The following is a 50,329-nucleotide window of genomic DNA, read 5'->3' as shown; positions in this document are numbered from 1 at the left end:
GGTCGCGGTCGCCTCGTCGGGCGCGGCCGGGCCGGGCGGGCGGCGGACGGGGCGGAGGGGTGCGGGCGGGGTCAGCCGGCCTTGGTGCCGGCAGCGGTGCCGGTCATGGGGTTGATCTCGACCTCGGCGGAGGTGACCTGGGCACTCGGCACGTCGTTCGTCGTCATGATCTTCTTGTAGTCGCCGTTCGCGATGAGCTTCTTGAGGGCTCCCGCGAACGCCTTGGCCAGACCCGCCTGGTTCTTGCCGACGGCGATGGCGTTGTAGCTGGCCGGCAGTTCGTCCTCCGGTACGAGTACTTCGCCGAAGGTGCCGGAACCGGCCGCGACCGCCTTGTCCTGGCTGGTGGTGTCGTCCAGCCAGGCGAACACGGTGCCGGCCTTGACCGCGCTGATCGCGGCCGTCGCTCCCGGGTACTCGGCGAGTTCGATCGGGTCGGAGCCGCAGGACTTCTCGCTGGCGGCCTTGACGGCGGCGGTCTGCACCGAGCCGACCGGCACACCGACCTTCTTGCCGCACAGGTCGGCCAGGGCCGAGATGCCGTCCTTGTCCTTGTCCAGCAGGAGCAGCGACTCGGTCGACTTGTAGAAGGGCACCAGGTCGACCACCGACTTCTCGCGTTCCTCGGTGTCGGTGACCTGGCCCCACAGCGCGTCCACGGCGCCGGACTGGACGCCCGGGAGCTGGGCGGGCCACTGCATGTTCTTCCAGGTGACGGAGACACCGAGGATGTCTCCGACGGCCGCGGCGATGTCGGGGGCGACACCCACCGGTGTGCTGGTGTCCGAGGTGGTCACGCTGATCAGCGGGGGCGTCTCCCAAAGCGCGCCCAGCTTGACGGTGCCGGCCTTGCGTATCGAGGCGGGCAGCAGCGCGTTGAGGGTCTTGTCGTACTCCGCCTTCGGTGAGCTGTCGGCGGCGCTCGCGGTGTCGGAGGCGGAGGAACAGCCGGTCACCAGGGTGCCGGCGGCCAGCAGGGCGGTGAGGGCGACGGTGGCGCGCCCGGCCCGGGAGCCACGGGTGCGGAAGTCAGTCATGGCATGGTCCGTTCTCAGGGTGCTACGACATTGATGGAGCGGGATGTGCCACGGGTGACGTAGTGATTTCACGCATGTATCACTTACTTGATGGCCGTCATGAAACCGTTAGGTCAGTAGCAGGGGTCAGCAGCAGGAGTCAGCAGCAGGGCGCAGCCTTCGGCGTGCGCGGCGGCGCGCAGCGCGTCGCGCTCGGCGCCGCTCGGCGGTTCGGCCACGACGGCGACGGTGTACTCGTGGCCGTAGCGGCGGATGAAGTCGGCCAGGTCGGCGGGGCGCGGCCCGCTCTCGCCGGGGCGCGGGCGGGGCCGGGCCAGCCACCGCGCGGGCAGCTGGCCGTGCCGGATCAGGAGCTGGACCACACCGGCCTCGGTGACCGGGTCGACGGGCGTCCCCAGCAGGATGCCGCACCGGCGTCCCGTGGGCCGGTGTGCGGCACCGATCGCCTCCAGGAGCGGACCGGGGCCGTTCACCCGCACCGGCGGGGCGGCGGGGTCCGGTGCGCCGGGCCCGGCTGCGGGTGGGGGGTCCGGCACCAGCGGGGCCGGGTTCGTGCGCCAGGTGCCGGTGCGGGCCCAGGTCGTGGCCTGGGGCCAGGGGCCGTATCCGTCGGCCTCGTTGAGGTGGCCGCCCCGGTCGAGGGTGATCACCGGCAGGCCGAGCGGCCGGGCGTAGAGCCGGTCGGCCCCGGTCGGCGCCCAGGGGTCGTCGGCCGCGTGGACCAGCAGCGGCGGCACCTCGGACAGCGCCCGTACCGCGGCGGCGTCGGCGGTCAGCGGGCCGGCCAGGTCGCCGGCGGCGCGGTCCGGCGCGGGCGGCGCGACCAGCAGCACGCGGGCCGCCGGCGGCAGCGCGGGGCCGGCCGGTTCCTCGGCGAGCCGCAGCCAGAGCAGGGCGGCCAGTCCGTGGGCGGCGACGACACATCCCGGGGTCCGCCGCAGTTCGCGCCGGACCGCCGCCGTCCAGGCCGCCCGGCGCGGCGCGTCCGGTGCGGGCAGGGTGAGGTACTCGACGGTCCAGCCCTCGCCGGCCAGTTGTTCGGCGAGCAGGCCCTGCCAGTGGCCGGGGCGGCGCCGAAACTGCCGGCCGTCCAGCAGCAGGAGGTGGCGGGCGGGTCCGGGGGTGGTCTGGGGGGTCTGGGGGGTCTGGGGGGTCTGGGGGGTCTGGGGGGTCTGGGGGGTCTGGGGGGTCACGACGCCAGCCTGCGGAAGGCGGAGCCGTGGAACACCAGCGGCTCGGCGGCGCTGTCGTGCCACAGGCGGTGCACCTCCAGCAGTACCACCCGGTGGTCGCCGGCCGGGACCTCCTCGTACACCGAGCAGTCCAGCCAGACCGGCGCCCCGGGGAAGAAGACGGCGCCCTCCGCGGTGACGTCCACCGGCTCGTCGGCGAAGCGGGTGGTGTGGTCGGGTGAGGCCAGCCGCCGGCACAGGGCGCCCTGGTCGGCGCCCAGCACCGAGACACCGATCCGCCCGGCGGTGCGCAGCGCGGGCCAGGTGCGTGATCCGTCGCGCACCGCGAACGACACCAGCGGCGGGTCCAGGGAGACGCCCACGGTGAACGAGGAGGCGATCAGCACCGACGGGCCGTCCGTCAGGCGGGCCGACAGCGCGACGACTCCGGAGGGGAAACCGGCGAAGGCCGCGCGGACCACCCGGGTGTCGGCCGCCGTGGGGATCAAGGGGGTCATGGCTTCTCCTGTGCCTGGTCGGCGGAACCGGTGCGCGGCCGGTCCCGTCCGGTCACCGCGCGGACATGGGCGGTGGCGTGGGTGAGGACGGTCCGCTGGAGGGTGCGGAAGAGCGGGATGCTCTCCTTGCCCGGCCAGTCCTCGGGCAGCAGCGCGGCGGGCAGGCCGGGGTCGAGGTAGGGGATGATCCGCCAGGTGTCCAGGCTGGTGATCCAGGTGGCGAAGGCCCGTTCGGGTTCGGGTTCGTCGCCCAGCGCGCGGATCTGCTCGCCGTGCGCGGACAGGAACGCCTCGTGCAGGTCGCCGATCGCGTCCAGGTCCCACCAGGTGGCGACCCGCTCCGCCAGGGTTCCGGGGCCGCGCACCTCGTCGGCGAGGAAGAGGGTGGCGCTGCGGCTCAGGCCGAGGTCGTCGAGGATCTCCCGCACCTCGTCGGCCAGGTACTCGGGGCACACCCACAGCGCGGGTGACACCGAGCCGCAGCCGATCCAGTAGAGCCTGCGCCGCAGTTGATGGCGCAGGCTGCGGTTCTCCTCGGGCACCGAGTAGGAGATCAGGCACCAGCGGTCGCCCTCGGCCATCCACCGGGGGGTGTAGATCCGGCGGTCGCCGCGTACCAGCATGGGCACGGCCTCGGGCAGCAGCCGGTAGCCGGGCACGCCGTCCCGGACCTCGGCCACCAGCAGTCCCTTGGCCTTCACACGGCTGAGCGCGGTGCGGGTGCGGGGCGCCGACACGCCGACGGTGTCCATCAGTTCCACCAGGTGGGAGACGGCGATCCAGCCGCCCATGCCGCGCAGGTAGGTGCCCACTACGGTCCGCAGCAGCGAGGTGGCGCTCCCGGGACGTGCGTCCATGTCGTCCAGGATGACGCTCACGCCGCCTCCGCCCGCAGCAGCGCCCGGTGTATCTCGGCCAGTCCGCGGGCCACTTCGGTGAAGCCGGTGCTCAGCGGTGACAGTCCGATGCGCAGGGCGCGCGGCGGCCGGAAGTCGGGGATCACGCCCCGCTCCCACAGGTCCGCGGTGACCTCCTTGAACGCCGGGTGGTCGAGGCTGACGTGGCTGCCGCGCCGGTCCGGGTCGCGGGGGGTGGCGATCCGCACGCCGAGCGGCACCAGAAGGTGGTCGGCCAGGGCGAGGGCGTACTGCGTCAGCGCGACCGACTTGCGGCGCACCGCGTCCATGCCCGCCTCGTCGATCAGGTGCAGCATGTCGCGCATCGGCAGCATGCCCACCACCGGCGGGGTGCCGCTGATCACCCGGCGGATGCCCGCCGCGGGCCGGTAGGTGTCCGCCATCGCGAACGGGTCGGCGGCCCCCATCCAGCCCTGCACGGGCTGGCGCAGTTCGGCCTGGAGTTCCTCGGCGACGTAGCCGAAGGCGGGTGAACCGGGGCCGCCGTTGAGGTACTTGTAGGTGCAGCCCACCGCGAGGTCGACGTTCCAGGCGTCCAGGCGCAGCGGTACCGCTCCGGCCGAGTGGCACAGGTCCCACAGCACCAGGGCGCCGGCGTCGTGGGCGAGCGTAGTGATCGCGGGCAGGTCGGCCAGGTGGCCGGACCGGTAGGCGACGTGGCTGAGCAGCAGCAGCGCGGTGTCGGCGCCGACCTCCCGGGCCACCTGCTCCGGTGTCACGCCCGCCTCGGGATCGGGGGTGATCCAGCGCAGCCGCAGCCCGCACTCCTCGGCCACGCCCTCGGCGACGAACCGGTCGGTCGGGAAGTTCTCCCGGTCCAGGACGATCTCACCGCGTCCGGGCCGGGCCCGTACCGCCGCCCGGCACAGCTTGTACAGCAGGACGGTCGTCGAGTCGGCCACCACGGTGCGGCCGGGGGCGGCGCCCAGCACGACCCGGCCGATCAGGTCGCCCACGTCGGTGGGCGAGTCCATCCAGCTCTCGTCCCAGGCGCGGATCAGCCGCGCGCCCCAGGTCTCGTCGACGAACCGGGCCAGCCGTTCCCGGGTGACGGTCAGGGGCCGGCCCAGGGAGTTGCCGTCGAAGTAGGCGACCAGGTCCTCGCCCGGGTCCACGAAGCGCTCGCGCAGCGGGGCGAGCGGATCCTCCGCGTCCAGCCGGGCCGCCTGGCCGAGCAACGCCTCGGCGGCGGACGCGTCGGGTGCGGTGCTGTCGGTGATCAAGGGAGTCGACCTCCGGGGTGGGTGGGGTGGGTGGGGACGGCGACTGCCGCCCGGTCGGTGAACGGGGCGGGGCCGGTTCGCCGGGAGCCGGGGATCAACTGCCGATCGCGGTGCGGACGCTGAGCAGTTCGGGGAAGAAGGTCAGGTCGAGGGCCTGGCGGAGGAATCCCACGCCGCTCGACCCACCGGTGCCGCGTTTGAGGCCGATGGTGCGCTGGACGGTGCGCAGGTGCCAGAACCGCCAGGCCTGGAAGGCGTCCTCCAGGTCGACCAGGTCCTCGCACGCCTGGTAGACGTCCCAGGCGGCCTCGGTGTCCTCGTACACCTCCCGGAAGACCGGCACCAGTTCGTCCACCTCGACCCAGGCGCGGCGCACGTCGCGGCCGAGGACCGACTCGGGAACGGCGTGGCCCCGGCGGGCCAGCAGCCGCAGGAAGGCGTCGTACAGGGTGGGTTCGTCGAGCAGCGTGCTGAGGGTCCGGTGCACCTCGGGCCGGGACTCGAAGACGGCCAGCATGCGTTCGTTCTTGTTGCCCAGCAGGAACTCCACCGCCCGGTACTGGTACGACTGGAACCCGGACGACGAGGCGAGGGAGTCCCGGAACCCGGCGTACTCGCTGGGGGTCAGGGTGGCCAGCACCCGCCACTGCTCGGTCATGGTGCGCAGCACCTTCTTGACCCGGGCCAGGCGCTTGAGCGCGAGGGCCAGCCGGTCCGAGTCCAGCAGGGACCGGGCCGACAGCAGTTCGTGCAGGATCAGCTTGAGCCAGAGTTCCGTCGTCTGGTGCTGGATGATGAACAGCATCTCGTCGTGGTGGGCCGGTGTGCTGAGCGGGTGCTGGGCGCCGAGGATCCGGTCCAGGTCCAGATAGCCGCCGTAGTCGAGAGCCCCGCTGAAGTCCGTGTCGATGCCGTCCTCAAGGGGGCGTTCACCGTTCTTGATGTTCACCGGTACGACCTCCGTCTGCTTGGTGCGAGGCTCAAGGTATCGCTTCTTTGACGGCCGACACGGATGTGAAACTCAACTTTAACGAGCGGTACGTACGGTCGCGCCATGACTTCCCCTCATCTCCCCCAGCACCCCGGCACGCCCGCCGGTACGCCCGCCGCCAAGGACCCTTGGGCCCTCCCCGACGTATCCGGCCTGGTCGTCGGCGTGATCGGCGGGACCGGGCCGCAGGGCATGGGCCTGGCCTACCGCCTCGCCCGGGCCGGCCAGAAAGTGATCGTCGGTTCCCGGGCCGCCGAGCGCGCCCTCGCCGCCGCCGAGGAGATCGGCCTCGGCGTCGAGGGCGCCGACAACGCCGAGACCGCCCGCCGCAGTGACGTGGTGATCGTCGCCGTGCCCTGGGAGGGACACGGCGACACCCTCACCGCCCTGCGCGCGGAGCTGTCCGGGAAACTCGTGGTGGACTGCGTCAACCCGCTCGGCTTCGACAAGAAGGGCGCCTACGCGCTCCGGCCCGAGGAGGGCAGCGCCGCCGAACAGGCCGCCGCGCTGCTCCCCGACAGCCGGGTCACCGCCGCCTTCCACCACCTGTCCGCGGTACTCCTGAAAGACCCCGGCATAGAGGCGATCGACACCGATGTGATGGTGCTCGGCGAGGTCCGCGCCGACGTGGAGACCGTCCAGGCGCTGGTCGGCCGCATCACCGGCATGCGGGGCGTCTATGCCGGGCGGCTGCGAGGCGCCCACCAGGTCGAGTCGCTGGTCGCCAACCTGATCTCCGTCAACCGCCGCTACCAGGCGCACGCGGGACTCCGCCTGACCGACGTGTGACCCGGTCGTCCCGCCCGGCATCCAGCACTCGCCACACCTCTACTTGATCTAGCTGTGACGCCCGTGAAATTAACGGGACACACGATGGAGGCAGCACGCCCATGCGCTTCGCCACTCTCACCGGACCGGACGGCACCACCGCCGCGGTCCGCATCGCGGACACCTGGCACCGGCTGCCCGCCGCCGACCTGTCCGAACTGCTGGGCACGACCACCCTCGCGCGGGCCGCCGCCCACCCGGGGGAGCCGGTGACGGACGGTTCGCCCACCTTGCCGCTGCCGCATCCCGGCAAGGTGGTCTGCTGCGGGCTCAACTACGGCGACCACATCCGGGAGACCGGCCGCGCGCGGCCGGCCCATCCCACCCTCTTCGCCAAGTACGCCGACACCCTGACCGGTCCGGAGTCGGACCTCGTGCTGCCCGGCGGGCTCCAGGTCGACTGGGAGGCCGAACTCGCCGTGGTGGTCGGAGCGGTCCTGCGCCGCGCCGACCGGCCCACCGCGCGGGCGGCGATCGCCGGGTACACCGTCGCCAACGACATCTCGGTACGCGACTGGCAGTACCGGACCACCCAGTGGTTCCAGGGCAAGGCGTGGGACCGCTCCACCCCGACCGGCCCCGTCGTCGTCACCCCCGACGAGCTGGACCCGTCGGCAGGCCTGGCGGTGGTGTGCCGGGTCAACGGCGAGGAGGTGCAGCGCGGCAACACCCGCACGCTCGTCTTCGACCCGGCCGAACTCCTGTCCTACATCTCGGCGTTCACCGTGCTGCGCCCCGGTGATCTGGTACTCACCGGCACGCCCGGCGGGGTCGGGGTGGCCCGCGCGCCGCAGCGGTTCCTCGCCGACGGGGATGTGGTCGAGACCGGGATCACCGGTGTGGGAACGCTGCGCAACACGGTCCGCTTCACCCGCTGACGGCCGGGCCCGGCCGCGCCGCGCCGCGTCAGCCGTCGCTCTCGCCGGACGGCCAGTGCCGCGCGGCGTACGCCAGCGCCCGTCCCTCCAGAGTCGCGACCATGCGCTCGAAGACCCGGACGGCGGCGGGGCCGCTCCAGTCGTCGGTCAGCACCTCGGACGGCAGCCCGGGATCACGGAACGGCAGCTTGCGCCAGTGGTCCACCACGGCGAGATAGCCGACGAAGGCGTCCGCGCCCGCGATGACGGCGCGCTCCGCGAGCCGGTCCGCCTCCGCGCCGTAGCCGTCGAGGAACTCGCGGTACTGGCGGTCGATCTCGCCGAGGTCCCACCCGGTGCGGACGAGTTCGCGCAGGCGCGGCCCCGCCACGTACTCGCCGACGAAGACCGCGCAGCTGTCGGTGAGGCCGAGTTCCTCGATGGCCCGCCGGGCCGCCGCAAGCATGCGCGCGGGCGCGATCCACACCGCCGAGCCGATGTTGCCGAAACCCAACGCGTTGAGATGGGAGCGGAGTTGATGACGCTTGGCACGGGCGGACTCCGGCACCGAGAAGTTGACCACGCACCAGCCGTCGGCCAGGTCGGCCGGCTGCCGGGCGTGCCAGATCACCTCGTCCCCGGCGGCGAGCGCCTCCAGGGCCGTCGGTGTGAGGCGGTAGCCGCGGACGCCGGCCCTGGTCTCGGCGGCGAGCCAGCCGCGCTGCTTGAGCCGGGACACCGCCGTACGCACGCTGGAGGCGTCGAGGCCGCACAGCGTGAGCAGTTCGACGGAGCCGGCTATCGGCATCCAGCCGCCCATCTTGCGGACCACCGATCCGAAGAAGGTCACCAGCACGGTACGCGAGCGACGGGCGGTGCTGGATCGGGTTCCCTGCGGCTCATTCACGCAGGTCAGTATGACGGACCCGGCCCCGGTGGCACCCGGCGGTTCGCGACCACCGCCACCACCGCCGCCCCGCTCCCGCCCCCTGGCCGGCGACCGGGGCGGGACCGGGCGGGACCGGGCGGGACGGCGGTCAGGCGGTGGCCCCGCCCCGGCGCGGGAGCGGGCCCGGCCCGGTCAGCCGGTGGTCCGGGAGCACCGCCACGCCGAGGATCTCGATCATCGCCTCGGGCTGCCAGAGCGCCGTGCAGCCGATGCCGGCCATGGCCGGGTAGACCGGCCCCGCCAGCTCGCGCCAGACCTCGCCGATCTCCCGGCCCCGTGCCTGGTAACCGGGGATGTCGGTGAGGTAGAGGGTGATGCTGACCAGGTCTTCCGGTTCACCGCCGGCCGCGCGCAGCGTGGTGAGCACGTTGCCGAACGCCTGCCGGAACTGTTCGACGATACCGCCCGGAACGATCTTCATGTCGGCGTCGAGCGCTGTCTGTCCCCCCAGATGCAGCGTGTTGCCGATCAGGGTGCCGTGCGAGTAGCCGCGCGGGGCGGGCAGGGCGGCCGGGTTCACTGCGACGGGCTTCATGGGGCCTCCACAACGAGGGGCGCGGGCTCCGGTACTTCACCGGAGGCATTGACAATAAATGACGATCGTGAAGAATACGAGACACAACAGGGTCCGGCTTCCGCCGACCGCACGCCGACGAGCGCGGCCCACGCGGCCCACGACCCTCGGCGGGAACGGCACAGTCGCCGTCCGCACCCCCTGCACCGCGCGTCCTCGGACACGCCCCCTTCAGCCACCAGGCATCCCCGCCGTCACGCACCGTGGAACGGAGCCGAAAGATGGAGCCCGACCTCAGCAAGTACCGGCTGCACGGCGACAACTCGATGTACCGGCTGCCCGACGGGATCGTCGCCCCCGTCGTCACCCGCGCCGGCGCGGAGGACACCGGCACCGCCGACTCCGGCGGCGCGGTCCGCGTCTCCGGGGTCAGCGCCCGGCACACCCCGGCCACCCGGCTGTGGTACGGCAAGGTCAGCAACGAGCCCGGTTACCGCTCGGTCAGCCATCACCACGGCGAGGCCGAGACCGGCGGGTACGTGCTGTCGGGCCGGGCCCGCATCTACTTCGGCGAGAAGTTCGCGGACTACCTCGACATGGCGGAGGGCGACTGGGTGTTCGTACCGCCGTTCATGCCGCACGTCGAGTGCAACCTCTCCCGCAGCCGGCCCCTGGTGTGGATGACCGCCCGCACCCCGGAGAACATCGTGGTCAACCTGCCGGACGTGGCGGACGGCGCGCTGCCCGACTGGCTGAACCGCACATGAGCCAGCACCCTCCCGCCCCGCCCACCTCGGCCGTCTTCACCGACGCGATCACCCTGAAGCCCACCTCACCCCTTCACTTCGACCTCGCCTTCACCGCCGTCACCCAGCCCTGTCCCTGGCCCAAGGCCTACGGCGGGGACCTGGTCGCCCAGGCGGCGGCGGCCGCGACCCGGTCGGTCACCGACGGCAAGTCACCGCACTCGCTGCACAGTTACTTCCTGCGTCCGGCCGAGATCGGCGCCGAGATCCGCTACGAGGTGGAGGTGCTGCGCGACGGACGCGGGTACAGCACCCGCCAGGTGCGCGGCTACCAGAACGGCAAGGTGCTCTACGTCTGCCTGGCCGGCTTCGCCGCCGGCGCGGCGGGTGGCTCGTACCACGCCCCGCTGACCGACGAGGTGCCCGGCCCCGAGGAACTGCCCAGCGCGGCGGAGTACCTCGCCGCCCGGCCGGGCGGTACCGTACCCGACCCGGTCCGGGCCTACTGGTCCGGCGGCCGCGGCTTCGACCTGCGGCACGTGCCCGGCCCGGTGTACCTCACCGTCGACGGGGCCCGGCAGCCCCACCAGGCGGTGTGGATCAGGCCGTTCGACGCGCTGCGCCCCGTGCCGGGACTCACCGCCGAGCAGCGGGACCGCGCCGCCCTGGCCTACGTCTGCGACTACACGATCCTCGAACCCGTCCTCCGCGTCCTGGGCCTGCCCTGGACGCGCCCCGGGCTGGTCACCGCCAGCCTCGACCACGCCATGTGGTTCCACCGGCCGGGACCGGTGGACGACTGGCTTCTCTACGTCCAGGAAGCGGTGGCCGGCGACGCCGGCCGCGGCCTGGGCACGGGCCGCTTCTTCACGCGCGACCACCGTCACCTGGCCACCGCCGTCCAGGAGGGCATGATCCGCCCCGCCTGACCGCCGACCCGATCGGCGGCTCCCGGAAGGATTCTTCCGTTGGCTCTCCCGCTGTCTCCCACGTCCTCGGCCCATGTGGACACCTTCACCCGCGACCATCTGCCGCCCGCCGCGCTGTGGCCGACAATCGAGTTCAGCACCCCGGAACTGCGCTACCCGGACCGGCTGAACGCCGCCACCGAACTCATCGACAAACCCCTGGCCGCCTTCGGCGCCGGCCGGCTCGCGCTGCGCACCCCCGAGGGCGAGGTGTGGACCTACGGCGAACTGCGCACCCGCGCCAACCAGGTCGCGCAGGTGCTGACCGAGGACCTCGGCCTGGTGCCCGGCGAACGGGTGCTGCTGCGCTCCCCCAACACCCCCTGGACGGTGGCCGCGTGGCTCGGCGTGCTGAAGGCCGGCGGGGTCGTGGTGACCACGATGGCCGCGCTGCGGGCCCGCGAGATCGCACCGGTCGCGGAGCGCACCCGGCCCTCCGTCGCCCTGGTGGACCACCGCTTCACCGACGACATCGCGGCCGTGCGCGACAGTGTGCTGCCCGCCCTGCGGATCGTCGCGTACGGCGGACCGGGCCCCGAGGACCTGGTGGCCCGCGCCGCGGCGAAGTCGGGCGAGTTCACCGCCGTCGACACCGCCGCCGACGACGTCGCCCTGCTCGGACCGACCTCCGGCAGCACCGGCGTCCCGAAGATCACCATGCACTTCCACCGCGATGTGCTCTCCATCGACAACACCTTCGGCCGCCATCTGCTGAAGCTGCGACCGGACGACCTGGTCGCCTGTACCGCCCCGTTCGCCTTCACCTTCGGGCTGGGCATGCTCGTCGTCTTCCCGCTGCGCGCCGGTGCCTGCGCCCTCCTCACCGAGTCCGCCACCCCGCCGCAACTCGCCGGCCTGGTCCAGCGGCACGGGGTGACGGTGCTGGCCACCGCTCCCACCGCCTACCGGGCGATCCTGCGCGAGCACCAGGAGGACCGGCTCGCCGGACTGCGCGTCGCGGTCTCCGCCGGTGAGCACATACCCCGCACCACCTGGGAACAGCTGCGGGACCGGGTGGGCCTGCGCGTCATCGACGGCATCGGTGCCACGGAACTGCTGCACATCTTCGTCTCGGCCGCCGGGGACGACATCCGGCCCGGCGCCACCGGCCGGCCGGTGCCGGGCTACCGCGCCGCCGTACTCGGCCCGGACGGCTCGCCGCTGCCGCCGGGCGAGCCCGGGATGCTGGGCGTCATCGGCCCGATGGGCTGCCGCTACCTCGACGACGAGCGGCAGCGGGACTACGTCCTGAACGGCTGGAACGTCACCGGTGACATCTTCCACCGCGACGCGGACGGCTACTTCCACTACCACGCGCGCGGCGACAACATGATCGTCTCCTCCGGGTACAACATCGGCGGCCCCGAGGTGGAGGCGGCCATCGACCTCCATCCCGATGTGCTGGAGTCGGCGGTCGTCGGGCGGCCCGATCCCCAGCGCGGCTCCTTGGTCTGCGCGTTCGTCGTCCTGCGCGCCGGGCTGTCCGGTGACGCCGCGACGGCCAGGGAGATCCAGGACCACGTCAAGCGGGTGCTGGCGCCGTACAAGTACCCGCGCGAGGTGCGCTTCGTGACGGCACTGCCGCGCAACAGCAGCGGCAAGCTCCAGCGCTTCGAACTCCGCAAGATCATCGACGCCGAACCGACCGCCGAGGCCGCCGAAGCCGCTCCGGCCGCCCCGGTCGCCCCGGTCGCCCCAGCCGCCCCGGTCGCCCCGGTCGTCGTCGAGCAGTGAGAGGAACCCCCTTGAAGATCGCGATCATCGGCGGTGGCCCGGGAGGGCTCTACTTCGCCGCCCTGATGAAACAGCTCGACCCCGCCCACGACATCACCGTCTGGGAGCGCAACGCCCCCGACGACACCTTCGGCTTCGGCGTGGTCTTCTCCGACGAGACCCTCGGCGGCATCGAGAACGCCGACACCGTCATCGCCGCGGCCATGGCCCGGCGGTTCGCCCGCTGGACGGACATCGACATCCACTTCCGCGGCGAGACCCACACCGTGGGCGGCCAGGGCTTCGCCGCGATGAGCCGCCGGGACCTGCTCACACTGCTCCAGCACCGCTGCCGCGACCTGGGCGTCACCCTGCGCTTCCGCACCACCGCCCCGGACACCGGCCTGCTGCGCGCCTCCCACGACCTGGTGATCGGCGCGGACGGCGCCAACTCCGCGGTGCGCGCCGCCCACGCCGGCGTCTTCGGGCCCGGACTGGACCGGCGGCACAGCAAGTACATGTGGCTCGGCTCGGACCTGGTCTTCGAGGCGTTCCAGTTCCACGTCAAGCAGACGCCGTGGGGGGTGATGCAGGTCCACGGCTACCCCTACTCCGCCGACGGCTCGACCTTCATCGTCGAGATGCACGAGGACGTCTGGCGCCGGGCCGGCTTCGACACCGCCGAGGGCGCCGCCCTGCCGCCGGGCGTCTCCGACGAGCGGGCCGTCGAGCGGATCGGGGAGCTGTTCGCCGAGGAACTCGCCGGGCACCGGCTGCTGGCCAACAACTCCAAGTGGCTCGACTTCACCACCGTACGCAACGAGCGCTGGCACGACGGCAACCTGGTGCTGCTCGGTGACGCCGCGCACACCGCCCACTTCTCCATCGGTTCCGGCACCAAACTGGCGATGGAGGACGCCCTCGCCCTCGCCGCCTGTCTGCACGAACACCCCACTGCCGACGCGGCGCTGGCAGCGTACGAGACCGAGCGCCGGCCGGTGGTGGAGTCGACCCAGCGGGCCGCGCAGGCGTCCCTGGAGTGGTTCGAGAACATCGGCCGCTACACCGGGCAGGAGCCGGTCCAGTTCTGCTTCAACCTGCTGACCCGCTCGCGCCGCATCACCTACGACAACCTCCGGGTCCGGGACCCTGAGTTCGCCGACCGGGTGGACGCGGCGTTCGCCCGGTCGCAGGGCCGGCCGACCGTGCTGCCCGCGATGTTCCAGCCGTTCCGGGTCGGCGCGCTGGAGCTGAAGAACCGGGTCGTCGTGTCCCCGATGGACATGTACTCCGCGGTCGACGGGGTGCCCGGCGACTTCCACCTCACCCACCTGGGCTCCCGGGCCCTGGGCGGCGCGGGCCTGGTGATGACGGAGATGGTCACGGTCTCCCCGAAGGCCCGTATCACCCCCGGCTGCGCCGGACTGTGGACGGACGGGCAACGGGACGCCTGGGCCCGGGTGGTCGCCTTCGTGCACGAGCACAGCACCGCCCGGATCGGCCTCCAGCTCGGCCACTCGGGCCGCAAGGGATCGACCCGGCCGATGTGGGAGGGCATCGACGAGCCGCTGCCCGCGGGCAACTGGGAGGTGATCGGCCCCTCCGCGGTGCCCTACGGCCCCGGCTCGGCGGTGCCCAGGGAGATGGACCGCGCGGACCTGGAACAGGTCGTCGCGGACTTCGTGGCCGCGGCCCGGCGCGGCGCCGAAGCCGGCTTCGACCTCCTCGAACTGCACTGCGCACACGGCTATCTGCTGTCGTCGTTCCTCTCCCCCGCGGCCAACCACCGCACCGACGAGTACGGCGGCAGCATGGCGAACCGGCTGCGCTTCCCGTTGGAGGTGTTCGACGCCGTGCGCGCCGTCTGGCCCGCGGAGCGGCCGATGGGCGTACGCCTCTCCGCGACCGACTGGCTGCCGCACGGCACCACCGAACACGACGCGGTCGAACTGGCCCGCGCCTTCATCGCCCACGGCGCGGACGCCATCGACGTCTCCTCGGGGCAGGTCGCCAAGGCTGAGCGCCCGGCGTACGGCCGTTCCTACCAGGCCCCGTTCGCCGACCGGATCCGGCACGAGGTGGCCGCCGCGAGCGGTACGGCGGTCATCGCGGTGGGCGCCATCTCGTCCTACGACGACGTCAACTCGCTGCTGCTGGCCGGCCGCGCGGACCTGTGCGCCGTGGGCCGCACCCACCTCTACGACCCGCACTGGACCCTGCACGCGGCGGCCGAACAGGGCTACCGGGGGCCGGGCGCGGACTGGCCGGTCCAGTTCCGGGCGGGCCGCCGCAAGCCTCCGGCGGCCCGGACCGACGCCGTGCGACCCCGGCTCGCGCTGCTGCGGGCGGCCCCGGACGCGCAGCACGTCCACCGGCGCTGGACGCCGACCCGTGCACCGGCCCCCGTTGTCTGAGGGCGGCGGCACGGGCGGCGCCGTCCGTGCCGTCAGCCGCGCCCGGGTGGAATGGATGGACACCGACGCGGCCGGGCACCACCACAACACCTCGGTGGTGCGTTTCGTCGAGGCGGCGGAGGCCGAGCTGGTGCGGGGCCTGGGGATCACGGAGTACTTCCAGGTCGCGCCCCGGGTGCGGTACGAGGTCGACTACGGCTCCCGGCTCTGGTTCGGCCAGCGCACCACCACGGCGGTCGAGATCGAACACGTCGGCACCTCGTCCATGACCCTGCGGTTCGAGGTGTGGGGCGAGGAGACCGCGGAGCACCCGCGCCGGCTGGCCGCGTCCGGCCGCTGCACGGTGGCGCACGTCCCGGCCGGCGCGGACCGCGGCCGGCCATGGCCCGCGGCCTGGCGGCGGGCCTTCACAGCGGGCGGGAACACCAAGGGGGTGAGGGACACGTAGGTTTCCGTCAGGCAGAAGTCGTATTGCCGCGCGGTGTCACCGTCAGCAGGGTGGTCCCGACACAGCGTCGATGACGACGGGACTCCGCCATGCCGCACACCACCGCCTTCGCCCGGAACCAGTGGTACGTCGCCGCCTACGCGCACGAGGTCGGGCGCGAGTTGCTCGGCCGGACCGTGCTCGGGGAGTCGCTCGTGCTCTACCGCGCCGAGGAGGACGGCACCCCGGTCGCCCTGCACGACCGCTGTGTGCACCGCCGCTATCCGCTCTCCGAGGCCCCCACCCGCCTGGACGGCGACCGGATCGTGTGCGGCTACCACGGGTTCACCTACGACACCACCGGCACCTGTGTGTACGTGCCGGGGCAGAAACGGGTGCCGCGCACCGCCCGGGTCGCCTCCTACCCGGTGGCCGAGCGGGACTCACTGGTGTGGGTGTGGATCGGCGACCCCGCGCTCGCCGACCCGGACACCGTCCCCCGTGCCCGGCACCTGGCCGCCCCCGGCTGGGTCACGGTGCGCGGCATGGAGCCGATCCACTGCGACTACGGGCTGCTGGTCGACAACCTCCTCGACCTGTCCCACGAGACGTATCTGCACGGCGGTTACATCGGCACCCCCGAGGTCGCCGAGACCCCCATCACCACGGAGGTCGACGAGGGCGCCGGCCTCGTCCGGGTCAGCCGGCACATGGACGACGCCGAGTGCCCGCCGTTCTACGCCCGGTCCACCGGCGTCCAGGGGCGGATCGACCGCTGGCAGGACATCGAGTACCACGCGCCCTGTCTGTACCTGCTGCACAGCCGGGTCGCGCCGACCGGTGTGGTGCCCGAGGCCGACGGCAGCGATCCGCACGCCTTCCACACCGAGATCACGTACGCAATCACCCCGTCCGGCGACGGCGAGGTCTACGACTTCTGGGCGGTCTCCCGGGACTGGGCGACGGACGACCCCGAGGTCACCGAGTATCTGCGCGCCAACAACCACACCGTCGTCATGCAGGACGTCGACGCGCTCACCCTGCTCCAGCGCGCGCTGAGCGCCGAGCGCGCCGGGTACCAGGAGCTGAGCATCAACATCGACACCGGCGGCCTCGCCGCCCGCCGCATCCTGGCCCGGCTGGCCGAGGAGGGCGACAAGCCGACGGAGCGGGTCTCATGAGGACGGGTGAGGTCTACCGCGTCGACTGGCTGCCCGGCACCGACGTGCTGCACGGCACCTGTCACTGCGGTGCCGAGCACAGCGCCGAGGACCCGGTCGCGATGTGGAAGTGGATGCTGGCCCACCCGCGCGGCCACGAAGCAGCACAGGAGACCGAAGCATGACCTTCGACGGTGAACTCCTCGTGACTTCTGTCGAGTTGGTGGCCGACGGGGTGCTGGCGCTCACCCTGCGCCATCCGCTCGGCGAACCGCTGCCCGGCTGGCAGCCGGGCGCGCACCTCGACGTCGTGCTCGGCCCGGGGCTGGAACGGCAGTACTCGCTGTGCGGCGACCCGGCCGACCGGGCGGTGTGGCGGATCGCCGTGCTGCGCGAGACGGCGGGGCGCGGCGGCTCGGCATATGTGCACGAGCACCTGCGGCGGGGCGGCACGGTGCGGGTGCGCGGGCCGCGCAACCACTTCCCGCTGGAGCCCGCCGCGCGCTACCGGTTCGTCGCCGGCGGCATCGGCATCACCCCGCTGCTGCCGATGCTGGCCGCCGCCGACCGGGCGGGCGCCGACTGGACGCTGCTCTACGGCGGCCGCACCCGCGCCGCCATGGCGTTCACCGGCGAACTGGCCCGCTACGGCGACCGGGTCACCCTCGCCCCCGAGGACGAGACCGGGCTGCTCGACCTCGCCCCGGTACTGGACGGCGTACCGGACGGCACGCTCGTCTACTGCTGCGGTCCCGGCCCGCTGCTGGACGCGGTCGAGGGGCGGTGCCCACCGCGGATCCTGCGGACGGAACGCTTCCATCCCAAGGAGCAACTCGCGGTCGCGAACGGAGAGTTCGAGGTCGTACTCGCCCGCAGTGGCCGTACCGTCGCGGTCCCGCCGGACGTCTCCGTGCTGGACGCCGTGCGCGCGGCCGGCGTCGAGGTGCTGTACTCGTGCGCGGAGGGCACCTGCGGCACCTGTGAGACGGAGGTGCTGGAGGGCATGCCCGACCACCGGGACTCGGTGCTCACCGAGGCGGAGCGGGCGGCCGGGGAGACGATGCTCGTCTGTGTCTCCCGGTGCCACGGGAAGCGGCTCGTACTGGATCTTTGACCGAGCCCCCGAACCGAACCCCACCCCCGAACCGAACCCCCGAACACGCACTGTCAACAACACTGTCAACACCTCGTGACTGCACGGGCATTGACCATGACTTCCCCTGGGCCCTACGTTCCCGGTCAGCACGTTCGCGCTGTTCGCGCACAAACTCTCACAGGGGGAGTCATGCGTCGTCTGCTCGTCGGCCTCACGGCCGTATCCGTCCTGTTCGTCGCGTCGGCCTGCGGCTCGTCCGACTCCGGGGGGTCGGACGGCCCCGACTCCTCCGGCTCCACCACCTCCGTCAAGGTGGGCCTCATCCCCATCGTCGATGTCGCCCCGCTCTACCTGGGCCAGAAGAAGGGCTTCTACGCGAAGCACGGGCTCAAGCTGTCCCTGACCCTCGCGCAGGGCGGTGCGGCGGTGGTGCCGGGGGTGACCAGCGGTCAGTTCCAGTTCGGCTTCTCCAACATGACCTCCCTCATGATCGCCCAGTCCAACAGCGTGCCGGTGAAGGCGGTCGCCAACGGCATCGCCTCGACCGGCGAGGAGGGCGAGGACTTCGGCGCGATCACCGTCAAGGGCGACAGCCCGATCAAGTCGGCGAAGGAGCTGGAGGGCAAGAAGGTCGCCATCAACACCCTGAAGAACATCAACGAGACCGCGGTGCGGGCCTCGGTCAGCAAGGCGGGTGGCGACCCGGACAAGGTGAACTTCGTCGAGCTGGCCTTCGACCAGATGCCGGCCGCGCTGGACGGCGGGCAGATCGACGCGGCGATGGTGGTGGAACCGGCACTGGCCACCATCAAGAACCAGGGCGGCCGGGAGATCGCCTCCTCGATGGTGGACATCGCCCCGGACCTCACCGTCGCCATGTACTTCACCTCCACCCAGTACGCGCAGCAGAACCCGGAGGTGGTGAAGAAGTTCCAGCAGGCCACCGCCGAGTCCCTCGCCTACGCGGACAGCCACCCCGACGAGGTGCGCGAGATCGTCACCACGTACACCAAGATCCCCGCCGAGGTGCTGGCCAAGGTGACCCTGCCGAAGTGGCCGGCCGAGCCGAACCGCTCCTCCATCGAGGCACTGGCGAAGCTGGGCGAGCAGGACGGCCTGTTCAAGCAGGACCCCGACCTGGACGCGCTGCTGCCGTGAAGGGTGCGAACGCCGCGCTGGGCGCGGCCGGGCTCGCGGCCTTCCTCGCGCTGGGCGAGGCGGTGCCGCGGCTCGGTCTGGTCAAGGAGCAGTACTTCCCGCCGACCAGCGACATCGTCGACGCGCTGGTCACCGAGGCCGGTGACGGCGCCTTCTGGTCGGCGCTCGGCGACACGCTGACCGGCTGGGCACTGGGCCTGGCGATCGCGGTCGGCGCCGGAATCGTCATCGGGGTGCTGCTCTCCGTGGTGCCGTATCTGCGCGAGGCCACCGCCTCCACCGTCGAGTTCCTGCGCCCGATCCCGTCCGTGGCGCTGATCCCGCTGGCCGTCCTGCTGTACGGCACCGAACTGCGCTCGGTGCTCCTCCTGGTCGTCTACGCCGCCTTCTGGCAGGTGCTGATCCAGACGCTGTACGGCGTCCAGGACGTCGACCCGGTGGCGGAGGAGACGGCCCGGTCGTACGGTCTGGGCGCGTGGGCGCGGGTGCGGCACGTGCTGTGGCCGACCGCGCTGCCGTATGTGATGACCGGGGTGCGGCTGGCGGCGGCCGTCGCGCTGATCCTCGCCATCACCGCCGAACTGGTCATCGGCGCACCGGGGTTGGGGGCGCGGATCGCGGTCGCGCAGACCTCGCAGGCGGTGCCGGAGATGTACGCGCTGATCGTGGTCGCCGGTCTGCTGGGGCTGCTGATCAACGTGGGGGCCCGGTCGGTGGAGCGCCGGGCGCTGGCCTGGCACCAGTCGGTACGCGGGGAGGTGATGGTGTGAGGAACGTGGCACTGCGGCTGCTGTTCACGCTGGCCCTGCCCGCGGTGCTGGTCGCCGTGTGGTGGGTGGCGTCCGACGGCAGCCGGGACGTGTACTGGCCGCCGCTGCGCACCATCGTCACCGCGTTCCCGGACGTGTGGACGGGCGAGCGGTGGCGCGGCGACGTGTGGCCGAGCCTGTACCGGCTGGCGGGCGGTTACGCGCTGGCGGCGGTGGCCGGGGTGGCGCTGGGCACGCTGATCGGCTCCTACCGGCGGGTGCGGGCGGTGTGCGAACCGGTCCTGGAGTTCCTGCGGGCGGTGCCGCCGCCGGTACTGGTGCCGGTGATCATGCTGTTCGCGGGGATCGGCGACACCATGAAGATCGTCGTCATCGCCGCCGGTTCGGTGTGGCCGATCCTGCTCAACACGGTCGAGGGGGTGCGCGCGGTCGACCAGGTGATGAAGGAGACGGCCCGTTCGTACGGGGTGACGGGGTTCGCGCGGCTGCGTACCGTCGTGCTGCCGTCGGCGAGTCCGCAGATCTTCGCGGGGCTGCGGCAGGCCCTGTCGATCGGCATCATCCTGATGGTGATCAGCGAGATGTTCGCGGCGAGCAACGGGCTCGGGTTCACCGTCGTGCAGTTCCAGCGTTCGTTCGCGATCCCCGACATGTGGACCGGCATCCTGCTGCTCGGTCTGCTCGGTTTCGTGCTCTCGGTCCTCTTCCAGCTGGTCGAGCGGCGGGTGCTCGGCTGGTACCACGGTTCGCGCGCCGCCTCCCGGCGGTCCTGAGCCAAGCTCCTGAAAGGGCGGTCCATGCTCGACGTACGCGGCCTGCGCAAGGTGTACGAGGGATCCGGGCGCCGGATCGAGGCGGTGCGCGACCTGACGTTCACCGTCGAGGCCGGTGAACTGGTGTGTCTGGTCGGGCCCTCCGGGTGCGGCAAGACGACGCTGCTGAAGTGCGTGGGCGGACTGCTCACCCCGACGGGCGGCGAGGTGACACTGGCGGGGCGCGCGGTGCACGGTCCGCCGCCCGGGATGGCGTTCGTGTTCCAGGAGTACGGGCGCAGCCTCTTCCCGTGGCTGCGGGTCGGCGAGAACGTCGAACTCCCGCTGAAACAGAAGGACATGCCCAAGTCCCGGCGGCGCGAACTGGTCGCCGACGCGCTCGTCTCCGTCGACCTCGCGGACGCGGCCGGCGCCTACCCGTGGCAGTTGTCCGGCGGGATGCAGCAGCGGGTCGCCATCGCGCGGGCGCTGGCCTACGAGCCGGAGGTGCTGCTGATGGACGAGCCGTTCGCGGCGGTGGACGCGCAGACCCGGGCCGACCTGGAGGACCTGGTGCGGCGGCTGTGGCGGGAGCGCGGCATCACCGTCCTGTTCGTCACCCACGACATCGACGAGGCGGTGTATCTGGGCGAGCGGGTCGTCGTCCTGTCCGCCTCGCCCACCGTCGTGCGGGAACAGCTGAAGGTCGACCTGCCGCCGGACCGCGACCAGGTGCACACCCGCGCCGCCCCGCGCTTCACCGAACTGCGGACCCATGTGTACGAGCAGATCCAGGCGGCGAAGCGCGGGGTGACTCACCCGGAGGTCACGAAAGATACGCCTCCACCTCACTGAACTGGGCAGCCGGCCAGCCGGTGTTTCCGGTGACGTGCAGCCGTACGTACCGGACGTCGCCGTTCACCGGCACGGTGACGGTGTTGCCGGTGGCCGGGTCGAAGCGGTACCCCTGGGCGGCGACGAGCGTGCTGTACGTCGAACCGTCGGTGCTGCCCTGCACGGACAGGGTCTGGGTGCGGGCGCCCCACGCCGCGGCCGGCGGCAGCTTCAGCACCAGCCGGCGTACCGCCTGCCGGGAGCCGAGGTCGACGGTGAGGGACTGCGGGAAGGCGTTGTTCGCCGACTCCCAGTAGGTGTTCGGGTCGCCGTCGACCGCCTTGCCGGGCGTGTAGACGTCCTGCGAGCCGGTGGCGGTGGCGGGGCGCCCGGCGGCGAGGTTGCGGGCCGGGTCGGGGTCGGGGTTGCCCTGGCCGGGCTGGGGCCAGGTGGAGCAGTCCGCCCAGGTGGTGTCGAGGCCGGAGTTGCCGCCGCCGTCGGTGAGGGTGAAGGTGCCCGAGCCGGCCGGGTAGGGGCAGTTGTAGACCCCCGCGGAGCCGACGCCGGTGGCCGTGACGTTCCGGAAGGTGGCGGCGCCCGGGGTCTCGGCCTGCACGGCGACCGTACCGGCCTTGTTCACGGTCGCCCCGTCGACGGTGATGTTCTTGGCCGCGAACCCGCGCCCGCTGCCGGAGACGAACTCGAAGGCGCTGTACGGACTGTCGGTGACGGTCGTGCCGGTGATCCGCACCTGGGCCTCGATGGCACTGTCGTAGGAGTCGACGCGCAGGGCGCCCATCGGGTGGCTCCAGTTGGGGTTCATGGCGCCGGTGCGCACCAGGGTGTTGCCGTCGACGGTGATGGTGCCGGACAGCGGGTGGAAGGGGTCGAGGAACTTCTGGTTGGAGATCGCGATGCCGCTGCCGAGCGCGTTGGTGTCGGAGACCAGGTTGTCCGAGACGGTGATGTCGGTGCCGCCGTAGATCGCGATGCCGTTGGCCAGGTTGGGCTGGCTGATGGTGTTGTGGGTGAAGCTGCTGCCGACGTCCGGCTGGTTCAGTGACCACATGGCGAGCGCGTCGTCGCCCTGGTTGCGCAGGAAGTTGTTCCTGACCTTGACGCCTCGGGCGTTGCCGTTGAGGTTGAGGCCGTCGGCGGTGGTGTCGAGGACCCGGTTGTTCTCGACGACGAGGTTGTCGTTGGTGCCGGTGAGCCACAGGCCCACCTTGAGGTGCTGGAGCCACATCCCGGACACCGAACTGTTCGGCCCGAGCGCGCCGTTGACGAAGTTGTCCGGGGCGGAGTCGACCCGTTCGGTGACCTCGCCGATGACCGCGAAGTCCTTGAGGTGGACGTCGCCGGAGCTGCTCTGCTGGTCGATGAACCGGGAACCGCGCACCACCGAGTGCCAGGCCCCGGCGCCCTGAATGGTGACGTTCTGTACGCCGCTGAGGGAGGAGGTGATCCGGTACTCCCCCGGCGGTATCCACACCGTGCCGCCCTGCGCGGCGGCGATGGCGTCGCGGAACGCCTGGGTGGCGTCGCCCTGGCCGGTGGGGTCGGCGCCCTTGTCGGTGACGGAGACGGCACCGGCGGGTTTCGTGGCCGCCGCGGCGACCTGCTCGAAGTCGGCCACGTCCACGGTGACCTGTGTGTTCGCCGCCTCGAAGGCGACCTTGTCACCGGCCTGGAGGTCCTGGCCGAGCTGGAGGCGGGCGTTGTCGTAGAGGTGATGGGTCTTGGCGCCGGCGATCCACGGGGTGTCGACGTAGGAGTACTTGGAGGTGACGGAGAGCGTCTTGGCGAGCTTCTGCCCGTTCACGTAGACGTTCAGCGAGCCCGACTGACCGTCGGGGACGCTGTAGGCGACGTTCACGGCGTTGGCGGCCCGGGGCACGATGAACTCGACCCGCTGCCCGGCGGTGAGGCGTACGGCCTGCCGCCCGGACGCCTCGGAGGCGAGGGTGCCCTGGGTGTAGTCCGGCCCGATCTTGGTGCCGGTGGAGGTGGCGGCCTCGGCCTCGACGGAGGTGAAGGGGAGGGTGGCACCGGCGGCGGCCTGGGCGATGCCGGTGGACAGGGTGACGAGGGTGCCGGCGGCGAGAGCGACGACGGTGGCGAGGTGGATGGATCTGGTGAGGTGCATGTGCGGTTCCCTTTCAAGTGGGGGTCAGGGAAAGCGCCCCCGTCAGGGGCGCGGGACTGTGTCGATGTGCGGCTCCGCCGCGTGGGCGCGACCAGCCACAACGGACCCGCGGACTTATGAGCGGCGCAGCCACACGGCCACATCCACGGGCAACCGCCCGTCCGAGCCGAGCGGCCCACTGCCAAGCAGCACTTCGGTGTGCGGGGGAAGGTCAACAGCCGCATCGGAAAGATTCACCACAACGCTCGCCCCGCCCCGGCTGAAGGCGAGCACACCATCCCCCACGGGCAGCCACGTCAACGCCCCGTCTCCGAAAACCCCCCGCAGCCGAATCGCCTCGCGATACAGGGCGAGCATGGATCCTGGGTCACCGGCCTGCCGATCCGCCGCATACGCCGACCACCCCGCCGGCTGCGGCAACCAGGGTTCGCCGCCGAACCCGGCATACGGCTCATCCTCCACCCACGGCAACGGCACCCGGCACCCGTCCCGCCCCGGATCCACACCCCCGGACCGGGCGTGCATGGGGTCCTCGATCCGGTCGAGCGGGATGTCGGCCTCGGGCAGCCCGAGTTCCTCCCCCTGGTACACGTAGACCGCCCCGGGCAGCGCCATCGACAACAGGGCCGCCGCCCGCGCCCGCCGGGTCCCGAGAGCGAGGTCGGTCGGCGTGCCGAACACCTTCGCCGCGAAGTCGAACCCGGTGTCCTCGGCCCGCCCGTACCGGGTGACGGTACGGGTGACGTCGTGATTGCACAGCACCCAGGTGGCAGGCGCCCCGATGGGCGCGTGCTCGGCAAGGGTCGTGTCGATGGAGGCCCGCAGCCGCGCCGCGTCCCAGGGGCAGGTCATGAAGGAGAAGTTGAAGGCGGTGTGCAGTTCGTCGGGGCGCAGATAGCGGGCGAACCGCTCGGTGTCCGGCAGCCACACCTCCCCGACGAACACCCCGCCGTACTCGTCGGCGACCGCCCGCCAGGAGCGGTACACGTCGTGGAGTTCGTCGCGGTCGACGTACGGGTGCGGATCGCGGCCCTCGGTGAAGTCCGGCAGCTGGGGGTCCTTGACCAGCAGCGCGGCGGAGTCGATGCGGACGCCGGCCACCCCGCGCTCGAACCAGAACCGCAGGATCTCCTCGTGTTCCTGGCGGACGGCGGGGTGCGCCCAGTTGAGGTCGGGCTGCTCGGGTGCGAAGAGGTGGAGGTACCAGTCGCCATCGGGCAGCCGGGTCCAGGCCGGGCCGCCGAACTCCGACCGCCAGTCGTTGGGCGGCAGTTCACCGTGCTCGCCCCGGCCGGGACGGAAGTGGAACAGCTCGCGCTCGGGGCCGCCGTGCAGTGCCGCCCGGAACCAGGGGTGCTGGTCGGAGACGTGGTTGGGCACGACGTCGACGATCGTGCGGATGCCCAGCTCACGGGCCTCGGCGATCAGTTTCTCCGCCTCCGCGAGGGTGCCGAAGGACGGGTCGATGGCCCGGTAGTCGGCGACGTCGTAGCCGCCGTCCTTCATCGGGGAGAGGTACCAGGGGGTGAACCACAGGGCGTCCACGCCGAGTTCGGCGAGGTAGGGCAGTTTCGCCCGGACGCCGGCGAGGTCGCCGGTGCCGTCGCCGTCGCCGTCCGCGAAGCTGCGGACGTATACCTGGTAGATGACACCGGAGCGCCACCAGTCGGCGGCGGGGCGGGCAGGGGTGGGCTGTCCCACGGTGCGTGCCTTTCTACGAGGGAGGGAGGGCGTCAGCCCTTGGTGCTGCCCGCGCTGATGCCGGCGATGATGTGCCGCTGGAAGACCAGGAACAGCGCGACCATCGGAATGCTGGCGATCACCATCGCGGCGATCAGCACGGTCAGCGGGATGTTCTGCGAGAGCTGCACGAGCGCCACGCTGATCGGCTGCTTGTCGGTGTCGGAGAAGACCATCAGCGGCCACAGGAAGTCCTGCCAGACCGCGACCAGCGCGAAGATGGACACCACGCCGAGCACCGGACGGGACATGGGCAGCACGATCGACCACAGCACGCGCAGCTTTCCGGCGCCGTCGATCTCGGCGGCCTCCAGCACATCGCGCGGGATCTGGTCGAAGAAGCGTTTGAGCAGGTAGAGGTTGAAGGCGTTGGCGACGGCCGGCAGCCAGATCGCCAGGGGGTCGTTGAGCAGGCCGAGGTCGGCGACGGTCAGGTACTTCGGCACCACCAGGGCCTGGGTGGGCACCATCAGGGTGGCGAGGATGCCGCCGAGGATCACCTTGCCGAAGGCGGGCCGCAGCTTGGACAGGGCGTACGCGGCGGCCGTGCACAGCACGAGCTGGCAGATCCAGGCGCCGGCCGCCTGCACCACCGTGTTCCACAGATGGGTGGGCAGCTGCATCAGCTCCCAGGCGTCCGTGTAGCCGCTGACCTGCCATTTGTCCGGCACCAGGGTGGGCGGGGTGCGGGTCACCTCGTCCGGTGACTTCAGCGCGCCGGTCACCATCCAGTAGACGGGGAAGAGGAAGGCGAGCGCGAAGAGCAGGACGACGCCGGTGAAGACGCCCCAGTAGGCGGCCCTGCCGCGCGGGCGGGCCAGCACGGCCGGGGAGACGAGGGTACGGGTGGAGCTCACGCGTCCTCCCCGTCCGAGCGGGTCAGTCGGAGGTATCCGGCGGAGAACACCCCGAGCAGCGCCAGCAGCATGACGCTCAGCGCGCAGGCGCCGCCGAAGTCGTTGTAGAGGAAGGCGTACTTGTAGATGAGGTAGAGGACGGTGACGGTGGCGTTCTCCGGGCCGCCGCCGGTGATCACGAACGGTTCGGTGAAGACCTGCATCGTCGCGATGATCTGGAGCAGCATCAGCATCAGGATCACGAACCGGGTCTGCGGGACCGTGACGTGCCGGACGCGTTGCGGCAGGCTCGCGCCGTCCAGTTCGGCGGCCTCGTACAGCTCGCCGGGGATGGACTGGAGGGCGGCGAGGTAGATCAGGACGGTGCCGCCCATGTTGGCCCAGGTGGCGACGACGACCAGGGAGATCAGGGCGGTGTCGGCGCCGTTGGACCAGTTCGAGGTGGGCAGGTGCAGGAAGCGCAGCGCCTCGTTGGCGAGGCCGGCGCCCGGGTCGTAGAACCACTTCCACAGCAGGGCGCTGACCACCGGCGGGATCATCACCGGGAGGTAGACCACGACCCGGAAGAACGCCTTGGCGTGCCGGAGTTCGTTGAGGACCAGGGCGAGGACGAAGGGGATCGCGAAGCCGATGAGCAGGGCCAGCACCGTGAAGGTGAGGGTGTTGCGCCAGGCGTCGGCGAACTCGGGGTCCTGGAAGACCCGGGTGAAGTTGTCGGTGCCGACCCACTCGGGGTCCGCGCCGGGGGTGTACTTCTGGAAGGCGATGACGACCGCGCGGATCGCCGGGTACCAGGAGAACAGCGCGAAGCAGATCAGGCCGCCGAGCAGGAAGCCGTAGGCGCGGCCCTGTTCGGCGAGGCGGCGCCGGCCGCGGTCCCGGCGGGGCGGCGGCGCCTGGACCGGGCGGACCGGCACGGTCTTGGCCGGTCGTCGTTCAGCCGTCTTCATGTGCGGTCAGCTCCGGGCCAGGATGCTGTCGATCTTGCCGGAGGCGTCCTCCAGCAGGCTGTCGAGGTCGGCGTCCTCCTTGGTGAGGACGGCGGAGACGACGCCGTCGAGGACGGAGTAGATCTGCTGGGCGTTGGGTGGCTCGATCTTCATCTCCAGGCTCTGGTTGCCGTCCAGGAAGGACTGGTAGTTCTCCACCGGGACATTGGCGTTGGCCTTCTTGACCTGCTGGTCCTTGGCGTCGGCGGCGCCGGTGAACAGCCGGGGCTCGGGCAGGCCGACCGGGGCGTCCTTGGTCTTGGCGCGGGCGTAGTCGCCGAGGAAGCCGTCGCCGGGGGTGAGGAACATGTGGTCCAGCCACTTCAGTCCGGCGCGGATCTGCTCGGGGCTTGCCTTCTTGTTGAACATGTAGCCGTCGCCGCCGATCAGGGTGCCCTGCCCGCCGGGCATGGGCGCGAGGGCCAGATCCTGGTAGTTGCCGCCCTTCTCCTTGACCAGGATCGGGATGTTGTCGGGGGCGGCGAGGTACATGCCGAGCTTGCCGGAGCCCATCATCTGCTGGGCGTCGTTGATGACCAGGAGCTGCTTGCTGCCCATCGAGTCGTCCTTCCAGCGCATGTCGTGCAGCGTCTGGAGGACGGCGTGTCCGGCGGGGGTGTCGACGGTGGCCTTCTTGCCGCCGGCACTGACCACGTCGCCGCCCTGCGAGTACAGCTCGGCGGTGAAGTGCCAGCCACCCTGGTTCTGGGCGCTGTAGTCGGCGTAGCCGACGGTGCCGTCGCCGAGCGCGGCGATCTTCTTGGCGGCGGCGCGGACCTCGTCCCAGGTGGCCGGCGGCTGGTCGGGGTCGAGGCCGGCCTTCTCGAACAGCGCCCGGTTGTAGATCAGGCCCATCGAGTAGCCGGTGCGCGGGATGCCGTAGACCTTGCCGTCGACGGTGTAGATGTCGCGCAGTTGCCGCTGGATGGTGTCGTAGCTCTTGAGGTCCTTGAGGTACGGGGTGAGGTCGGCGGCCTGGTTGATGTCGACGACGTGCGCCGCGTCGGTGAAGTAGGTGTAGAAGACGTCCTCCATCTGGCCGCCGGCCAGCTTGGCGTCGAACGTCTTGGGATCCTGGCAGGGGAACGCGTCGTGCGGTACGACGTCGATGTCCGGGTTGGCCTTCTCGAACGCGGCGACGTCCTCCTCGAAGAACTGCCGGTCGGTCTTGGCGCTCTTGGGCGGCATGCAGTTGACCGTGATGCGGGTCTTGCCGCCGGCTGAGCTGTCGTCGCCCGACCCGCAGGCGGAGACGGCGAGAGCGAGCGAACAGACGCTCAGCGCGGCGAAGGTACGGCGGAACCCGGTGCGTGACATCGGTGACCCCTCTGGACAGGAGCGGTGGGCGCCGCACACTCAAGCACCGGCAACAGCAGGGCGCAAGATGTCACGCAGAATCTGTAATTATTTGACAGTGGCCTGGATCTGTCTGGATCTCAGTCGCGCAGTGCTTGCGCGGTGGAACCGCGGACCACCAGTTCCGGTTCGAACAGCAGCTCCTCGGCGGCCACCGACTGGCCGTTGATCTGCGTGTTGAGCAGTTCCACGACCGCCCGGCCCATCGCCTCGATGGGCTGCCGGATGGTGGTCAACGGGGGTTCGGTGCAGTTCATCAGCGCGGAGTCGTCGTAGCCGACGACCGAGATCCGCGCCGGCACGTCCAGGCCCTTGCGGCGGGCGGCGCGCACGACGCCGAGGGCGAGGATGTCGCTGGCGCAGATGAAGCCGGTGACACCTCGGTCGATGAGCCGGGAGGCCGCCGCGTGGCCGCCCTCGATGGAGAACATCGCGCGGGCCACATGGGCGTCGTCGACCTCGCCGACGGCCCGGGCGGCGGCCAGCTTGCGGCCCGAGGGGATGTGGTCGGCGGGGCCGAGCACCAGGCCGATCCGCTCGTGGCCGAGCGAGGCCAGATGCCGCCAGGCCTGCTCCAGGGCGACCGCGTCGTCGCAGGAGACGCCCGGGAAACCGAGGTGCTCGATGGCCGCGTTGACCAGCACCACCGGGATCCTGCGGTCGGCGAGCCGCTCGTAGTGGCCGTGCGGCGCGTCCGCCTGGGCGTACAGCCCGCCGGCGAAGACCACGCCGGAGACCTGCTGCTGGAGCAGCAGGTCCACGTAGTCCGCCTCGGAGACGCCGCCCTTGGTCTGGGTGCACAGCACCGGGGTCAGCCCGAGCTGGGCCAGCGCGCCGCCGATGACCTCGGCGAAGGCCGGGAAGATCGGGTTCTGGAGCTCGGGCAGCACCAGGCCGACCAGCCGGGCCCGCTCGCCGCGCAGCTGGGTGGGCCGTTCGTAGCCGAGCACGTCCAGGGCGGACAGGACCGCCTGCCGGGTGGCCTGGGAGACCCCGGGTTTGCCGTTGAGCACCCGGCTGACCGTGGCCTCGCTGACCCCGACCTTCTTCGCCACCTCAGCAAGTCGTCGCGTCATGCCCGCAAGAATAGCGCAAGAAATGAAAGCGCTTTGCGTAATGGGGTGCCCTGGCCGGGAAGGACAGGCGGGAAGAACGGTCGGGAAGGACGGCCGGGAAGGGCGGCGGTCCGGTCAGTCGGCGGCCGGGACGACCCTGAGATGGGCGGCGCCGGTGCGGGCGCGGCGCGGGCGGGACGGGCCCCGGCGGGCCTCGCGCAGCACCAGGGTCAGCCGCCGGTATCCGAGCTCCGCGAGCGACCGGGAGGTCTCGACGACGACGCGGCACTCGGCGGTGGCCCGGCGGGCGTCGGGGTGGCGCAGCGGCCGCAGCGTGCCGTCGTGTTCGACGGCCGCTTCACCGACCGCGCGGATCCAGTGCGGCAGGCCCTGCCGGTAGGCGGCCTCCATGATCGGGTCCTGGGCGATGTCGCGGCGGATCGCCTGGAGCACGTGGTCGTGGCCGTGGTGCTCGATGACGGAGGCGAAGTGCGCCAGCATCGGCAGGCACCAGCGCGACTCGTGCTCGCCGAGCACGTCGGGCGCGTCCGGGTGGAAGAGCACGTAGCGCAGGAAGTTGTCGCCGGGCATCGCGGTGGGGTGCGGGCCGGTCTCGCGGAAAAGTGTCCGGAAGGCGCCGTTGGCCAGGACCACGTCCCAGCGGTGGTCGACGACGAACGAGGGATGCGGGACGGCGTCCAGGAGCGCGGCGTAGTCCTCGAGGTACGCCTGGGCCTCGGGGGTCGCGGGGGCGGGCCGCGGTGCCGACCGCTGCCCTCCTGCCTGAAATGCCATCGGGAGGTCACCCCTCTTGCCTATGCGGCCTTCACGCGGCGCCCCGATCCTGCTGCCCCGGCGCGAGGCATGTCAACTATCGTGGCATTCCACGACGGTTGACGGCTGAAATTGGCCACAGTTGTGGCGACGCCTGGATGTCAGTTCGAACGAGGGCTACTCTCCGGGAAGTTCACAGCGACCGTCTGTGCGCAGCAGCCTGTGGGTCCGGTGAGAGACGTGGGAGATCTGTCGGTGGCGGGTGGCTTCGAGGGTCCGGGCACCACGCAGACGGCAGCGCTGCCGTCCGTGCTCTCCCGCGTCGCCGCGCTCGCCGACCGGCTCGGCGTCCCGCCCGCCGAGGTCTTCGACACCGGTCGGCTGTCCGCCGCCTGCGGGGTGCCCGAGTCGGTGGTCAAGGCCCTGCTGGGCGGCCGGCCGGCCGGGGAGCCGGATGTGCAGGCGCGGTTCGTGCAGCGCCTCGACCTGCTGCGGCGCACCCGGCTCAAGCCGAACGGCCGCCGCTACACCCAGCAGGAGATCGCCGACGGCGCCGGGATGTCCCGGCAGCAGGCGGGCGCGCTGATCAACGGCGACCGGCGGCCCACCATGGAGCACTGCGACGCGCTCCAACGCTTCTTCCGGGTGCACGCCGGGTTCCTCACCGCCGAGGACCCGGAGGCGCTGGCCGGGGCCCTCCAGCGCACCGAGCAGGAGTTGTTGCAGCAGCTCGCCGACCGGGAGCGGGCGGCGGCCGAGGCGGCGGCCGACCCGCTGGAGCGGCTGTTGCAGGACCACGGCGTGCGCGGCATCGCCTGGCGGGCCGCGCAGTTGCCGACCGACCAGCACCGGGACAAGGTCGCCGAGTGGCTGGACATGCTCCTGGAGAGCGTCAAGCGGCCCGAGTCGTGAGCCCGGGGGTGAGCTGGGGCACCGGCCGGGAGATGCGCCGGCTGTGCGGCCGGCTGGTGGCGGAGCTGACACTGCCGGTACCGGCGCCGCCCGCCGACCTGTACGGGCAGTTGTGCGCGGCGATGAGCCGGCGCCGGGGACGTCCGGTGCTGTTCCGTACCGCCGCGTTCCCGCCCGGCACGGCCAGCGGGCTGTGGCTGGACCTGGCCGACCGCGACCTGGTCGTCGTGGAGGAACGCACCGCGCCCGAACACCAGTTGGTCATCCTGGGGCACGAGCTGTGGCACCTGACGGCCGGGCACCGGGGGCACGTCACCGAGGGCGCGGCGGCCGCCGCCCGGCTGCTGGCCGAGAACCCCGACGCCGACGCGCTGCGGGCCACCGTCCGCGCGGTCGCCGCCCGGTCCCGCTTCGACCTGGCCGACGAGCGCGAGGCGGAGAGCTTCGGCCTGCTGCTGGCCAGCAAGTGCCGCACCCGGCTGGCGGGTTCGTCGCTGCGCGAACCGGTGCGGCGGGACCGGCTGGCGGGGCGGATCGAGGCGTCGCTGGGGTATCCCGGCGGGAGCGCGGGCTGAGGCGGGAGCGGGGTCGCCGGGCGCCGCTCGTCCCGATTGTCAGTGGGGGGCGGCAAGCTGGTGGGGTGCCGCCGTGCGGGGCGGCGCGCTTGACGCCGATGTGGGGAGAGCCGACCGATGACCACCGCCGTGCCGACCGACCGGGAACGCGCCGCCGTCCAGGCCTATCTGCGCCTGCTGTACACCGTACGGGCCGCCTTCGACAAGGCCGCGGGCGCGCCGGGCGCCCCGTTGCCGCCGCTGCTCGCGCCCGACGTCCTCGCGGAGGCCGAAGCGGCGCTGCGCGCGGCGGGACTGGCCGGGAACGAGGACGAGTTCTTCCGGCTGCTGGCGAGCTGGTGTCCGGAGCCCTGACGGCCTGGCCGGCCCGACTCGTTCAGACAGCGGACACCGGTGCCATGGCGACGGCCCATCAGGCGGGCGCCGGCGGCACGGTGACGGCCGTGACGAGCAGGCCGTCGCGGGCGGCCCGGCGGCCCCTCGAAAGCGGTCCAGCCGCCCCTGGCCCACCCGCGACCCCGGCTGCCGGCGAGCCGACGTCCCGAGCCCTGACCGCCCCACCCGCGCCACTCGATCAGGCGGGCGCCGGCGGCACGGTGACGGCCGTGACGAGCAGGCCGTCGCGGGCCCTGCCGGCCCCACCCGCGCCACTCGATCAGGCGGGCGCCGGCGGCACGGTGACGGCCGTGACGAGCAGGCCGTCGCGGGCGGCCCAGCGGCCGTCGAACTGGTCCAGGCGCCGTCGGCCCACCTCGGGCCCGGGTACCAGCAGCGCGGCGCGGAACGTGCCGCGGCCCGGGCCGCCGGGGTCCTCGGTGAACTCGATGTCGGCCTCGGAGAAGTCCAGCCACTTGCCGGTGAGGGGGAACCACGCCTTGTAGACGGACTCCTTGGCGCTGAACAGCAGCCGGTCCCAGTGCACCTGGGGCCGGGCCGCGGCCAGCCGGGCCAGCCGGGCCTGCTCCGCGGGCAGCGCCACGGCCGACAGCACGCCCTCCGGGAGCGGCGCGTCGGGTTCGGCGTCGATGCCGAGGGAGGCCAGGTCGGTGGCGCGGACCAGGGCGGCGGCGCAGTAGCCGTCGCAGTGCGTCATGCTGCCGACCAGGCCGGCCGGCCAGCGCGGCGCGCCGCGTTCGCCGTTCAGGATCGGCTGCGGCGCCACGCCGAGGCGTCGCATCGCCCGCCGGGCGCAGGAGCGTACGACGGTGAACTCGCGGCGGCGCTTGGCCACCGCGCGGGCCACCAGCGGCTCCTCCTCGGGGTGCAGCGGCGTGTGTCCGGCGGTGTCGTGGCCGCGCGCCTCCTCGGCGGCCACCGTCCCGGGCAGCACCTCCTCGATCACCGGAACCCGCCCTTGCGTGACTCGGCGCCGGCGGCCGCGCGGTCGTACGGCCGGATCAGCCGCAGCTGTCCGGGCGGTGCGGACCGTTTGCGCCACTCCCGGGGGTAGCCCACCGACACCTCCTCGAAGCGGACGCCCTCGTGCCAGGTGGTCCGGGGGATGTGGAGGTGGCCGTAGACCATGGTGTCGACGCGGAAGCGGCGGTGCCAGTCGGCGGTCAGCCGGGTGCCGCACCACATGGCGAACTCGGGGTGCCACAGGACCTCGGTGGGGTGCCGGTCCAGCGGGTAGTGGTTGACCGGGATGACCGGCAGGCCGTCCGGCAGCGCGGCGAGCCGCGCCTCGGCCTGGGCGACCCGGGCCCGGCACCACGCCTCGCGGCTCGGATAGGGGTCGGGGTGCAGCAGGGCCTCGTCGGTGCAGACGATGCCGGTGCCGTGCGCGTAGGCCAGTCCCTCGTCCTTGGTGGCGCAGCCGGCCGGCAGGAAGGAGTAGTCGTAGAGGAGGAAGAGCGGGGCGATCACGGCGGGGCCGCCGGGGCCGTCCCAGACCGGGTAGGGGTCCTCGGGGGTGGTCACGCCCAGTTCGCGGCAGACGTCGACGAGATGGTCGTAGCGTGCGGCGCCGCGCAGGGTGACGGGGTCCTTGGGGTGGGTCCACAGTTCGTGGTTGCCGGGGACCCAGACGACCCGGCGGAAGCGGCCGGCCAGGGTGCCGAGCGCCCAGCGGATGTCGGCGACGGTCTCCGCCACGTCGCCGGCGACCAGCAGCCAGTCGTCGTCCCCGGCCGGGCGCATGGCCTCGACCAGGGCCCGGTTCTCCGGATATCCGATGTGCAGGTCGCTGACCGCCCACAGCTGTCCGGCGCCACCGGCCGTCGACGTCACCTCTCGCCCCCTCCGTACGCGCCGGCGCGGCGCGCCCTGGCGGGCCCGGCCGGTCGCTCCCAAGAGATCACACGGCGGGCCGGGGCGACAAGAGCGGCCCGGACCGCGGTCCGCGGGGCCGCCGCCGATCCGTAACACGCGCGTTGCACGGGGCCGCCCCGGAACCCCTATGATCGCCCCAACACCACCGCCCCTGACTCCCCCTTCACGCGGAGCGGTCCGGTGTCCCTTTTCTCCCTTGGCCGGGCACGGCCGGCTGTGCCCTGCCCGCTTACCGTGGAAGGCGGCCTGCATGGTCTCTCGCGTACGCGTCTGGCTCAACCGCACGTACGCGGAGAACGTGTTCTTCATGGATCAGCTGCGGAGAAATCCCGCCGACCGGGCCGTCGAGATCCATGCCACGCACGGCGACCCCGACTCCCCCGTGCTGGCCGCCGCCGACACCGCCGAACTGGAGCCGGAGGCGCTGTCCCCGGCGGCGTACGTCGAGTACGCGCTGGACCTGTGCCGGCGGCGCGGCATCGACGTGTTCGTGCCGCGGCTGCACCAGAGCGCGATCGTGGCGCACCGCGCCGAGTTCGAGGCCGCCGGTACGGCGCTGCTCGCCCCGCCGCCCGAGGCGGTGGCCGTCTTCCGGGACAAGGTGATCGGCTACGAGGCGGCCCAGGCGGTCGGTGTGCCGGTGCCGCCCTGGTGGCGGGTGCGCACGGCGGACGAACTGGTGGCCGCGGTGGCGGAACTGGAGGAGCAGGGGCACCGGGCCTGCTTCAAGCCGGCCTCCGGGGCGGGCGGGGTGGGCTTTAGGGTGGTCACCCGGGCGCCGTTCTCCCTGACGCATCTGAACGGGTTCCCGTCCCCGTACGTGCCGCTGGACCTGGCGGTGGCGGCGCTGCTCGCCGCGGACGAGCCGGTGGACTGGCTGGTGATGCCGCGCCTGGAGGAGCCGGAGGTGTCGGTGGACTGCCTCACCGGCACCGACAACCGGGTGCGGATGGCGGTGGGCCGCACCAAGAACGGCCGCCGTCGCGGGTTCACCCTCGACGAGCGCTGGCTGGAGCCGGCCCGGCGGGTCGCGGAGGGGTTCGGGCTGCACCACCTGTCGAACATCCAGTTCCGCATGTACGGCGAGCGTCCGGTGCTGATGGACGTCAACACCCGGCCGGCGGGCGGGCTGCACCAGCTCTCGCTGTGCGGCATCAACGCCCCGTGGGCCGCGGTGCGGCTCGCGCTCGGCGACGACCCGGGCGAGATCGTGCCGCCGTTCCTCGGCCAGGACTACACGGTGGTGTCCGGTCCGCGTCCGCTGCGGCCGGTGCCACTGCCGCCGCGGCGCCCGGACCCGGCGCCGCGCACCGCGGCGACCGCCGTACCGTCCCCGCCCCGCCCGGCCCAGCCGCTGGCGGCGCCGGGCGCCGGGTGGGTCACCGGGGTGTCCGGGCAGCCCGTTTAGGAAGGGTGCCGCGGCCCGAGGTGACGGGTTGTCAGTGGGCGCTGCTAGAACAGTGCGTGCCTTGACCGACCCATCACCTTCGAGGGAACCACCATGCAGCTCCCGGCCGACGTGCCCCTGCACCCGCGCAGCCCCGACCATCTGCGCCACTTCCACGGACTCCCGGTGTTCGACTTCCCGGAGGCCGGCGACGACCGGCCGCTGCCGGCCGACCCGGGGTCCGTGGCCTGGCGCCTGCGGTGCGGCCAGGGGGCCGAGAACGAGGACGCCTACGACTACTGGAACCGGTTCTTCGCGACCGCCCCGCTGGACGGCATACGCGCGCTGCTCATCGGCAGTCCGTGGTACGGGTTCGACGGGGGCGGCCTGGACGACAGCATGCCGATGATGGCCGAGCGGCTGACCGGCCTGGAGGCCCTGTTCCTCGGTGACGTGGACATGGAGGAGTCGGAGGTCTCCTGGATCGAGCAGTCCGACCTCACCCCGGTCCTCGACGCCTTCCCCGGTCTGCGGGAGCTCGGCGTGCGGGGCGGCACCGACCTGGAATTCCCCGTCGTCCGCCACGAGGGGCTGCGCACGCTGCGGTTCGAGAGCGGCGGACTGCCCCGCCAGGTGGTGCGCAACGTCGCCGCCAGTGACCTGCCCGCCCTTCAGTACCTGGAGATGTGGCTGGGCGTCGAGGACTACGGCGGCGACGCGACGGTGGCCGACCTGCGGCCGCTGCTGGCCGGTGACCGGCTGCCCGCGCTGCGGCATCTGGGGTTGCAGAACAGCCTGTTCCAGGACGACATCGCCGCCGCGGTGGCCCAGGCGCCGGTCGTGGCCCGGCTGGACACCCTGCGGCTGTCCATGGGCTCGCTCGGCGACGAGGGCGCCGAGGCGCTGCTGCGCGGGCGGCCGCTGACCCATCTGCGCTACGTCGATCTGCACCACCACTATCTGAGCGACGCCATGATGCTGCGCGTGTGGGAGGCGCTGGAGCCGGCCGGGGTGCGGGTGGATCTGTCGGGTCAGAACGGGGACGAGGACGACGACTGGGACGAGGACGACGACGGCTCCCCCGTCCGCTACACGGCCGTCGCGGAATGAGGTCCGCAGTGCCGTTCCCGCCCCCGGAAAGGCCGCCATGGCGAACGTTCCCGTCCCCGACGACTACCCGACGCGGGTCATGGTCAGCCCTGACCTGAACGGTCAGGCCCCCTGGCTGGACCCGGCCGAGCCGGTGTCCGTCCGCCATGTCGCGCGGGCGGCGGCGCACCACTCGGGAGGCACCGCCGACGTGGCCGAGCGGCTGGCCGGGCTGGGATACCGGCTGCCGTCCGCCGAGGACTGGCCGCGGTCACCGACGACGACGCCAGGCTGCTCAGCCGGGACCTCGACGGCCGCGGGCCCTGGCTCACGCCCGAGGACCTTCCCGGGCTGCGCGCCCATGTGCTGCGCGCGGCCCGTACCCGACGTCGGCTACCCGGACCGGCGCCCGGCCCCCACCCCGTAGAGAGGAGTCCGGGTCCTTGTCCGGGTGCTCAGTCCCGGTACCCCCAGGCCCGCGCCAGTTCCCGCAGCCGGGGCGGCAGGTCGGTGTCCGGGGCGGCGGGGCGGGCGGCCCGGATGCGGCCGGACTTGAGGGTGTCGGACCAGTCGCCGAGCTGGGGACGGAAGTCGCCGTGGTCCTTGCTGCCGTAGTCCAGCATGCCGGACTCCCAGGGCACACCGAGGTAGTCGCAGATGCCCCGGGTGACCCGCTCCGGCTCGGCGGTGAGGTCCTCGTAGGTGATCACGTGGGCGGCGGGGTCGTGCCGCGCCTCCTCCAGTTTCTCGGCGTACCCGAGGACCTCGGCGCGAATGGCGGCGTGGTCCGGGTCGCTGCGGCGGGCGGTGAGGGAGGCCACCACCGCGCCCGGGTGGCGCAGCAGCACGATCCGGCGGGCCTTCGGCCAACATCGGTGCAGCCGGGGCCAGACGTGCACGTTGGCCGGGGTCTTGTCGACGATGAGGTCCTTGCCGCTGCGGACCAGTTCGAGGTGGAGCACCCGGTCCCACAGCACGTGCTCCAGCTCGTCCCGGTCGAGTTCCAGCGCCCGCATGGCCTTCGGGGTGAAGGACCGGGTGAGCTGGACCCGCAGGGTGCGCAGATGCATCTCGTGCGGGGCACGGATGCGGCTGTGGCTGTTCAGCAGCACCCGCAGCAGGGTCGACCCGGAGCGCACCGAGGACAGGACGAACACCGGGGACTCCACCAGCCGCGGCGCGGGCGGGGCGGCGTACCCCTCGTCGGCCGGCGGGCGGGGGGCGGGCACCGCGTCGAGGGCGCGGCGCGGTGGGCTGACCGCCTGGGCCATCAGCCTCCCCCGGCGTTTGAGTCCCTTGCCGATCGCGGACAGTCGCGGGTCTCGCACCGTGCCACCTCTCTCTTCGTCGTGCTGGCCGCATCCCAGGGGCGGCAGGCGAACCGGAGGTGTACGGCAGCCGACGCCGCGGGGTCGAAATTCCGCGTACAGCACGGTTGACCAGGCGCTTTGCCGCTTCCTTAATTCTTCATGGGAAGACGCCGACCGGCGTACCGGTGCCAGGCCGCTACCGGAGGTACGCGAGGCCGGGATGGACGGCGGTGTAGCCGTCGACGAGGCGGTGCGCCACGTTCACGGAGTCGACCAGCGGGTGCAGCGCGAAGGCCGCGACGGCCCGGCCCCGGGAGCCGGACTCGGCCGCCGCGAGGACCTCGCGTTCGACGGCCTTGACCGCGCAGACCAGGCCGGTGGCGTGGTCCGGCAGCGGGTCGACGGAGAGCGGCCGGGCGCCGCTCGCGTCGACCAGGCAGGGCACCTCGATGACGGCGTCGGCGTCGAGGGCGGCGAGCGTGGCGGCGTTGCGGACGTTGAGGATCAGCGTGGTGCGTTCGCCGCGGGCCAGCGCCCGCATCAGGTCGAGGGCGACCTGCTCGTAGCCGCCGGCCAGGTCCTCGGCCGCGCGGTCGCCGGCGCCCGCCGTCTCCCGGTTCTCGGCCATGTAGGTGGCCTCGCGCTCGGCCCGGGTGCGTTCCCACAGCTCCAGCGCCGAGACGCCGGGGTCGCGGGCCTCGGCGTAGAACCCGGCCTGCTGGTCGCGCAGGAAGGCGCCGCGGGTGCGCTCGGCCTCCTGGTAGGCGCGGACGGTCTCCCGGTTGAAGTAGTAGTAGTGCAGGTACTCGTTGGGGATCGCGCCGAGGGCGCGCAGCCAGTCGGGGCCGAAGAGGCGGCCCTCCTCGAAGGAGCCGAGCAGCGCGGGGTCGGCGAGCAGCCGCGGGAGTTCGTCGCGGCCGGCCACCCGCAGGCCGCGTACCCAGCCGAGGTGGTTGAGGCCGACGTAGTCGACGAACGCCTCGCGCGGGTCGGCGCCGAGCGTCCGGGCGATCCGGCGGCCGAGGCCGACCGGCGAGTCGCAGATGCCGATGACCCGGTCGCCGAGGTGCCGGGACATCGCCTCGGTGACCAGTCCGGCCGGGTTGGTGAAGTTGATGACCCAGGCGTCGGGGGCGAGCCGGGCCACCCGGCGGGCGATGTCGACGGCGACCGGTACGGTGCGCAGGCCGTAGGCGATGCCGCCGGCGCCGACCGTCTCCTGGCCGAGGACGCCCTCGGCGAGCGCCACCCGTTCGTCCTCGGCGCGGCCCGCCAGGCCGCCGACCCGGATCGCGGAGAACACGAAGTCGGCGCCGGTGAGCGCCTCGTCCAAGTCGGTCGTCGCCGTCACCCGGGGCGGGTCCGGGACCCCGGCGGCCTGTTCGGCCAGCACCCGGGTCACCGCGGTGAGCCGGTCCGCGTCGAGGTCGTGCAGGACAACCTCGGTCACCCGCCGCTCGCCCCGGTCCCCGAGCAGCGCCCCGTACACCAGCGGCACCCGGAATCCGCCGCCGCCCAGAATCGTCAGCCTCACGTCCGCGTCCTTCCCGCACCGGCCGGCCCGCCGCCGGCCTCCGCTGCCGCCGATCATGGCACGCGGGCCGGCCGGCGAGGGCCGTACCGATCATTGACCGCCAGGCGTCCGACGGGGCCGTACCGATCATTGACCGCCAGGCGTCCGGTGCCTACCGTCACCGGGACCGGCACCGGCCCGCTCCCGGAAAGACACCCGGCCCATGACCGCCTCCACCGCCCCCGACCGGCTGCTGTCGGTGCTGGCCGCCTTCGACCACGAGCACCCCGCGCTGTGCCTGACCGACATCAGCCGCCGGGCCGGGCTGAGTCTGACCACCGCGCACCGGCTGGTGGGCGCGCTCACCGCGTGGGGCGCGCTGGAGCGCGACGGGTCGGGGCGCTACCACGTGGGGCTGCGGCTGTGGGAGATCGCCGCGCTCGCGCCGCGCGGCCTGGCGCTGCGGCAGACCGCGCTGCCCTATCTGGAGGACCTGTACGAGGCGACACACGAGAACGTGCAGCTCGCGGTGCGCGACGGCGACGAGGTGGTGTACGTCGAGTGGCTGTCGGGGCGGTCCGCGGTCGGGGTGCACATCCGGGTCGGCGGCCGCTGGCCGCCGCACGCCACCGGGGTGGGGCTGGCGCTGCTGGCGCACAGCGCGCCTGAGTTCCAGGAGACGTACTGCGCGGGTCCGCTGGCCGCGTTCACCCCGTACACGGTCACCGACCCGGCCCGGCTGCGCCGTGCGCTGGCCGAGGTGCGGCGCACGGGTGCGGCGGTCAGCGACCGGCAGGTCACCGAGGACGCCCTGTCGGTGGCGGCCCCGGTGCGCGGCGCGGACGGCACGGTCACCGCCGCCGTCTCGGTGGTCGTCCCGCACGACGCCGCGCGGGTGCCGGTGCTGGTGCCGGCGGTACGGCTGGCGGCCCGCGGGATGTCCCGGGCGCTGGGGTGGCGGCCCGGTCCCTGATGAGGGCCGGTGACGCGCACTTACGGCTTGTTCACTTCTGCCACATTTCTCACAGCTCTCCCAGGTGACGAACAGCTCCTCACAGGGCCGGCCCAGCTATAAGGTGCAGACTGCACCCAATCGCCGCCGAACCCCCGAAAGGCCCGACCCGTGAGCAGCCCCGACATACCCGACCAGCAGGACGTCCAGCCGGGACGGTGGTCCCGGCGCGGGGTGCTCGCCACGCTCGGTGCCGTGCCGGTGGCCGCGGCGCTGGCCGGCGCGGCGTCCGGCACCGCGCGGGCCGCCGAGGGGACCGCCGGCGGGACCACTGGGGGGACCGCCGGGGGGACCACCGTCAAGACCCGTTCGCTCACCGCGACCGTGACCCCGAAGGCGGGCGGCACCTACGGGGTCGGCATGCCGGTGTCGATCACCTTCTCGCACGCGGTGACCCGCAAGGCGGCGGTGGAGTCGGCGATCACGGTGAGCGCCGACTCCGGCGTCGAGGTGGTCGGCCACTGGTTCGGCGACACCCGGCTCGACTTCCGGCCGAAGACGTACTGGGCCAAGGACACCACGGTCACCGTCGACCTGCGGCTGGCCGGCGTCCGCGCGGGCGAGGACCTCTACGGCACCCAGACGAGGAACTTCACCTTCCGCGTCGGCCGGTCGCAGATCAGCACCGTCGATCTGAAGAAGGAGACGATGACGGTCGTGACGGACGGCGTGAAGACCGCCGCCTATCCGGTCACCGGCGGCTCCTCGGACCACACCACCTGGGCCGGGATCATGGTGATCAGCGAGCGGCTGAAGGAGACCCGGATGCAGTCCTCGACGGTCGGGCTCGGCGACGAGTACGACATCGCGGACGTGCCGCACGCCCAGCGGCTGACCACCTCCGGCACCTTCATCCACGGCAACTACTGGAGTGCCGCCTCGGTCTTCGGCCACAGCAACGGCACCCACGGCTGCATCGGTCTGCACGACGCCAAGGGCGGCGCGGACCAGGAGACCGCCGGGTACGAGTTCTACGACGGTTCACTGCTCGGGGACGTGGTGATCGTGAAGAACTCGGGCGAGGACACCGTCGACGCGGCCAACGGGCTCAACGGCTGGAACCTGTCCTGGAAGAAGTGGAAGGCGGGCAGCGCCCTGTAAGGCGCCGCCGGCCCGCCGTTCTGACCCATTCGCACTCTTCAAGGGCTGAACTCGCCCTGGAGGCAAGGACTTTATCGGCTTCACCTCTTGACGGCCGGGGACCCGGAGAGCACATTGGCCGCATTCTGAGAGCGCTCTCAGAGTCGCAGTGCCCCCGCATCCTCCCCGTACCGAGAGGCACCCCCATGCGCGCATCCTCCGGCACCCCCCACAGACGCAGACCGCTGCGGCACGCGCTCGTCGCCGCACTGGGCGCACTGGGCCTCGCGGTGGCCGGCGCCACCCTCGCCGCCCCGGACGCGGACGCCTCCGCGCCCACCCCGCCCTCCGGCTGGACCCAGCTCTTCCTGGACGACTTCAACGGTTCCGCCGGCTCCGGCGTGAGCACCGCCAACTGGCAGTACGCGACCGGCACTTCCTACCCGGGCGGCGCCGCCAACTGGGGCACCGGGGAGGTGGAGACGATGACCTCCTCCACCAGCAACGTCTCCCTCGACGGCAGCGGCAACCTGCGCATCACCCCGCTGCGCGACGCGTCCGGCAACTGGACCTCGGGCCGGATCGAGACCAACCGCACCGACTTCCAGCCGCCGGCCGGCGGCAAGCTGAGCGTCGAGTCGCGGATCCAGATGCCGAACGTGACCGGTGCCGCCGCCAAGGGCTACTGGCCCGCGTTCTGGATGCTGGGCGCGCCGTTCAGGGGCAACTACTGGAACTGGCCGTCCGTGGGCGAGCTGGACATCATGGAGAACGTCCAAGGCCTCAACACCGTCTGGTCCACGATGCACTGCGGGACCAACCCCGGCGGCCCCTGCAACGAGACCACCGGCATCGGCGGCTCCACCGCCTGTCCCGGTGCCACCTGCCAGTCCGGCTTCCACACCTACCGGATGGAGTGGGACCGCTCCACCAGCGTCGAGCAGATCCGCTTCTACGTCGACGGCGTCAACTACCACACCGTGCGCGCCGACCAGATGGACGCCACCACCTGGGCCAACGCCACCAACCACGGCTTCTTCGTGATCCTCAACGTGGCGATGGGCGGCGGCTTCCCGGGCGCCTTCGGCGGCGGCCCGGACAGCGGCACCGTGCCCGGCCACCCGATGCTGGTCGACTACGTCCAGGTGCTGTCGTCCGGCTCCGGCGGCGGCACCACCCCGCCGCCCACCGGCAACCGGGACGCCTACTCCGCGATCCAGGCCGAGTCCTACGACGCCCAGTCCGGCACCCTCACCGAGACCACCACCGACTCCGGCGGCGGGCAGAACATCGGCGCCCTGGCCAACGGCGACTGGGCGCAGTTCAAGGGCGTGAACTTCGGCTCCAGCGCCGCCACGCAGTTCAACGCGCGGGTGGCCAGCGGGGCGGCGACCGGCGTCAGCGGGCTGGTGGAGGTGCGCCTGGACAGCCGGACCGCCACGCCGGTCGGCAGTTTCGCGGTGGGCGGCACCGGCGGCTGGCAGTCGTGGCGGACGGTCCCGGCGAACATCGCCTCGGTGACCGGCACCCACGACGTGTATCTGACCTTCACCAGCGGCCAGCCGGCCGACTTCGTGAACGTGAACTGGTTCAGCTTCGGGCACTGAGCACCCGGGTGAAGAAGGGGGCCGCGCGGCCGCGCGGCCCCCTTCGCCGTGCCCGGGTCAGCTCAGTTCCGCCCGGAACGCGGCCGGCGTCAGGTCGGTGTGCTGGTGGAAGAACTTGGAGAAGTTCGCCGCGTCGGGGAAGCCGACCGCCGCGCCGACCCGGCCGATCGGCAGGTCGGTGTGGGCGAGCAGCCGCTTGGCCTCCAGGACGACCCGCTTGTCGATGAACGCCTTCGGGGTCTCGCCGGTGGCGGCGCGCACCGCGCGGACCAGGGTGCGGCGGGAGTAGCCGAGCGCGTCGGCGTAGCCGCTGACGCTGTGGTTGGTGGCGAAGCCGCGCTCCACCGCGTCCCGGAACAGGGTGAACGTGGTGTCGGCCTGATGGCTGCGGGCCGCCTCCGCCGAGCTGGCCGCGAGGTGCGCGAGGCGCAGCAGGAACGCGGTGAGGGTGTGCCGCAGCACCGCCGTGTGCAGGCTCAGCGGCAGGGTGGTGGCGTCCTCGTACTCGCGCCGCAACTGGTCCAGGGCGGCGGTCAGGGCGTCGTAGCGGGCCGGGTCGGGGCGCAGCAGCGGCGGCAGGTCGTAGCGGTAGAGGCCGGTGGCCTCGACGATGGCGCGGGGCAGGAAGCCGGGCTGCATGGTCAGCGCGGTTCCGCGGTACTCGCTGGTCTGCGAGAAGCGGTGGACCTGTCCGGGCCGGATCCACAGCACGTCGCCGGCGTTCGCCTCGTACTCGGCGAAGTCGACCATGTGCCGGACCGGGCCGCCGGTGAACAGCATGACGACGTGGAAGTCGATGCGGTGCACGCGGAGCATCGGGGCCTGGGCGTGCCAGGTGCGGCCGGCGCCCATCGGCCCGACCTGCACGCCGACGCCGAGGAGGCTGAGATCGACCGGGAAGGGGAACGTTCTGATCCCGTCGCCGCCGCCCGCGTTGTGTGGGTGTTCGTCCGCCATGTCCTTCTCGTACCGTCCGCTCGCGCACCCAGCTGCCCGAGCCGTGTCCCAGTTTCACCACAGGCTGGCACACGATGACCTTCACTCCCAAAAGTCAGACTTTTAAGTTTGAACACGTCAGAGCAGCCACTTCGCTCCAATCGAGGATTTCTTGAAGATGAGCACGCATACCGCGGACCGCTTCGAATGGACCGAACTCGACCGGCGTGCCGTCGACACCGCCCGCGTTCTCGCGGCCGATGCGGTGCAGAAGGTCGGGAACGGGCACCCGGGGACGGCGATGGCCCTCGCCCCGGCCGCCTACACGATCTTTCAGAAGGTGATGCGGCACGACCCCGCCGATCCCGAGTGGACCGGCCGGGACCGCTTCGTCCTGTCCCCCGGACACACCTCGCTGACCCTCTACACGCAGCTCTACCTGGCCGGGTACGAGCTGGAGCTGGACGACCTGAAGGCGTTCCGGACGCACGGGTCGAAGACCCCCGGTCACCCCGAGTACGGGCACACGGCGGGCGTGGAGACCACCACCGGGCCGCTCGGGCAGGGCGTCGCGAACGCGGTGGGCATGGCGATGGCGGCCCGCTACGAGCGCGGTCTGTTCGATCCCGAGGCGCCGGCCGGCGAGTCCCCCTTCGACCACACGATCTGGGCGATCGTCTCGGACGGCGACCTCCAGGAGGGCGTCTCCGCCGAGGCGTCCTCGCTGGCCGGCCACCAGAGGCTCGGCAACCTGGTCTTCCTCTACGACGACAACCACATCTCCATCGAGGGCGACACCGCGACCGCCTTCTCCGAGGACGTGCTGAAGCGGTACGAGGCGTACGGCTGGCACGTCCAGCGGATCGAGCCCGCCGAGAACGGCGACGTGGACGTGGCCGCCCTGTACGCGGCGCTCACCGCCGCCAAGGCGGAGACCGGCCGCCCCTCGATCGTCGCGATGCGCACGATCATCGCCTGGCCCGCGCCGAACGCCCAGAACACCGAGGCGTCGCACGGCTCCGCGCTCGGCGCCGACGAGGTGGCCGCCACCAAGCGGGTGCTCGGCTTCGACGCGGAGCGGTCCTTCGAGGTCGCCGACGAGGTGCTGGCGCACACCCGGGGCGCCCTGGACCGGGGTGCCGAGGCGCACGCCGCCTGGGACAAGCGGCTGGACAAGTGGCGCGGGGCGCGGCCGGAGCGGGCGGCGCTGTTCGACCGGGTGGTCGCGGGCCGGCTGCCCGAGGGCTGGCAGGACGCGCTGCCGGTGTTCGAGGCGGGCCAGTCCGTCGCCACCCGGGCCGCGTCCGGCAAGGTGCTCCAGGCGCTCGGCCCGGTGCTGCCCGAGCTGTGGGGCGGCTCCGCCGACCTCGCGGGCTCGAACAACACCACGATCGACAAGACGTCGTCGTTCCTGCCCGCGGGCAATCCGCTGCCCGAGGCCGACCCGTACGGCCGTACCGTCCACTTCGGCATCCGCGAGTTCTCGATGGCCGCCGAGATGAACGGCATCGCGCTGCACGGCAACACCCGGATCTACGGCGGCACCTTCCTGACCTTCTCGGACTACATGCGCAACGCGGTGCGCATGTCGGCGCTGATGCAGCTGCCGGTGACGTACGTGTGGACGCACGACTCCATCGGCCTGGGCGAGGACGGTCCGACCCACCAACCGGTCGAGCACCTCGCCGCGCTGCGCGCCATCCCGGGTCTGAACGTGATCCGCCCGGCCGACGCCAACGAGACCGTGACCGCCTGGGCCGAGGTGCTGCGGCGGCACGCCACCAACCCGGCGCCGCACGGCTTCGCCCTCAGCCGGCAGGGCCTGCCGACGTACCCGGCGAACCCGGACGCGGCGCGCGGCGGCTATGTCCTGGCGGACGCCGCCACCGGCACCCCGGACGTGATCCTGATCGCCACCGGCTCCGAGGTGCAGGTCGCCGTCGCGGCGCGCGAGCTGCTGGAGGCCGCGGGCACCGCCACCCGGGTGGTGTCGATGCCGTCCGTGGAGTGGTTCGAGGAGCAGCCGCGGGAGTACCGGGAGAGCGTGCTGCCGCCGGCCGTGAAGGCCCGGGTGGCCGTCGAGGCCGGCATCGCGCTGACCTGGTACCGCTTCGTCGGCGACGCGGGACGCATCGTCTCGCTGGAGCACTACGGCGCCTCCGCCGACGCCAAGACCCTGTTCGCCGAGTACGGCTTCACCGCCGAGCACGTGGCCGCCGCGGCCCGGGAGTCCCTCGCCGCTGTCCGCGCCTGACCGTGCTCGCCCTGCTTGATCGCGACGCCAGAAAGAAGATGATGATCACTGTGACCGAAGCAACCGGGACCCCGGGAGCGCTCAAGCGCCTGGCCGACGAGGGTGTCTCCGTCTGGCTGGACGACCTGTCCCGCCCCCGGATCGAGTCCGGGGACCTGGCCCGGCTGGTGGAGACCGGCGGGGTCGTCGGCGTCACCACCAACCCGTCGATCTTCCAGGCGGCCATCGGCGCCGGCGCGGGCTACGAGGAGCAGCTCGCCGATCTCGCGGTGCGCGGCGTCACCGTGGAGGAGGCGGTGCGGATGATGACCACCGCCGACGTGCGCGCCGCCGCCGACGTGCTGAAGCCGGTGTACGAGGCGAGCGGCGGCCGGGACGGCCGGGTCTCCATCGAGGTCGACCCGCGGCTCGCCCATGACACGGCGGCCACGATCGCCGAGGCCCGGCAGCTGTTCTGGCTGGTGGACCGGCCCAACGTCATGATCAAGATCCCGGCGACCAGGGCCGGGCTGCCGGCCATCACCGAGGTCGTCGGGGCGGGCATCAGCGTCAACGTGACGCTGATCTTCTCCCTGGAGCGCTACCGCGAGGTCATGGACGCCTACCTGGCCGGACTGGAGCAGGCCCGGACGGCCGGGCACGACCTGGCCGCCGTCCACTCGGTGGCCTCCTTCTTCGTCTCCCGCCTCGACAGCGAGATCGACAAGCGGCTGACCGTGCTGGGCACCGACGCGGCCCGCGCCCTGAAGGGCAGGGCGGCGCTGGCGAACGCGCGGCTGGCCTACGAGGCGTACGAGGAGGTCTTCGCGGGGAACCGTTTCACCGCCCTGGCGGGCACCGGCGCCAACCGGCAGCGCCCCCTGTGGGCGTCCACCGGGGTGAAGGATCCGGCATACCGGGACACCCTGTACGTGGAGGAGCTGGTCGCTCCCGGCACCGTGAACACCATGCCGGAGGCCACCTTGGCCGCCACCGCCGACCACGGTGACGTCCAGGGGAACACGGTCACCGGCGGCTACGCCCAGGCGAGGGCCGACCTCGCCGCCGTGGAGCGGCTCGGCATCTCGTACGACGAGGTGGTGGAGCTGCTGGAGCGCGAGGGCGTGGCCAAGTTCGAGGCGGCCTGGCAGGACCTGCTCGACGCCGTGACGAAGTCCCTCGACAGCAAGGGAGTTGACGGGGAATGAGCAAGGAGCTTCCCGACCCGGACGCGGGCGAGACCAAGGGCACGAAGGAGGCCAAGGAGGTCCGGGACGCCCAGGAGGCGGCGGGGGTCGTGGCCGCCGACGCCCCTCATGCGGAAGCCGACGCCCCTCCTTCGCGAACGGAGGAACCGAAGGGGACCAAGCGGACCGGCGGGCGGGCGAAGAAGAGCGCGGCGGCCGGGTCCAAGGCGGCCGCCGCGGTGATCCCCACCGCCGAGTGGAGCAATCCGCTGCGCGATCCCCAGGACCGCCGGCTGCCCCGCATCGCGGGCCCGTCCGGCCTGGTCATCTTCGGCGTGACCGGTGACCTGTCCCGCAAGAAGCTGATGCCGGCCGTGTACGACCTGGCCAACCGGGGCCTGCTGCCGCCGGGCTTCTCGCTGGTCGGGTTCGCCCGCCGGGACTGGGCGGACCAGGACTTCGCCGAGGTGGTGCACCAGGCGGTCAAGGAGCACGCCCGGACCGAGTTCCGCGAGGAGGTCTGGCAGCAGCTCTCCGAGGGCATGCGGTTCATCCCCGGCGACTTCGACGACGACAACGCCTTCGAGGAACTGCGCAAGGCGGTGGACGAGCTGGACACCTCCCGGGGCACCAGCGGCAACTACGCCTTCTACCTCTCGGTGCCACCGAAGTTCTTCCCCAAGGTGGTCCAGCAGCTGAAGAAGCACGGCCTGGCGGACACTCCCGAGGGCTCCTGGCGCCGCGCCGTCATCGAAAAGCCGTTCGGGCACGATCTGGAGAGCGCGCAGGAGCTGAACGCGCTCGTGCACGACGTCTTCGAACCGGACCAGGTCTTCCGCATCGACCACTACCTGGGCAAGGAGACCGTCCAGAACATCCTGGCGCTGCGCTTCGCCAACCAGATGTACGAGCCGATCTGGAACCGGTCCTACGTCGACCACGTGCAGATCACCATGGCCGAGGACATCGGCATCGGCGGCCGGGCCGGCTACTACGACGGCATCGGCGCCGCCCGGGACGTCATCCAGAACCACCTGCTCCAGCTGATGGCGCTGACCGCGATGGAGGAGCCCGCCTCCTTCGACGCCGCCTCGCTGCTCACCGAGAAGCTGAAGGTGTTCCGGGCGGTCCGGCTGCCGGACGACCTGGGCGAGCACACCGTGCGCGGCCAGTACGCGGGCGGCTGGCAGGGCGGCGAGCAGGTCAGCGGCTATCTGGAGGAGGACGGCATCGACCCGGCCTCCACCACCGACACCTACGCGGCGATCAAGCTGGCCGTCGACAACCGCCGCTGGGCGGGCGTCCCGTTCTACCTGCGCACCGGCAAGCGGCTCGGCCGCCGGGTCACCGAGATCGCGGTGGTCTTCCAGCGCGCCCCGCACTCCCCCTTCGACCAGACGGCCACCGAGGAACTCGGCGCCAACGCGATCGTCATCCGGGTCCAGCCGGACGAGGGCATGACGGTCCGGTTCGGTTCCAAGGTGCCGGGCACCTCGATGGAGATCCGGGACGTGTCGATGGACTTCGCCTACGGCGAGTCCTTCACCGAGTCCAGCCCCGAGGCGTACGAACGCCTGATCCTGGACGTCCTCCTCGGCGACGCGAACCTGTTCCCGCGCCACCAGGAGGTGGAGGAGTCCTGGCGGATCCTGGACCCGGTCGAGGAGTACTGGGCCACCCACGGCAAGCCGGCCCAGTACGCCTCCGGCGGCTGGGGCCCGAAGGAAGCCGACGAGATGCTCGCACGAGACGGACGGAGCTGGCGCAGGCCATGAGGATCGACCTGACCGACACCACGGCAAGCAAGGTCAACAAGGCGCTGGTCCAGGGCCGCCGGGCGATCGGCACCCCGGCCGTGGGCATGGTCCTGACGATGGTCATCGTCACGGACGAGGAGAACGCCTACGACTCCATCAAGGCGGCCGAGGAGGCGTCGCACGAGCACCCCTCGCGCACCCTGGTCGTCATCAAGCGGCACACCCGCAACCCGCGCGAGCGCACCAAGTCGCACCTGGACGCCGAGGTGCGGGTCGGATCCGAGGCGGGCACCGGCGAGACGGTGGTGCTGCGCATGTACGGCGAGGTGTCGCGGCACGCCGACTCGGTCGTGCTGCCGCTGCTGCTGCCGGACGCGCCGGTCGTCGTGTGGTGGCCGGTGGACGCGCCCGACGACCCGGCCAAGGACCCGCTGGGCGCGCTCGCCCAGCGCCGGATCACCGACCTGTACGCGGTCGAGAACCCGATGCAGACGCTGGCGAAGCGGGTCCGCACCTACGCGCCCGGCGACACCGACCTGGCCTGGACCCGGCTGACGCTGTGGCGCTCGATGCTGGCGGCGGCACTGGACCAGGCCCGGATGAGGGTGACGTCGGCGACCGTGGAGGCCGAGACCGACAACCCGGCCGCCGAACTGCTGGCCCGCTGGCTGGAGGCCCGGCTCGGCGTCGAGGCCGACCGGGTGGTCAGCGACGGCCCGGCCGTCACCACGGTCCGGCTGGGCACCGCGGCCGGCGAGATCGTCATCGACCGCCCCGAGGGGCCGGTGGCCACGCTGACCCTGCCGGACCAGCCGCCGCGCACCCTGGCGCTGAAGGTCCGCTCCACCGCAGAACTGATCGCCGAGGAGCTCAGGCGCCTCGACGCGGACGAGATGTACGCCATCGCCCTGCGCGGCGAGGGCACCGAGGAGACCCCTGTCCATGTCTGACACCCCCGAGCTCAGGCGCCTCGACGCGGACGAGATGTACGCCATCGCCCTGCGCGGCGAGGGCACCGAGGAGACCCCTGTCCATGTCTGACACCCCCGAGCTCACCCGCCGTCCCGAGTGGACGGCCCTGGAGGACCACCGCGCCGAGGCGCTGCTCCGTCCGGACCTGCGTGAGCTGTTCGCCGCCGATCCCTCGCGCGCGCAGCGCTATGTCGTGCGCGTCGGGGACCTGCGCATCGACTACTCGAAGCACCTGGTCACCGACGAGACCCTGGCGCTGCTGCGGGAGCTGGCCACCGCCACCGACGTGTTCGGGCTGCGGGACGCCATGTTCGACGGCAAGAGGATCAACGTCACCGAGGACCGGGCGGTGCTGCACACCGCGCTGCGCGCCCCGGCCGACGCGGTGGTCGAGGTCGACGGCGAGAACGTGGTGCCCCAGGTGCACGCCGTACTTGACAAGATGGCCGGCTTCGCGGACCGGGTGCGGTCCGGCGCGTGGACCGGTCACACCGGCCGGCGTATCCGCAATGTCGTCAACATCGGCA

At 72.3% G+C, this 50,329-nt stretch carries 46 protein-coding genes and 3 pseudogenes; 29 read left to right on the top strand and 20 right to left on the bottom strand.

The genetic code is table 11. The features are described 5' to 3' along the window. Positions 1–71: 71 nt before the first annotated feature. The 6 genes from ACTT8P_RS22060 to ACTT8P_RS22035 form a co-directional block, all read right to left on the bottom strand. Complete coding sequence (locus ACTT8P_RS22060; protein WP_442833424.1) at positions 72–1,037, bottom strand: transporter substrate-binding domain-containing protein; 966 nt, start codon at positions 1,035–1,037, stop codon at positions 72–74. Between the two features lie 113 nt (positions 1,038–1,150). After that, complete coding sequence (locus tag ACTT8P_RS22055) at positions 1,151–2,230, bottom strand: RBBP9/YdeN family alpha/beta hydrolase (protein ID WP_442833423.1); 1,080 nt, start codon at positions 2,228–2,230, stop codon at positions 1,151–1,153. Next, on the bottom strand, positions 2,227–2,727 hold the full coding sequence (locus ACTT8P_RS22050; RefSeq protein WP_442833422.1) for a flavin reductase family protein: 501 nt from the start codon (positions 2,725–2,727) through the stop codon (positions 2,227–2,229). The genes ACTT8P_RS22055 and ACTT8P_RS22050 overlap by 4 nt, the downstream gene beginning before the upstream one ends. Beyond that, the gene (locus tag ACTT8P_RS22045; RefSeq protein ID WP_442833421.1) at positions 2,724–3,605 is read right to left on the bottom strand and encodes a PaaX family transcriptional regulator; all 882 of its coding nucleotides are present in this window, start codon (positions 3,603–3,605) and stop codon (positions 2,724–2,726) included. Before ACTT8P_RS22045 ends, ACTT8P_RS22050 begins: the two co-directional genes overlap by 4 nt. After that, positions 3,602–4,867 (bottom strand): kynureninase, encoded by a 1,266-nt coding sequence (gene kynU / locus ACTT8P_RS22040; RefSeq protein ID WP_442833420.1) that lies wholly within the window; start codon positions 4,865–4,867, stop codon positions 3,602–3,604. Before kynU ends, ACTT8P_RS22045 begins: the two co-directional genes overlap by 4 nt. A 94-nt stretch (positions 4,868–4,961) precedes the next feature. Then, positions 4,962–5,816, bottom strand: a complete 855-nt coding sequence (locus tag ACTT8P_RS22035; protein WP_442833419.1) for a tryptophan 2,3-dioxygenase — start codon at positions 5,814–5,816, stop codon at positions 4,962–4,964. Between the two features lie 105 nt (positions 5,817–5,921). Between ACTT8P_RS22035 and npdG the strand changes: the two genes are divergently transcribed. Both npdG and ACTT8P_RS22025 read left to right on the top strand, forming a co-directional pair. Beyond that, positions 5,922–6,647 carry an NADPH-dependent F420 reductase gene (gene npdG, locus ACTT8P_RS22030; protein ID WP_442833418.1) on the top strand — a complete coding sequence of 242 codons (726 nt, stop codon included), beginning with the start codon at positions 5,922–5,924 and terminating at the stop codon, positions 6,645–6,647. Positions 6,648–6,748: 101 nt separating this feature from the next. Further along, on the top strand, positions 6,749–7,564 hold the full coding sequence (locus ACTT8P_RS22025; protein ID WP_442833417.1) for a fumarylacetoacetate hydrolase family protein: 816 nt from the start codon (positions 6,749–6,751) through the stop codon (positions 7,562–7,564). A 28-nt stretch (positions 7,565–7,592) separates the two neighbouring features. On the opposite strand, the gene ACTT8P_RS22020 is transcribed toward ACTT8P_RS22025, so the two are convergent. Then, positions 7,593–8,450: a PaaX family transcriptional regulator gene (locus tag ACTT8P_RS22020; protein WP_442833416.1), complete on the bottom strand. Its 858-nt coding sequence runs from the start codon at positions 8,448–8,450 to the stop codon at positions 7,593–7,595. A gap of 130 nt (positions 8,451–8,580) precedes the next feature. Continuing rightward, on the bottom strand, positions 8,581–9,027 hold the full coding sequence (locus tag ACTT8P_RS22015) for a RidA family protein (RefSeq protein ID WP_442833415.1): 447 nt from the start codon (positions 9,025–9,027) through the stop codon (positions 8,581–8,583). A 260-nt stretch (positions 9,028–9,287) separates the two neighbouring features. Between ACTT8P_RS22015 and ACTT8P_RS22010 the strand changes: the two genes are divergently transcribed. From ACTT8P_RS22010 to ACTT8P_RS21955, 12 genes are all read left to right on the top strand, one after another. Then, entirely contained in the window at positions 9,288–9,773 is a 486-nt protein-coding gene (locus tag ACTT8P_RS22010; RefSeq protein ID WP_442833414.1) for a cupin domain-containing protein, read from the top strand. Then, positions 9,770–10,681 carry an acyl-CoA thioesterase gene (locus ACTT8P_RS22005; RefSeq protein WP_442833413.1) on the top strand — a complete coding sequence of 304 codons (912 nt, stop codon included), beginning with the start codon at positions 9,770–9,772 and terminating at the stop codon, positions 10,679–10,681. The genes ACTT8P_RS22010 and ACTT8P_RS22005 overlap by 4 nt, the downstream gene beginning before the upstream one ends. A 39-nt stretch (positions 10,682–10,720) precedes the next feature. After that, complete coding sequence (locus tag ACTT8P_RS22000; RefSeq protein ID WP_442833412.1) at positions 10,721–12,454, top strand: AMP-binding protein; 1,734 nt, start codon at positions 10,721–10,723, stop codon at positions 12,452–12,454. A gap of 11 nt (positions 12,455–12,465) precedes the next feature. Next, positions 12,466–14,847, top strand: coding sequence for a bifunctional salicylyl-CoA 5-hydroxylase/oxidoreductase (locus ACTT8P_RS21995; RefSeq protein ID WP_442833411.1), 2,382 nt, complete (start codon positions 12,466–12,468; stop codon positions 14,845–14,847). A 55-nt stretch (positions 14,848–14,902) separates the two neighbouring features. Then, positions 14,903–15,295, top strand: a complete 393-nt coding sequence (locus ACTT8P_RS21990) for an acyl-CoA thioesterase (RefSeq protein WP_442833410.1) — start codon at positions 14,903–14,905, stop codon at positions 15,293–15,295. An 89-nt stretch (positions 15,296–15,384) separates the two neighbouring features. Further along, complete coding sequence (locus tag ACTT8P_RS21985; RefSeq protein ID WP_442833409.1) at positions 15,385–16,455, top strand: Rieske 2Fe-2S domain-containing protein; 1,071 nt, start codon at positions 15,385–15,387, stop codon at positions 16,453–16,455. Beyond that, positions 16,452–16,619, top strand: coding sequence for a hypothetical protein (locus tag ACTT8P_RS21980; protein WP_442833408.1), 168 nt, complete (start codon positions 16,452–16,454; stop codon positions 16,617–16,619). Before ACTT8P_RS21985 ends, ACTT8P_RS21980 begins: the two co-directional genes overlap by 4 nt. Continuing rightward, on the top strand, positions 16,616–17,548 hold the full coding sequence (locus tag ACTT8P_RS21975) for a PDR/VanB family oxidoreductase (RefSeq protein ID WP_442833407.1): 933 nt from the start codon (positions 16,616–16,618) through the stop codon (positions 17,546–17,548). Before ACTT8P_RS21980 ends, ACTT8P_RS21975 begins: the two co-directional genes overlap by 4 nt. Positions 17,549–17,719: 171 nt before the next feature. Continuing rightward, positions 17,720–18,688 (top strand): ABC transporter substrate-binding protein, encoded by a 969-nt coding sequence (locus ACTT8P_RS21970; protein WP_442833406.1) that lies wholly within the window; start codon positions 17,720–17,722, stop codon positions 18,686–18,688. Next, on the top strand, positions 18,685–19,458 hold the full coding sequence (locus tag ACTT8P_RS21965) for an ABC transporter permease (protein ID WP_442833405.1): 774 nt from the start codon (positions 18,685–18,687) through the stop codon (positions 19,456–19,458). The genes ACTT8P_RS21970 and ACTT8P_RS21965 overlap by 4 nt, the downstream gene beginning before the upstream one ends. After that, positions 19,455–20,231 carry an ABC transporter permease gene (locus ACTT8P_RS21960; protein WP_442833404.1) on the top strand — a complete coding sequence of 259 codons (777 nt, stop codon included), beginning with the start codon at positions 19,455–19,457 and terminating at the stop codon, positions 20,229–20,231. The genes ACTT8P_RS21965 and ACTT8P_RS21960 overlap by 4 nt, the downstream gene beginning before the upstream one ends. 24 nt (positions 20,232–20,255) lie before the next feature. After that, positions 20,256–21,065 (top strand): ABC transporter ATP-binding protein, encoded by an 810-nt coding sequence (locus ACTT8P_RS21955; protein WP_442833403.1) that lies wholly within the window; start codon positions 20,256–20,258, stop codon positions 21,063–21,065. On the opposite strand, the gene ACTT8P_RS21950 is transcribed toward ACTT8P_RS21955, so the two are convergent. The 7 genes from ACTT8P_RS21950 to ACTT8P_RS21920 form a co-directional block, all read right to left on the bottom strand. Continuing rightward, positions 21,037–23,190: a discoidin domain-containing protein gene (locus ACTT8P_RS21950; protein WP_442833402.1), complete on the bottom strand. Its 2,154-nt coding sequence runs from the start codon at positions 23,188–23,190 to the stop codon at positions 21,037–21,039. The two genes, ACTT8P_RS21955 and ACTT8P_RS21950, sit on opposite strands and share 29 nt — an antisense overlap. A gap of 114 nt (positions 23,191–23,304) precedes the next feature. Beyond that, the gene (locus ACTT8P_RS21945; protein WP_442833401.1) at positions 23,305–24,891 is read right to left on the bottom strand and encodes a glycoside hydrolase family 13 protein; all 1,587 of its coding nucleotides are present in this window, start codon (positions 24,889–24,891) and stop codon (positions 23,305–23,307) included. A gap of 32 nt (positions 24,892–24,923) precedes the next feature. Beyond that, the gene (locus ACTT8P_RS21940; protein ID WP_442833400.1) at positions 24,924–25,787 is read right to left on the bottom strand and encodes a carbohydrate ABC transporter permease; all 864 of its coding nucleotides are present in this window, start codon (positions 25,785–25,787) and stop codon (positions 24,924–24,926) included. Beyond that, a complete protein-coding gene (locus ACTT8P_RS21935; RefSeq protein ID WP_442833399.1) occupies positions 25,784–26,737 on the bottom strand; it encodes a carbohydrate ABC transporter permease in 954 nt (317 codons plus the stop codon). The genes ACTT8P_RS21940 and ACTT8P_RS21935 overlap by 4 nt, the downstream gene beginning before the upstream one ends. A 6-nt stretch (positions 26,738–26,743) precedes the next feature. After that, positions 26,744–28,093, bottom strand: coding sequence for an ABC transporter substrate-binding protein (locus tag ACTT8P_RS21930; protein ID WP_442833398.1), 1,350 nt, complete (start codon positions 28,091–28,093; stop codon positions 26,744–26,746). A 119-nt stretch (positions 28,094–28,212) separates the two neighbouring features. Next, a complete protein-coding gene (locus ACTT8P_RS21925; protein WP_442833397.1) occupies positions 28,213–29,208 on the bottom strand; it encodes a LacI family DNA-binding transcriptional regulator in 996 nt (331 codons plus the stop codon). A 114-nt stretch (positions 29,209–29,322) separates the two neighbouring features. After that, positions 29,323–29,982, bottom strand: a complete 660-nt coding sequence (locus ACTT8P_RS21920; RefSeq protein WP_442833396.1) for an MmyB family transcriptional regulator — start codon at positions 29,980–29,982, stop codon at positions 29,323–29,325. A 234-nt stretch (positions 29,983–30,216) separates the two neighbouring features. On the opposite strand from ACTT8P_RS21920, the gene ACTT8P_RS21915 reads away from it, so the two are divergent. The 3 genes from ACTT8P_RS21915 to ACTT8P_RS21905 all read left to right on the top strand — a co-directional run bounded on the left by ACTT8P_RS21915 (position 30,217) and on the right by ACTT8P_RS21905 (position 31,802). After that, a complete protein-coding gene (locus ACTT8P_RS21915) occupies positions 30,217–30,873 on the top strand; it encodes a helix-turn-helix domain-containing protein (RefSeq protein ID WP_361161994.1) in 657 nt (218 codons plus the stop codon). A gap of 32 nt (positions 30,874–30,905) precedes the next feature. Further along, positions 30,906–31,448, top strand: a complete 543-nt coding sequence (locus ACTT8P_RS21910; RefSeq protein ID WP_442833425.1) for a toxin-antitoxin system, toxin component — start codon at positions 30,906–30,908, stop codon at positions 31,446–31,448. A gap of 117 nt (positions 31,449–31,565) precedes the next feature. After that, positions 31,566–31,802, top strand: coding sequence for a hypothetical protein (locus tag ACTT8P_RS21905; RefSeq protein WP_442833395.1), 237 nt, complete (start codon positions 31,566–31,568; stop codon positions 31,800–31,802). Between the two features lie 301 nt (positions 31,803–32,103). Here ACTT8P_RS21905 and ACTT8P_RS21900 read toward each other — a convergent pair whose 3' ends face one another. Beyond that, on the bottom strand, positions 32,104–32,790 hold the full coding sequence (locus ACTT8P_RS21900) for a 4'-phosphopantetheinyl transferase family protein (RefSeq protein ID WP_442833394.1): 687 nt from the start codon (positions 32,788–32,790) through the stop codon (positions 32,104–32,106). After that, positions 32,787–33,677 carry a metallophosphoesterase family protein gene (locus ACTT8P_RS21895; RefSeq protein ID WP_442833393.1) on the bottom strand — a complete coding sequence of 297 codons (891 nt, stop codon included), beginning with the start codon at positions 33,675–33,677 and terminating at the stop codon, positions 32,787–32,789. Before ACTT8P_RS21895 ends, ACTT8P_RS21900 begins: the two co-directional genes overlap by 4 nt. 292 nt (positions 33,678–33,969) lie before the next feature. Between ACTT8P_RS21895 and ACTT8P_RS21890 the strand changes: the two genes are divergently transcribed. The 4 genes and pseudogenes from ACTT8P_RS21890 to ACTT8P_RS21875 all read left to right on the top strand — a co-directional run. Next, on the top strand, positions 33,970–35,127 hold the full coding sequence (locus ACTT8P_RS21890) for an ATP-grasp domain-containing protein (RefSeq protein WP_442833392.1): 1,158 nt from the start codon (positions 33,970–33,972) through the stop codon (positions 35,125–35,127). Between the two features lie 93 nt (positions 35,128–35,220). After that, positions 35,221–36,216: an STM4015 family protein gene (locus ACTT8P_RS21885; RefSeq protein WP_442833391.1), complete on the top strand. Its 996-nt coding sequence runs from the start codon at positions 35,221–35,223 to the stop codon at positions 36,214–36,216. Positions 36,217–36,253: 37 nt separating this feature from the next. Beyond that, positions 36,254–36,424: pseudogene (locus ACTT8P_RS21880) on the top strand (wHTH domain-containing protein); the annotation flags it as partial. 8 nt (positions 36,425–36,432) lie between these two features. Beyond that, positions 36,433–36,534 (top strand): annotated as a pseudogene (locus tag ACTT8P_RS21875) (wHTH domain-containing protein); the annotation flags it as partial. Positions 36,535–36,650: 116 nt separating this feature from the next. Here the strand turns inward: ACTT8P_RS21875 and ACTT8P_RS21870 are convergent. Together ACTT8P_RS21870 and ACTT8P_RS21865 are read right to left on the bottom strand one after the other, a co-directional pair. Further along, on the bottom strand, positions 36,651–37,523 hold the full coding sequence (locus ACTT8P_RS21870; protein WP_442833390.1) for a sulfotransferase family protein: 873 nt from the start codon (positions 37,521–37,523) through the stop codon (positions 36,651–36,653). Positions 37,524–37,701: 178 nt separating this feature from the next. Then, positions 37,702–39,039 carry a 6-phospho-beta-glucosidase gene (locus ACTT8P_RS21865; protein ID WP_442833389.1) on the bottom strand — a complete coding sequence of 446 codons (1,338 nt, stop codon included), beginning with the start codon at positions 39,037–39,039 and terminating at the stop codon, positions 37,702–37,704. A 202-nt stretch (positions 39,040–39,241) separates the two neighbouring features. Here ACTT8P_RS21865 and ACTT8P_RS21860 point away from each other — a divergent pair, with 202 nt between their 5' ends. The 3 genes from ACTT8P_RS21860 to ACTT8P_RS21850 all read left to right on the top strand — a co-directional run bounded on the left by ACTT8P_RS21860 (position 39,242) and on the right by ACTT8P_RS21850 (position 42,717). Beyond that, entirely contained in the window at positions 39,242–39,991 is a 750-nt protein-coding gene (locus ACTT8P_RS21860; protein WP_442833388.1) for an IclR family transcriptional regulator, read from the top strand. 150 nt (positions 39,992–40,141) lie between these two features. Continuing rightward, positions 40,142–41,131: a L,D-transpeptidase gene (locus tag ACTT8P_RS21855; RefSeq protein WP_442833387.1), complete on the top strand. Its 990-nt coding sequence runs from the start codon at positions 40,142–40,144 to the stop codon at positions 41,129–41,131. 185 nt (positions 41,132–41,316) lie between these two features. Continuing rightward, positions 41,317–42,717, top strand: a complete 1,401-nt coding sequence (locus tag ACTT8P_RS21850) for a glycoside hydrolase family 16 protein (protein WP_442833386.1) — start codon at positions 41,317–41,319, stop codon at positions 42,715–42,717. A 57-nt stretch (positions 42,718–42,774) separates the two neighbouring features. Here the strand turns inward: ACTT8P_RS21850 and ACTT8P_RS21845 are convergent, their stop codons facing one another. Further along, complete coding sequence (locus tag ACTT8P_RS21845) at positions 42,775–43,674, bottom strand: AraC family transcriptional regulator (RefSeq protein WP_442833385.1); 900 nt, start codon at positions 43,672–43,674, stop codon at positions 42,775–42,777. Between the two features lie 157 nt (positions 43,675–43,831). Between ACTT8P_RS21845 and tkt the strand changes: the two genes are divergently transcribed. From tkt to ACTT8P_RS21820, 5 genes and pseudogenes are all read left to right on the top strand, one after another. After that, positions 43,832–45,907, top strand: a complete 2,076-nt coding sequence (tkt, locus tag ACTT8P_RS21840) for a transketolase (RefSeq protein WP_442833384.1) — start codon at positions 43,832–43,834, stop codon at positions 45,905–45,907. Between the two features lie 41 nt (positions 45,908–45,948). Further along, positions 45,949–47,094, top strand: a complete 1,146-nt coding sequence (tal, locus tag ACTT8P_RS21835; protein ID WP_442833383.1) for a transaldolase — start codon at positions 45,949–45,951, stop codon at positions 47,092–47,094. After that, the gene (gene zwf / locus ACTT8P_RS21830) at positions 47,091–48,848 is read left to right on the top strand and encodes a glucose-6-phosphate dehydrogenase (RefSeq protein ID WP_442833382.1); all 1,758 of its coding nucleotides are present in this window, start codon (positions 47,091–47,093) and stop codon (positions 48,846–48,848) included. The genes tal and zwf overlap by 4 nt, the downstream gene beginning before the upstream one ends. Beyond that, entirely contained in the window at positions 48,845–49,780 is a 936-nt protein-coding gene (gene opcA, locus ACTT8P_RS21825; protein WP_442833381.1) for a glucose-6-phosphate dehydrogenase assembly protein OpcA, read from the top strand. Before zwf ends, opcA begins: the two co-directional genes overlap by 4 nt. Before the next feature lie 83 nt (positions 49,781–49,863). Further along, positions 49,864–50,329: pseudogene (locus ACTT8P_RS21820) on the top strand (glucose-6-phosphate isomerase); the annotation flags it as partial.

It is taken from the genome of Streptomyces sp. JW3 (assembly GCF_052216785.1).
Taxonomy (GTDB): domain Bacteria; phylum Actinomycetota; class Actinomycetes; order Streptomycetales; family Streptomycetaceae; genus Streptomyces.
This window is presented reverse-complemented; position numbering and strand designations above follow the sequence as displayed.

What these genes read in the sequence shown, in the direction of transcription:
- ACTT8P_RS22060 (WP_442833424.1), bottom strand. Translation starts at nt 1,037, where the DNA reads ATGACTGACTTCCGCACCCGTGGCTCCCGGGCCGGGCGCGCCACCGTC.
- ACTT8P_RS22050 (WP_442833422.1), bottom strand. Translation starts at nt 2,727, where the DNA reads ATGACCCCCTTGATCCCCACGGCGGCCGACACCCGGGTGGTCCGCGCG.
- npdG (WP_442833418.1), top strand. Translation starts at nt 5,922, where the DNA reads ATGACTTCCCCTCATCTCCCCCAGCACCCCGGCACGCCCGCCGGTACG.
- ACTT8P_RS22025 (WP_442833417.1), top strand. Translation starts at nt 6,749, where the DNA reads ATGCGCTTCGCCACTCTCACCGGACCGGACGGCACCACCGCCGCGGTC.
- ACTT8P_RS22015 (WP_442833415.1), bottom strand. Translation starts at nt 9,027, where the DNA reads ATGAAGCCCGTCGCAGTGAACCCGGCCGCCCTGCCCGCCCCGCGCGGC.
- ACTT8P_RS22010 (WP_442833414.1), top strand. Translation starts at nt 9,288, where the DNA reads ATGGAGCCCGACCTCAGCAAGTACCGGCTGCACGGCGACAACTCGATG.
- ACTT8P_RS22005 (WP_442833413.1), top strand. Translation starts at nt 9,770, where the DNA reads ATGAGCCAGCACCCTCCCGCCCCGCCCACCTCGGCCGTCTTCACCGAC.
- ACTT8P_RS21990 (WP_442833410.1), top strand. Translation starts at nt 14,903, where the DNA reads ATGGACACCGACGCGGCCGGGCACCACCACAACACCTCGGTGGTGCGT.
- ACTT8P_RS21985 (WP_442833409.1), top strand. Translation starts at nt 15,385, where the DNA reads ATGCCGCACACCACCGCCTTCGCCCGGAACCAGTGGTACGTCGCCGCC.
- ACTT8P_RS21980 (WP_442833408.1), top strand. Translation starts at nt 16,452, where the DNA reads ATGAGGACGGGTGAGGTCTACCGCGTCGACTGGCTGCCCGGCACCGAC.
- ACTT8P_RS21975 (WP_442833407.1), top strand. Translation starts at nt 16,616, where the DNA reads ATGACCTTCGACGGTGAACTCCTCGTGACTTCTGTCGAGTTGGTGGCC.
- ACTT8P_RS21970 (WP_442833406.1), top strand. Translation starts at nt 17,720, where the DNA reads ATGCGTCGTCTGCTCGTCGGCCTCACGGCCGTATCCGTCCTGTTCGTC.
- ACTT8P_RS21955 (WP_442833403.1), top strand. Translation starts at nt 20,256, where the DNA reads ATGCTCGACGTACGCGGCCTGCGCAAGGTGTACGAGGGATCCGGGCGC.
- ACTT8P_RS21950 (WP_442833402.1), bottom strand. Translation starts at nt 23,190, where the DNA reads ATGCACCTCACCAGATCCATCCACCTCGCCACCGTCGTCGCTCTCGCC.
- ACTT8P_RS21935 (WP_442833399.1), bottom strand. Translation starts at nt 26,737, where the DNA reads ATGAAGACGGCTGAACGACGACCGGCCAAGACCGTGCCGGTCCGCCCG.
- ACTT8P_RS21930 (WP_442833398.1), bottom strand. Translation starts at nt 28,093, where the DNA reads ATGTCACGCACCGGGTTCCGCCGTACCTTCGCCGCGCTGAGCGTCTGT.
- ACTT8P_RS21925 (WP_442833397.1), bottom strand. Translation starts at nt 29,208, where the DNA reads ATGACGCGACGACTTGCTGAGGTGGCGAAGAAGGTCGGGGTCAGCGAG.
- ACTT8P_RS21920 (WP_442833396.1), bottom strand. Translation starts at nt 29,982, where the DNA reads ATGGCATTTCAGGCAGGAGGGCAGCGGTCGGCACCGCGGCCCGCCCCC.
- ACTT8P_RS21910 (WP_442833425.1), top strand. Translation starts at nt 30,906, where the DNA reads ATGCGCCGGCTGTGCGGCCGGCTGGTGGCGGAGCTGACACTGCCGGTA.
- ACTT8P_RS21905 (WP_442833395.1), top strand. Translation starts at nt 31,566, where the DNA reads ATGACCACCGCCGTGCCGACCGACCGGGAACGCGCCGCCGTCCAGGCC.
- ACTT8P_RS21890 (WP_442833392.1), top strand. Translation starts at nt 33,970, where the DNA reads ATGGTCTCTCGCGTACGCGTCTGGCTCAACCGCACGTACGCGGAGAAC.
- ACTT8P_RS21885 (WP_442833391.1), top strand. Translation starts at nt 35,221, where the DNA reads ATGCAGCTCCCGGCCGACGTGCCCCTGCACCCGCGCAGCCCCGACCAT.
- ACTT8P_RS21860 (WP_442833388.1), top strand. Translation starts at nt 39,242, where the DNA reads ATGACCGCCTCCACCGCCCCCGACCGGCTGCTGTCGGTGCTGGCCGCC.
- ACTT8P_RS21850 (WP_442833386.1), top strand. Translation starts at nt 41,317, where the DNA reads ATGCGCGCATCCTCCGGCACCCCCCACAGACGCAGACCGCTGCGGCAC.
- ACTT8P_RS21845 (WP_442833385.1), bottom strand. Translation starts at nt 43,674, where the DNA reads ATGGCGGACGAACACCCACACAACGCGGGCGGCGGCGACGGGATCAGA.
- tkt (WP_442833384.1), top strand. Translation starts at nt 43,832, where the DNA reads ATGAGCACGCATACCGCGGACCGCTTCGAATGGACCGAACTCGACCGG.
- tal (WP_442833383.1), top strand. Translation starts at nt 45,949, where the DNA reads ATGATCACTGTGACCGAAGCAACCGGGACCCCGGGAGCGCTCAAGCGC.
- zwf (WP_442833382.1), top strand. Translation starts at nt 47,091, where the DNA reads ATGAGCAAGGAGCTTCCCGACCCGGACGCGGGCGAGACCAAGGGCACG.
- opcA (WP_442833381.1), top strand. Translation starts at nt 48,845, where the DNA reads ATGAGGATCGACCTGACCGACACCACGGCAAGCAAGGTCAACAAGGCG.